Origin of the sequence: Mesorhizobium sp. M0772 (assembly GCF_040320135.1) — a bacterium.
Lineage (GTDB): Bacteria > Pseudomonadota > Alphaproteobacteria > Rhizobiales > Rhizobiaceae > Mesorhizobium.
This window is the reverse complement of record NZ_JAMYPB010000027.1, coordinates 1-56111: the sequence shown is the minus strand read 5'-3', so window position 1 is coordinate 56111 and position 56111 is coordinate 1. Positions and strand designations below refer to the sequence as shown.

The 56111-nt window shown below is 61.1% G+C and carries 57 protein-coding genes (1 of these 57 running past the window's edge); 20 read left to right on the top strand and 37 right to left on the bottom strand.

Annotation, left to right across the window (positions count from 1 at the left end; genetic code table 11):
* The 3 genes from NKI06_RS18710 to NKI06_RS18700 form a co-directional block, all read left to right on the top strand.
* Positions 1–711: the final stretch of an ATPase domain-containing protein gene (locus tag NKI06_RS18710; RefSeq protein WP_023742796.1), read on the top strand. It extends 777 nt beyond the left edge of the window; only the last 711 of its 1488 coding nucleotides appear in the window; its start codon lies beyond the left edge, outside the window; it ends in the stop codon at positions 709–711.
* The gene (locus NKI06_RS18705) at positions 711–1748 is read left to right on the top strand and encodes a sensor histidine kinase (protein ID WP_023740290.1); all 1038 of its coding nucleotides are present in this window, start codon (positions 711–713) and stop codon (positions 1746–1748) included. Before NKI06_RS18710 ends, NKI06_RS18705 begins: the two co-directional genes overlap by 1 nt.
* Positions 1749–2327: 579 nt before the next feature.
* Positions 2328–2519, top strand: a complete 192-nt coding sequence (locus NKI06_RS18700; protein ID WP_084559016.1) for a DUF3606 domain-containing protein — start codon at positions 2328–2330, stop codon at positions 2517–2519.
* Here the strand turns inward: NKI06_RS18700 and ligD are convergent.
* The 13 genes from ligD to nanR all read right to left on the bottom strand — a co-directional run bounded on the left by ligD (position 2448) and on the right by nanR (position 14520).
* Positions 2448–3449, bottom strand: coding sequence for a non-homologous end-joining DNA ligase (gene ligD / locus NKI06_RS18695; RefSeq protein ID WP_352986577.1), 1002 nt, complete (start codon positions 3447–3449; stop codon positions 2448–2450). The two genes, NKI06_RS18700 and ligD, sit on opposite strands and share 72 nt — an antisense overlap.
* Before the next feature lie 96 nt (positions 3450–3545).
* Positions 3546–3896 (bottom strand): DUF4112 domain-containing protein, encoded by a 351-nt coding sequence (locus NKI06_RS18690; RefSeq protein ID WP_352986576.1) that lies wholly within the window; start codon positions 3894–3896, stop codon positions 3546–3548.
* A gap of 56 nt (positions 3897–3952) precedes the next feature.
* On the bottom strand, positions 3953–4447 hold the full coding sequence (locus NKI06_RS18685) for a YidB family protein (protein ID WP_023742801.1): 495 nt from the start codon (positions 4445–4447) through the stop codon (positions 3953–3955).
* Positions 4448–4576: 129 nt separating this feature from the next.
* Positions 4577–4846, bottom strand: a complete 270-nt coding sequence (locus NKI06_RS30915; RefSeq protein WP_502900600.1) for a DUF6894 family protein — start codon at positions 4844–4846, stop codon at positions 4577–4579.
* A 41-nt stretch (positions 4847–4887) separates the two neighbouring features.
* A complete protein-coding gene (locus tag NKI06_RS18680) occupies positions 4888–6861 on the bottom strand; it encodes a D-apionate lactonase family protein (RefSeq protein WP_352986574.1) in 1974 nt (657 codons plus the stop codon).
* Positions 6858–7952, bottom strand: coding sequence for an ABC transporter ATP-binding protein (locus tag NKI06_RS18675; protein ID WP_352986572.1), 1095 nt, complete (start codon positions 7950–7952; stop codon positions 6858–6860). Before NKI06_RS18675 ends, NKI06_RS18680 begins: the two co-directional genes overlap by 4 nt.
* Before the next feature lie 11 nt (positions 7953–7963).
* Positions 7964–8812 carry a carbohydrate ABC transporter permease gene (locus NKI06_RS18670; protein ID WP_352650118.1) on the bottom strand — a complete coding sequence of 283 codons (849 nt, stop codon included), beginning with the start codon at positions 8810–8812 and terminating at the stop codon, positions 7964–7966.
* Entirely contained in the window at positions 8812–9753 is a 942-nt protein-coding gene (locus tag NKI06_RS18665) for a carbohydrate ABC transporter permease (protein WP_352986570.1), read from the bottom strand. Before NKI06_RS18665 ends, NKI06_RS18670 begins: the two co-directional genes overlap by 1 nt.
* A gap of 87 nt (positions 9754–9840) precedes the next feature.
* Positions 9841–11496: an extracellular solute-binding protein gene (locus NKI06_RS18660; RefSeq protein ID WP_352650121.1), complete on the bottom strand. Its 1656-nt coding sequence runs from the start codon at positions 11494–11496 to the stop codon at positions 9841–9843.
* A 120-nt stretch (positions 11497–11616) separates the two neighbouring features.
* Positions 11617–12669 (bottom strand): NAD(P)-dependent oxidoreductase, encoded by a 1053-nt coding sequence (locus tag NKI06_RS18655; RefSeq protein WP_352650123.1) that lies wholly within the window; start codon positions 12667–12669, stop codon positions 11617–11619.
* A gap of 14 nt (positions 12670–12683) precedes the next feature.
* Complete coding sequence (locus tag NKI06_RS18650; RefSeq protein WP_352671328.1) at positions 12684–13460, bottom strand: HpcH/HpaI aldolase family protein; 777 nt, start codon at positions 13458–13460, stop codon at positions 12684–12686.
* A 47-nt stretch (positions 13461–13507) separates the two neighbouring features.
* Positions 13508–13813 (bottom strand): putative quinol monooxygenase, encoded by a 306-nt coding sequence (locus tag NKI06_RS18645; RefSeq protein WP_023693328.1) that lies wholly within the window; start codon positions 13811–13813, stop codon positions 13508–13510.
* On the bottom strand, positions 13813–14520 hold the full coding sequence (gene nanR / locus NKI06_RS18640; protein WP_023823228.1) for a transcriptional regulator NanR: 708 nt from the start codon (positions 14518–14520) through the stop codon (positions 13813–13815). Before nanR ends, NKI06_RS18645 begins: the two co-directional genes overlap by 1 nt.
* Positions 14521–15630: 1110 nt before the next feature.
* Between nanR and NKI06_RS18635 the strand changes: the two genes are divergently transcribed.
* The 7 genes from NKI06_RS18635 (at position 15631) to NKI06_RS18605 (ending at position 24031) form a co-directional block, all read left to right on the top strand.
* Positions 15631–17268, top strand: coding sequence for a methyl-accepting chemotaxis protein (locus NKI06_RS18635; protein ID WP_023689447.1), 1638 nt, complete (start codon positions 15631–15633; stop codon positions 17266–17268).
* Between the two features lie 23 nt (positions 17269–17291).
* Entirely contained in the window at positions 17292–17759 is a 468-nt protein-coding gene (locus tag NKI06_RS18630) for a chemotaxis protein CheW (RefSeq protein ID WP_023700505.1), read from the top strand.
* Entirely contained in the window at positions 17756–18997 is a 1242-nt protein-coding gene (locus NKI06_RS18625; RefSeq protein WP_352986567.1) for a CheR family methyltransferase, read from the top strand. The genes NKI06_RS18630 and NKI06_RS18625 overlap by 4 nt, the downstream gene beginning before the upstream one ends.
* Positions 18997–19701 carry a chemotaxis protein CheW gene (locus NKI06_RS18620; RefSeq protein WP_023819373.1) on the top strand — a complete coding sequence of 235 codons (705 nt, stop codon included), beginning with the start codon at positions 18997–18999 and terminating at the stop codon, positions 19699–19701. Before NKI06_RS18625 ends, NKI06_RS18620 begins: the two co-directional genes overlap by 1 nt.
* Positions 19698–21971: a hybrid sensor histidine kinase/response regulator gene (locus tag NKI06_RS18615; RefSeq protein ID WP_352986565.1), complete on the top strand. Its 2274-nt coding sequence runs from the start codon at positions 19698–19700 to the stop codon at positions 21969–21971. The genes NKI06_RS18620 and NKI06_RS18615 overlap by 4 nt, the downstream gene beginning before the upstream one ends.
* Before the next feature lie 22 nt (positions 21972–21993).
* Positions 21994–23013: a chemotaxis response regulator protein-glutamate methylesterase gene (locus NKI06_RS18610; RefSeq protein WP_352986563.1), complete on the top strand. Its 1020-nt coding sequence runs from the start codon at positions 21994–21996 to the stop codon at positions 23011–23013.
* A 64-nt stretch (positions 23014–23077) separates the two neighbouring features.
* A complete protein-coding gene (locus tag NKI06_RS18605; protein ID WP_023669440.1) occupies positions 23078–24031 on the top strand; it encodes a response regulator in 954 nt (317 codons plus the stop codon).
* Between the two features lie 13 nt (positions 24032–24044).
* Here the strand turns inward: NKI06_RS18605 and NKI06_RS18600 are convergent, their stop codons facing one another.
* The 5 genes from NKI06_RS18600 to NKI06_RS18580 all read right to left on the bottom strand — a co-directional run bounded on the left by NKI06_RS18600 (position 24045) and on the right by NKI06_RS18580 (position 29051).
* Positions 24045–24734 (bottom strand): RraA family protein, encoded by a 690-nt coding sequence (locus NKI06_RS18600; RefSeq protein WP_352986561.1) that lies wholly within the window; start codon positions 24732–24734, stop codon positions 24045–24047.
* Positions 24727–25899, bottom strand: a complete 1173-nt coding sequence (locus NKI06_RS18595; RefSeq protein ID WP_023724766.1) for an alpha-hydroxy acid oxidase — start codon at positions 25897–25899, stop codon at positions 24727–24729. The genes NKI06_RS18600 and NKI06_RS18595 overlap by 8 nt, the downstream gene beginning before the upstream one ends.
* A gap of 68 nt (positions 25900–25967) precedes the next feature.
* Positions 25968–26873, bottom strand: coding sequence for an SMP-30/gluconolactonase/LRE family protein (locus tag NKI06_RS18590; protein ID WP_023693321.1), 906 nt, complete (start codon positions 26871–26873; stop codon positions 25968–25970).
* A gap of 646 nt (positions 26874–27519) precedes the next feature.
* On the bottom strand, positions 27520–27924 hold the full coding sequence (locus NKI06_RS18585; protein WP_352986559.1) for an MAPEG family protein: 405 nt from the start codon (positions 27922–27924) through the stop codon (positions 27520–27522).
* 194 nt (positions 27925–28118) lie between these two features.
* Positions 28119–29051 carry a LysR family transcriptional regulator gene (locus tag NKI06_RS18580; RefSeq protein ID WP_352986557.1) on the bottom strand — a complete coding sequence of 311 codons (933 nt, stop codon included), beginning with the start codon at positions 29049–29051 and terminating at the stop codon, positions 28119–28121.
* A gap of 92 nt (positions 29052–29143) precedes the next feature.
* Between NKI06_RS18580 and NKI06_RS18575 the strand changes: the two genes are divergently transcribed.
* Positions 29144–30157: an NADP-dependent oxidoreductase gene (locus NKI06_RS18575; RefSeq protein ID WP_023829453.1), complete on the top strand. Its 1014-nt coding sequence runs from the start codon at positions 29144–29146 to the stop codon at positions 30155–30157.
* 61 nt (positions 30158–30218) lie between these two features.
* On the opposite strand, the gene NKI06_RS18570 is transcribed toward NKI06_RS18575, so the two are convergent.
* The 5 genes from NKI06_RS18570 to NKI06_RS18550 all read right to left on the bottom strand — a co-directional run bounded on the left by NKI06_RS18570 (position 30219) and on the right by NKI06_RS18550 (position 34542).
* Positions 30219–30854 (bottom strand): SGNH/GDSL hydrolase family protein, encoded by a 636-nt coding sequence (locus NKI06_RS18570; RefSeq protein WP_352986555.1) that lies wholly within the window; start codon positions 30852–30854, stop codon positions 30219–30221.
* Between the two features lie 130 nt (positions 30855–30984).
* Positions 30985–31788 carry an alpha/beta fold hydrolase gene (locus NKI06_RS18565; RefSeq protein ID WP_352986553.1) on the bottom strand — a complete coding sequence of 268 codons (804 nt, stop codon included), beginning with the start codon at positions 31786–31788 and terminating at the stop codon, positions 30985–30987.
* Between the two features lie 273 nt (positions 31789–32061).
* Positions 32062–32991: a ribokinase gene (gene rbsK, locus NKI06_RS18560; protein ID WP_352986551.1), complete on the bottom strand. Its 930-nt coding sequence runs from the start codon at positions 32989–32991 to the stop codon at positions 32062–32064.
* Between the two features lie 4 nt (positions 32992–32995).
* Positions 32996–33448, bottom strand: a complete 453-nt coding sequence (locus NKI06_RS18555; protein ID WP_023834209.1) for an RbsD/FucU family protein — start codon at positions 33446–33448, stop codon at positions 32996–32998.
* A 41-nt stretch (positions 33449–33489) separates the two neighbouring features.
* Positions 33490–34542, bottom strand: a complete 1053-nt coding sequence (locus tag NKI06_RS18550; RefSeq protein ID WP_352538792.1) for an ABC transporter ATP-binding protein — start codon at positions 34540–34542, stop codon at positions 33490–33492.
* A 273-nt stretch (positions 34543–34815) separates the two neighbouring features.
* Between NKI06_RS18550 and NKI06_RS18545 the strand changes: the two genes are divergently transcribed.
* The 3 genes from NKI06_RS18545 (at position 34816) to NKI06_RS18535 (ending at position 38621) form a co-directional block, all read left to right on the top strand.
* Positions 34816–36480, top strand: coding sequence for an ABC transporter substrate-binding protein (locus NKI06_RS18545; RefSeq protein ID WP_023669429.1), 1665 nt, complete (start codon positions 34816–34818; stop codon positions 36478–36480).
* A gap of 98 nt (positions 36481–36578) precedes the next feature.
* Complete coding sequence (locus NKI06_RS18540; protein ID WP_023705032.1) at positions 36579–37694, top strand: carbohydrate ABC transporter permease; 1116 nt, start codon at positions 36579–36581, stop codon at positions 37692–37694.
* Positions 37695–37703: 9 nt separating this feature from the next.
* Positions 37704–38621, top strand: a complete 918-nt coding sequence (locus NKI06_RS18535) for a carbohydrate ABC transporter permease (protein ID WP_023669427.1) — start codon at positions 37704–37706, stop codon at positions 38619–38621.
* A gap of 112 nt (positions 38622–38733) precedes the next feature.
* Here NKI06_RS18535 and NKI06_RS18530 read toward each other — a convergent pair whose 3' ends face one another.
* Positions 38734–39477, bottom strand: coding sequence for a creatininase family protein (locus tag NKI06_RS18530; protein ID WP_352986548.1), 744 nt, complete (start codon positions 39475–39477; stop codon positions 38734–38736).
* A gap of 3 nt (positions 39478–39480) precedes the next feature.
* Positions 39481–40047 carry an SIS domain-containing protein gene (locus NKI06_RS18525; RefSeq protein WP_352986546.1) on the bottom strand — a complete coding sequence of 189 codons (567 nt, stop codon included), beginning with the start codon at positions 40045–40047 and terminating at the stop codon, positions 39481–39483.
* A 184-nt stretch (positions 40048–40231) separates the two neighbouring features.
* On the opposite strand from NKI06_RS18525, the gene NKI06_RS18520 reads away from it, so the two are divergent.
* Positions 40232–41254: an aldo/keto reductase gene (locus tag NKI06_RS18520; protein WP_352986544.1), complete on the top strand. Its 1023-nt coding sequence runs from the start codon at positions 40232–40234 to the stop codon at positions 41252–41254.
* Between the two features lie 91 nt (positions 41255–41345).
* Here NKI06_RS18520 and NKI06_RS18515 read toward each other — a convergent pair whose 3' ends face one another.
* The 4 genes from NKI06_RS18515 to clpP all read right to left on the bottom strand — a co-directional run bounded on the left by NKI06_RS18515 (position 41346) and on the right by clpP (position 46699).
* Entirely contained in the window at positions 41346–41618 is a 273-nt protein-coding gene (locus NKI06_RS18515) for an HU family DNA-binding protein (protein WP_023669423.1), read from the bottom strand.
* 196 nt (positions 41619–41814) lie between these two features.
* Positions 41815–44226 (bottom strand): endopeptidase La, encoded by a 2412-nt coding sequence (gene lon, locus NKI06_RS18510; RefSeq protein WP_023682304.1) that lies wholly within the window; start codon positions 44224–44226, stop codon positions 41815–41817.
* 273 nt (positions 44227–44499) lie between these two features.
* Positions 44500–45774, bottom strand: a complete 1275-nt coding sequence (clpX, locus tag NKI06_RS18505; protein WP_023682305.1) for an ATP-dependent Clp protease ATP-binding subunit ClpX — start codon at positions 45772–45774, stop codon at positions 44500–44502.
* Between the two features lie 295 nt (positions 45775–46069).
* On the bottom strand, positions 46070–46699 hold the full coding sequence (clpP, locus tag NKI06_RS18500) for an ATP-dependent Clp endopeptidase proteolytic subunit ClpP (RefSeq protein ID WP_023682306.1): 630 nt from the start codon (positions 46697–46699) through the stop codon (positions 46070–46072).
* 310 nt (positions 46700–47009) lie between these two features.
* Between clpP and NKI06_RS18495 the strand changes: the two genes are divergently transcribed.
* Complete coding sequence (locus NKI06_RS18495) at positions 47010–47600, top strand: hypothetical protein (RefSeq protein WP_352986542.1); 591 nt, start codon at positions 47010–47012, stop codon at positions 47598–47600.
* A gap of 107 nt (positions 47601–47707) precedes the next feature.
* Entirely contained in the window at positions 47708–48955 is a 1248-nt protein-coding gene (locus tag NKI06_RS18490) for a cytochrome P450 (protein ID WP_352986540.1), read from the top strand.
* A 44-nt stretch (positions 48956–48999) separates the two neighbouring features.
* Here the strand turns inward: NKI06_RS18490 and NKI06_RS18485 are convergent, their stop codons facing one another.
* From NKI06_RS18485 to NKI06_RS18450, 8 genes are all read right to left on the bottom strand, one after another.
* Positions 49000–49302: a type II toxin-antitoxin system RelE/ParE family toxin gene (locus NKI06_RS18485; protein ID WP_352671383.1), complete on the bottom strand. Its 303-nt coding sequence runs from the start codon at positions 49300–49302 to the stop codon at positions 49000–49002.
* Positions 49299–49589, bottom strand: coding sequence for a ribbon-helix-helix domain-containing protein (locus NKI06_RS18480; RefSeq protein WP_023711523.1), 291 nt, complete (start codon positions 49587–49589; stop codon positions 49299–49301). The genes NKI06_RS18485 and NKI06_RS18480 overlap by 4 nt, the downstream gene beginning before the upstream one ends.
* A 100-nt stretch (positions 49590–49689) precedes the next feature.
* Positions 49690–50016 carry a cupin domain-containing protein gene (locus NKI06_RS18475; protein WP_502900599.1) on the bottom strand — a complete coding sequence of 109 codons (327 nt, stop codon included), beginning with the start codon at positions 50014–50016 and terminating at the stop codon, positions 49690–49692.
* 173 nt (positions 50017–50189) lie between these two features.
* Complete coding sequence (locus NKI06_RS18470) at positions 50190–51470, bottom strand: O-acetylhomoserine aminocarboxypropyltransferase (RefSeq protein ID WP_352986536.1); 1281 nt, start codon at positions 51468–51470, stop codon at positions 50190–50192.
* 167 nt (positions 51471–51637) lie between these two features.
* Complete coding sequence (locus NKI06_RS18465) at positions 51638–52159, bottom strand: CoA-binding protein (RefSeq protein ID WP_023711525.1); 522 nt, start codon at positions 52157–52159, stop codon at positions 51638–51640.
* The gene (locus tag NKI06_RS18460) at positions 52156–52938 is read right to left on the bottom strand and encodes an AAA family ATPase (protein WP_352986534.1); all 783 of its coding nucleotides are present in this window, start codon (positions 52936–52938) and stop codon (positions 52156–52158) included. The genes NKI06_RS18465 and NKI06_RS18460 overlap by 4 nt, the downstream gene beginning before the upstream one ends.
* An 8-nt stretch (positions 52939–52946) precedes the next feature.
* The gene (locus NKI06_RS18455; protein ID WP_352986533.1) at positions 52947–53369 is read right to left on the bottom strand and encodes a VOC family protein; all 423 of its coding nucleotides are present in this window, start codon (positions 53367–53369) and stop codon (positions 52947–52949) included.
* Positions 53370–53381: 12 nt separating this feature from the next.
* The gene (locus NKI06_RS18450; RefSeq protein WP_352986532.1) at positions 53382–54203 is read right to left on the bottom strand and encodes an enoyl-CoA hydratase; all 822 of its coding nucleotides are present in this window, start codon (positions 54201–54203) and stop codon (positions 53382–53384) included.
* 146 nt (positions 54204–54349) lie between these two features.
* Between NKI06_RS18450 and NKI06_RS18445 the strand changes: the two genes are divergently transcribed.
* The 3 genes from NKI06_RS18445 (at position 54350) to rpsI (ending at position 55978) form a co-directional block, all read left to right on the top strand.
* Entirely contained in the window at positions 54350–54814 is a 465-nt protein-coding gene (locus NKI06_RS18445) for a PaaI family thioesterase (RefSeq protein ID WP_352986530.1), read from the top strand.
* A 215-nt stretch (positions 54815–55029) separates the two neighbouring features.
* Positions 55030–55494: a 50S ribosomal protein L13 gene (gene rplM, locus NKI06_RS18440; RefSeq protein ID WP_352986529.1), complete on the top strand. Its 465-nt coding sequence runs from the start codon at positions 55030–55032 to the stop codon at positions 55492–55494.
* A gap of 1 nt (position 55495) precedes the next feature.
* On the top strand, positions 55496–55978 hold the full coding sequence (gene rpsI, locus NKI06_RS18435) for a 30S ribosomal protein S9 (protein ID WP_023669408.1): 483 nt from the start codon (positions 55496–55498) through the stop codon (positions 55976–55978).
* Positions 55979–56111 lie beyond the last annotated feature (133 nt).

Below are 56111 nucleotides of genomic sequence, written 5' to 3'. Positions count from 1 at the left end.
CTTGGCGGCGGGCTGGCCCGTGGTACCAGCACGATGCTGATGGGGCCGTCTGGCGTTGGCAAGTCTACCATTGCCTGCACCTATTGCTATGCCGCACTCGAGCGTGGCGAGCGTGTGCTGGTGCTGTTGTTTGACGAGACAAAGCGCATCTTCTTGGCGCGCGCCGCCGGGCTCGGCATGCACCTGGAGCCGTTTGCCGAGGACGGCACGCTGATGCTTGAATCTGTCAATCCGGCTGAGCTTTCACCAGGCGAATTGTCTTCGCGCATCCAAGCGGCCGTCGAAGAATCCAATGTGCGGATCGTCGTGATCGACAGCCTAACTGGCTATCTCAATGCCATGTCCGAAGAACAACATCTGGTGCTTCAGATGCACGAGATCCTCACCTATCTCAATCAGAAGGCAGTGGCGACGATCCTGCTGTTGGCCAATCACGGGCTGTTTGGGCAAACGGCAGCGCCGGTCGACATGACCTATCTCTGCGATTCCATCATGCTTCTGCGCTTCTTCGAGAACGCAGGTCAGTTGAGACGCGCGATTTCCGTTGTCAAGAAACGTGTCGGCCCCCACGAAGAGACGATTCGTGAGTTTAAAATCGGCGGTAACGGCGTGGCCGTAGGTGAGCCACTGGAACAATTCCGCGGCATCCTGATGGGATCTCCGGAATTTGAAGGCAAGCCGACAGACCTTCTGAGGGATAAGGCGCTGTGATGTCGTCCAGCCCCGCCGTTCTCGTGCTGGCGCCGCTTGGCCGTGACGCGAGGATCGCGGCCTCCATCCTGGCTACAAACCAGATTGCCTCGCGTGTGTGCGGCAGCTTGGAAGAGGCAGTGCAGCTTCTCGACGAGGCTCAGTGCCTTGTCGTGGCCGAGGAGGCCCTGCTCAGTTCCGATCGAACGCAGTTTGCGGCCTGGCTTGAAGCCCAACCCGCATGGTCGGATTTTCCGATCGTGCTTCTGACGATGCGGGGGAACGAAGTCGACACGCGGATGGCATTTCTGGACCGCTATCTGATCGTGCTTGAACGGCCATTTCTGGCTTCGAGCCTCGCCAACTCGGTGCGCTCCGCCTTGCGTGCCCGCGCCCGCCAGCGTGAGGTCCAGTCCTACATCGAACAGAAGCGGGAGGTCGCCGATCGGCAGAAATTGCTCATCCGCGAGCTGCATCACCGCGTCAAGAACACGCTGGCCAACGTTCGCGCCATGATGGGCGCGACGGCCAAGTCGAGCGGCAACGTCGATGATTTCGTACGCGATTTTTCAGCCAGGCTCGTTTCCCTGGCCCAGACCCATTCGATGCTTACCGACGATTATTGGCAGACTGCCTCCCTGCACAAGCTGCTCGAAAGCGAGCTTGACCACTATGAGACGCGCGACAGGCCGCGTATCGTTATGGAAGGCCCGAACGTAGCGCTAGTCGCCGACATTGCGGTCCCCGTCGGGATGGCTTTCCACGAACTGGCCTCCAATTCGTCGAAGTTTGGCGCGCTTTCGCAAACGGGAGGCCGCCTTGATGTCCGCTGGTCGTTAGGCGGGTCCGGCGATACACAGATCGTCAATCTTGACTGGCGGGAACGAGATGGGCCGAAAGTAGAGCAGCCCAGTCGCCGGGGGTTTGGCACGACACTTCTGGAAAAAGTCGTGACCGTGCAATGCAACGCAAAGATCGAATTGAACTACCATCGTGACGGCTTGCAGTTCACCATGGCCTTGCCGTTGCGAAACACGCGCCTTGTGCCGGCTTACTGAGCGGCAACGGAAAGGCAGGCTGGGCGCCGCGATAGGGATTAACTGAGCGTCACTCGGCAGGCTGGTCTAGCGCTCTGGCCGAGCCATCAGTTCCGAAAGACCGCCTCTCGATCTCCCATATGCCTCTGCAACATTGCGAGAGCTCCGGCGTGGTCTATGCGGCCGACCTTGGTGATAAAGTCGAACTCGTGCCGCGGCGCTGTGAGCCGGGTCATGCGTCCTAGACGAAACTTGGGCTTTCCCGGAGCGCAGCTTTGTCGCCTTCGTGGTCACCCCCCGCCATTTTGCTCACGATCCTCGTTGATAGCCCGGATGCGCATCTGAATCATCTGCGACCCGTCTGGGTTCCGACTGGCGTCGTAAAAAACCAAGAGGCCCGCAGGCAGGCTCGATCCACGGTCAGCTATCCCGAACAGCAAACGAAATCACCCTCGCCTTTGGCCAACCAACTTTCGCCAGATCACCTTCGCAATGGCTGCGGCCCCAGTACGGTCGGACAGCCCGCGCCTCTGGCGGCCGAAGTGAGGCGCCGGGAACATACAACGTCGGTCGTTGTTTCTCTGATCAGGAGGAAAGATAATGGCAGACGACAAGAGCATGCGTGATTTTCGAGATCGCAACCGTGTATCAGTCGATGAAGATTATGAGGTTCGCTATTTCGCCAAACAGCATCGTATCACGCCAGAACAGGTCCGCGAGCTAATCAGAGAACACGGCAACGACCGGAAGAGGCTCGAACGCGAGGCAAGAAAACGGGCTGATATCGGCTGATGGTCGCGACGCATCACGCGGCTCCTCGCGTAGTCCCTTGAAGACCGCCTCCCGCAAGATGCCGCGGTCAGACACGCCACTGAATTGTACCTCGGCAAGAACGTCTGGTTTGACCCATGTCGCCTTGGGCTTCTTGATCGGCTCCGACAGCGGTGACTTGGCGACAACAAGCGGATCAAGCCGCTCCCTAACGCGCCGGGCTGCGTCCAGCGTATAGCCGGTCTGGGCCTTCCCGGCATAAAGCAGCCGGTCGCCCTCTCGCCTGCCGATGTACAACGATGCGATGCGGCGCGGCTGCGCGCCAAGTTTCTCGACGAAAGCCACGATTGGAAAAGTGTCGCTCTTGACACATTTGACCTTGACCCAACTGGTCTGGACGCCCGAGCGGTAGTGAGCATCCGCTCGCTTCGATACGATTCCCTCTATGCCCATCCGGCAGGCATGGTCGAACATATCCTTGCCGTTCACCTCCAGATGCTCGGCATAAGTCAGGGTTGGCTCGGTTTCGGTCAGCAGCTTCTTCAGCGCAGCCTTGCGCTTCACTAACGGTTGTTCCCGTAGATCACGGCCATCGAGGTACAGGAGGTCGAAAGCGTAGAGAGTCATCCGCAGCGAACTTGGGTTGCCCAGCTCACGTTCCAGGGCTTGATAGTCCGGCAGGCCGGTGTCGCCCAGGACGACAGCTTCACCATCGATGATAGCGGATTTGACCGGCAAGCTTGCCGCGGCCTGAACAATCCTCTTGTAACGGTGGGACCAATCGTAGCCGCGACGCGTGAATGCTCGCGCCTTTCCGCCTTCAACGACCAGCTGCGTCCTGTAGCCGTCATATTTGATCTCGTGAAGCCAATCTCCGCCTTCGGGAGCTTTCTCGACCAGTGTGGGCGATTGGAACTCGATGAACGAAAGCCGGTCAATGGCACTGGTCATATGCTCGCGACTCCAGGAATCGCGACTCAAGCCCCAGCGCCCCTGTCGGTTCCGAGCCTTTTAGAAGAATTGCATCGCGACGATTGGTTATCCGCCTCACTTGTTGATGTGGCGGCGCAGCAGAGTGATGTTGCGATTGTTCGCCTTAAAATAGACGTCGAAGATCGAGCCGAGAATTGGGACACTTCCTACGAGCGTATCCAGCAGCACGTTGCCTAGCATGCGGGCGACCAACCCATTTCCGGCACCGACGTTTCGAGCTCGCAAGACGATGTAGGCCGAGACAATGCCCGTCGCCGCATCTCCGAGTACGGGGACCAGACCTACGAGCGCATCCAGTCCAAAACGAATTGATGTGCCTGGAATGCGCCAGCGGGAATCGAGTAGCGCGGCCAACTCGGCAAGTACGTTTGCTGTATCACCACCGTGACCGCCCTGCCCGATCATGCCAACTCGCGCGCCAGTACGATTTAGTATCTCTCCCTGATGGATTAGCCGTCACCTTAGATATCGCTTTGACCGCCTGAATTCGCTTGCGTCCTGTGCGATGGCACGTCGTCGAGCAAGGTCGTCTCACCGGAGCCTTTCGGCGCCTCAACGGGCAATTCACCAGTAGGCGTCATTTTGCTGACGGCCTCAGGCAAATCTCGCGTGATCCGGCTTATGAGCTCCTCGCGCGAAAGGCCGGTCTGCATCGAGAGGGAAGTCAGGGTGTCTTCGTCTATGGCTGCTTCCACCTCGCTTGGCTGGATCGGCTCGTTCGGCCCGGTGCCTACCCACGAATCGACCTTCGATCCGGCGCCTGCCCCTCTGAACCGGTCGAGAATATCGCCAAGCGCGGTCCCCGAAACGCCTTTTGAAAGCTGATCCAGAATCCCGCCTTGCGGATCATTTGGGTTGCGATCACCCGCTCCACGGATCATGTCGCCGATCTTGTCGCGATTTTGGTATGCCAAGACGCCGAGCATCGCGATCGCCAATTTTCCCAGGTTAGCCATTGGTACCTCCACTGTTCAATGGACAAGGGCTCAACATCACAAAAGTTCCGACTGGCGACGATCTAATTGAATAAGGGCTGGCGTATCGACACAGACGTGAGCGGTGCTGCCTAACCGGCTTGTTTCCGTTTACGGTGCGGCTTCGGCCTCGCAGACGTTGATCGTGCAAAGCTCGTTGCCTGCCTGATCGCGCATGCGCACTAACCATCCGGTCATATCGTCATCGCCCAGATCAGCCAACAGGCCGATTACGCAACGGATCGCTTCGGCGCGAGCGGCCTCAAAACTTGGCGTCTCGGCAGGCGGAACCTGGCGAGCCTGGTCGCCGTCGCGATAGTAGAACGTATAAGCGAGATGGATCCCACGCGCTGCCTTAGAGTATGGAACTACCACCCTCATCTTTGACGGGGGTTTGGCCAAACAGCGAACATCGGCTAGGCCTAAGACGATCGATCGAGGTCGACTCGCGCGACGGCGTAGGCGCCAAGCGAGATGCTTTGATCATCCAGCGGTCTTGCGGAACTTTCCATGAAGTCGGGATCGGTTGCCGCCCGCTCGAACTGCTCGGCGCCGAGAAGAGCAATGCGGGCGCTGCTCGGCGAATCCGAAAGCCGCACAGATTGCGTCTTGGCGGTAAGGTTAGCGACCCACAGGGTCACGCGGCGATCTTTTTCAGCCGCGATCGTCACGACGCCGTCACAGCCGGAAGTTCCTACGGACAGCAAGGTGGCTCCGCCGAGCTTTGAGAGACCAGCCAAGACATGGAAAGCGGGATAGACCGTTGGGCCATCCTGCTGGTCATACCATGGCTGCACGAAATCAGCCTTCCTATGGATTTGGCCAAAGGGGCCGGCGAAGTCACCGAACGCGACGGCATCGATTCCTTCGCGAGCGCAGGCCGCGAAATATCCGACAGTCCAAGCCGCATTGAACAGCCCGCGCTGACGAGGATCAATGCGCGATAGACAGACGCGAGCGTTCGCTTCATTCGGCGCAGTGGATTTTCCGTATGGGTTCTCACGGCAGCCGAGCTGGATGGGACCGATACGCAGTGGCAAGCGTTCCCCCATGAAAGCATGCGCGGAGCGGATTAGATGGGGGATTGCCTGAAGTGTCTCCATCACCGAGACATCATCTGCGGCGTGCACGCTTGGACAGGTGGTGAAGGTCACGTAGTCGAGCGCCTCGGCTGGCGGACGCTTGCGGTTGAGTTCGGTGAAGTAAGCGGCCATGCCGCCGCCCAGCGAGATGCCCGGGAAAGCCCGGCGAGCGGCGGAGTAGCTTTCGTGGAAGCTGGGCATAGTCGGCCACGGTGCTCCCGGCTGTACGGATGTCATGTCCTGCGCCGGAAAGACGGAGACAGCTTCTAGTTTGAGGCCGAGTGAGTCGACAGCATCCGCGACCGGCGCCAATTCGCCGAATGGATCGCGCGTGCCCTTGGTGATAATCTCGAGGACCACTCCAGCGCCGGTCAGCCGTGCGAGCGCGGCGTAGCTTTCTAGTTCGTCCTGGCCGTGTGCGATCCGGAGATCGACCTGGCAGACCATCCACTGAGGAGCCATTCGTCGTAGGAGCTCGGGGGTTTCGAGCGCGTGCTTTGCCTCGTCGGCGGCGACGCCGACGCCAGTGCGGGGCACTCGGCCGACCGGTCCGCCGATCGTCAGGTTGATGAGTGGATTTCGATTTTCAGACGTCCCGGCAGTGAGCGTTCCTGACACGTGAAGCCGGACGGCCTGCGTGAATTTCTGGCCCCTGGGCAGTCTGTAAGGCCACGGGCGACGCAGAGGGCGGACATATGTTTTATAGGAGGCGTCAGACCAATTGCGTTGGTCCTCCATCTCAAAGGCATCACCCTCCATGGTGCATGTCGCCCAGATCCCAGGCGCGATCTCGTGCGACAACGCCCGGATGTCGGTGAACGGACATTTTGGATCGATGTGGTCCGGAAAGAACGATAGCTCGTCGTGACCATCCTCATGCAGCACCTTTATCGGCTTGCCGGCTAAGCCCTCGATCGGATGAAGGACCACGAAGCCGGTCCGATTCGTCAAAAGGTCAGTCTCGGGCTCTGCCTCCGCCACAAACGACAGCGCACCATCGCCACTGCCTGAGACGCGCGCCCGGTAAATCAGGCGGCCGGATGTTGCGGCACATGTTGCACGGTATTCAATGGCGAACGCATCCGGCCTCTCGTCGATCCGCAGATCATCGAGAACGGTGGTACATGTTCCCCAGTTTTCGTCCCGTACAAGAAACGAGATTCCGCGCAAGACCTCGATCGTCCCGATGCGGATGTAACGCAAGGCGCCATTGTCGAAGGCGACCGACAAGGATCCGGCGCGCAGTGTGCGCAGCGGTGCCTCGAGCTCTTCGGTGCCACACAAGCGGACTGCCAGGGAAGCTGTCGAGGTCAAATTGCGCGCTCCGTCGTGGCGTCGAAGATCGAGGCCCGGTTCATGTTGATGTCGATCGCAAGCTTCTCGCCCGGACGGCTGACATCGTGCGCCTGCAGCTCAGCCATCACCGGCGCGCCGGCCAGTCGGAATGTCGCGTAACTGCGCGAGCCGGTCGGCTGCAGCAGGTCGATCGTTGCCTCATAGCGAAACGTGCCCTGCTCCGGCATGGCAGTGTGCGCACGAGTGAGGTGTTCTGGCCTTAACCCGAGCAGCACCTGCTGTCCGTCCGCGACGCCCTTCAGCCCCCTGCCGGGCGCTAAGGGTAGCAGTGCATCCGCGAGCCGGATGGCAGCGGCGCCTGCGTCCAAGGCAAGGGTGCCTGGCAGGAAGCTCATCCGCGGCGAACCCAGGAACCCAGCGACGAACGTGGAGGCCGGGTGCTCGAACAACTCGAGTGGCGCGCCCTGCTGCTCTATCAACCCGTCGCGCATCAGCACGATACGGTCAGCCAACGTCATCGCTTCGATCTGGTCATGGGTGACGTAGATCATCGTTGTCGCAATGTCTTGGTGAAGGCGTTTGATTTCGCCGCGCATTTCGTCGCGAAGCTGTGCGTCGAGGTTGGACAGCGGCTCGTCGAATAGAAAGATGCGGGGGTTGCGGACTATGGCGCGGCCGATGGCGACGCGCTGGCGCTGGCCACCGGATAATTGGCGCGGAAAACGCCCCAGCAAGGGAGTGATGCCAAGCATGCGTGCCGCCTCGGCGACGCGCACCTCGACCTCTGGCTTCGGCATCTTGCGAGCCTTGAGGCCGAAGCCAATGTTCTTGGCCACGCTCATATGCGGATAGAGCGCATAATCTTGAAACACCATTGCCACGTCGCGATCGCGCGGCCGGAAATCATTGACCACCTCGCCGCCGATCTCGATCGTGCCTTCCGATATCTCCTCCAGGCCGGCGATGGTCCGGAGCAGAGTGCTCTTGCCGCAACCGGAGGGCCCAACCAGGACCGTGAACTCGCCGTCGCGGATGTGGAGGTCAATGCCGCGCACGGCATGGAATGCGCCGTAGCGCTTGTGCAAGCCGGTAATTCTGACTTCGGCCATGCCTTCCCTTCCTATCCGCGAACGGCGCCGAGCGTCAGCCCGCGCACAAGATGTCGCTGAGCAAGCACTCCAAGGGCGATCGACGGCACAAGGGAGACGATGGCAAGGGCCGCGGCTTCGCCATATTGCGCGCCCTGGAAGCCGATGAAGGCGCGGAAGACCGTTGGCAGCGTAAAGGCAGTTCGGCTGGTCAAGATCAGAGCGAAGAAGAACTCCGTCCAGCATGCAATGAAGGCGAAGACAGCCGCCGCGACAATGCCTGGTGCTGCGAGCGGCACGGCAACGCGCCAGAACGCCTCCCATCTCGTGCAGCCATCGACGAGGGCCGCCTCCTCCATCGACTTCGGCATGCCGCGGAAATAAGCAAACATCATCCAAACGGACACCGGCAGCGTGAAGACCGTATAGGCGATGATCAGGCCGACATGAGTGTCGTAGAGCCCGACCTGGCGATAGATCAGGAACACCGGCAGCACGATCCCGATCGGCGGCAAAAAGCGCTGCGACAGCACCCAGAAAGACAGATGCTTGCCGCCGGTGTCGTAGCGCGCCAGGCTATAGGCCATCAGCGTGCCGAGCAGCGCCGAAAGCACCGTGGCCGAAAGCGAAATAATCAGGCTGTTAATGAGCCCGTCGAGACCACGATAGGCGAACAGCGCAGCTTTGTAGTGGACAACCGTCGGAGCGGCGGGGAACCAGACAGGCGGTACGGTGAGGTAGTCGTCGCTGGGCTTGATGGAGGTGTTGAACATCCAGTAGAGCGGCCACAGCACGAACACCAGGAAGAACCCCAGCAGCAGAATTCGGCCGATCGGCAACGACCGGCGTTTCCTGCGGCGGGCGGGCGCGACGGCGGCCATCAGACCGGTTCCACCTTCAAGAGCCGACGCACCAGCAACGTCACGATGAGCGCCGTAAAGATCAGGAACAGCCAACTTCCTGCTGTTGCCTGCGACAGATGAAACTGCGTGAAGCCTATGGTATAAAGATAATAGGAGGCCGTGTAGGTTTGTGTTCCTGGGCCACCCCCTGTCATGATGAAAATGGTATCGAACATACGGATTGCGTCGAGCAGACGGAAGGTCAGCGCCAGCAGCATCATCGACCCGAGATGCGGGAGCGTGATCGCCCAAAAAACCTGCCAGGCGTTGACGCCGTCGAGTTCTGCCGCCTCATAGAGATTGGGTGGGATTGCGGTCAGCCCGGCGAGCAGGATGACGAACATGAACGGCGTCCACTGCCAGACATCGGCGATGATCAGCGAGACGTAGAGCCACGGGCGCTCCGTCATCCAGCCGATCGTAACCTCCTGCCCCAATAGTTGCGTCAGGACATAGTTGGTCGGTCCAAAAGGCCGCTGTAAGAGCAGCGTCCAGGCTTGGCCAACGATGACCGGGCTGATGAACAGCGGCACGATCAGGATCGACATGATCACACCGCGGCCCGGAAAGCTGCGCACCATTGTCAGCGCCACCAGGAGGCCGAGAACGAATTCTATAGCGACGCTGATGCCCGACAGCGATGCTGTCAGCAACAGGGACCAACGTGCTACGGGATCGAACACGACCCGCTCGAAGTTCTTCAATCCGACAAAGGCGTGGCCCGGCACCTGGAAGTCGTAGTTGATGAAGGATACCACCAGCGAGAACAGAAGCGGATAGATCGACAGTGCCAATATCAGCAGCACAGCGGGGCCGACCAGCAGCCACTTGAAATGACGGTCTGCCCATTGAGCAAAGGCAGACAGCCGGGGCGGTGCGCCGGCTGCCTTCAAACGACGGATCGTGGCGGTGGGCTGCATAGGCGTATCCAAAATCGCCGCTTAGCGGGGAGGTGTTGCGAGCCAAGCGCCCGCAACACCGATTGCTCCAGAGAAGTCCGCCTGCCCTCAGAGGGTGACCGCCATGCCAAGTTTTTCCACCGTGTTGTCGGCGGTGGCGCCAGGCAGTTTCAAGAACTCGGTGTAGAAGCCCTTCTGCGAATCCACACCCAGTCGGTCGGTCGTCTCGTTCCACTCGGCGGCCGCCGTTTCAAGCGACGCCTTCGGATCCGCACCAGCCCACACCGCCGTGCACATGCGATCGATGCTCAAGAAGTAGTCCTGCGCGCCTGGCATGATCGGGTCGAGCAGACCGACATTTGCCGAGTTGTTGAGGTTGGCAAGGTACTCCTTGGCACTCGGGAAGAGCGCGCCGTAGAGCTCGGACTTGAAGTGCGAGATGCGGTACGGGTCGCGTAGAGCGTAGGGCAGCATGCAACGTGCCAGCGAGACGGGTGGCGAGCATACCCACTGCATGAACAGATACGCCGCCTCGGGGTTGGGCGAGTCGGCCGACAGTGCCTTGTTGTAGCCGGTGGCATGTTCGGGATTTCCCGGAACCACGGCATAGCCGACCTTGCCGGCGATTTGGGACTGCGGAATGAAGTTGATTGCCGTGGCCGACTGCGAATAGTTGGCCGCCATACGGCCGCTAGGAGGCCAGGAATAGATCATCGCGACTTTGCCGGTCAGGAAAGCCGCCCACAAGGAGACGGCGTCGAGCTCGTTGTTGCCGGGGATCGAGGCCTTGTTTGCGGCGAGCATGTTTGTCAGCGTCTTGACGCCGGCATCCGAAACCAAACCTGCCTTCATGTCGTCGCCGAAGAGTTTTCCGCCGTTGGCCCGGTACTGCTGCAGAAAGTCGAACTGATTGCCGGGGCTGCCCGCCTTGCGGAAATGTCCCGCGCCATAGACCTTTGGCGCCATCTGGTCGGTGATGAACTGGGCGATCTGGGCATATTCTTCCCATGTCTTGGGCGGTCCAAGCTTGGCGTTGAACTTCGCCTGGTAAGCCTCCACCATTTTAGGGTCCTCGAAAATGTCCTTGCGGTAGTAGAGAGCGAACATGTCGCCGTCGTCGAAGAACCCCCAGATCTTGCCCTTGTAGGTCGGCAGCGCCTTGTACAGGGGATGATAGTCCTCGAGGTCTGCCGGGTTCATGTATTTGGCGATGTAGTCGTCTAGAGGGGCGATGACGCCGCCATCGGCAAGCGACGGCGTCCAGGCCGGCGAGATGTCGAGGACGTCATAGGCACCCGAGCCGGCGATGTGCTCGGCGACCGCCTTGGAGTACTGGTCCGGGTTCGACAGCTCGACGACATTCGACTTCATCCCGGTAAGCTGCTCCCACATCGGCCCACTGAAATTGCGCGGGTCGAGTGCCTGCAGGCCAGCCTCGTAGGTCATGTTGAGGGTGACGCCCGAATGCGCCTTGGCCGCCTCCGCCGCGCGAAAGGCGGAACCGTCCGCAGGCCCTTCCTTCGATGCTTTCAGGGCTGCGGCCTGCGCCTGGCCGAGCGGCGACGTGGCGTCCGCCAATTCCAATGTTTGCTGCGCCAGCGCCCAATCGGTCATCATCCCCAGCAGCGGGCCGGACACGGCCAACATGCCGGTCATCTGACCGAAGCGGGTGATGAAAGTTCGGCGGGTGGTTTCGCCGCGCATGAAGGCGTCGACCTCTGCTTCGAGACCTGCCTGAAAGTCACGTTTTTCACGATCGTTCATAGTGCTTGGTCCTCCCATTTTCCTTTTGCTTCACTCGTCCGCCGGCGCAGCGGTCAAGCATTTCCTCCCGTAAGGTCGCCGCAAACAGGCCGCGGCGGCGCGCCGAAAATCAGTGTCCTCCTAGGTTCCAAAGCGGGCGGCGAGCCCAGACAGCCTGGTCTTCCACAGCTCGCTCGAAAGCACCTCGCGATTGACCACGCCGCGCGGCTCGCGACCGCGCTGCACCTCCATTACCGCTTTGACGTCCGCGGCACCGTTGCCGGCAAAGCACTGGTCGGTCCAGCAAAGCGCGTGCGGCGCCAGGATGACATTGTCGAGTTTGAGGATCGCATCGTCTGCGTCGGGAGGCTCTTGTTCCAGCACGTCGAGACCGGCGCCGGCGATGCGGCGCTCCTGCAGTGCTTGCGTCAGCGCTTTCTGGTCGACGATCGGGCCGCGCGCGGTGTTGATCAGGTAAGCTGTCGGCTTCATCAGGGCGATCCGCTCGGCATTGACGATGTGGTGGGTCTGGGGCGACAGTGGGCAACTCACCGACAGCACGTCGGCGCGGCGAAACAGATCCTCCAGCCCTACCAGCTCGACGCCCAGGTCGGCAGCGACCCCCTTGTCGGCAAACGGGTCATGGGCGATGAATTGCATGTCAAAGGGCTTCGCCAAGCGGAAGACCTCGGCACCGATGTTGCCGATGCCCAGCGACCCAAGCGTACGCCCGACGAGGCCGACCCCCATATGTTCGGAGCGCTTCTCAAAACCAACAGACCCTTTGCGGGTGAGCGCGTCCTTTGTCAGCAGCTTGCCGGTCAGCGCCAGCATGAAGGTGATGACGGATACGGCGACGGGCCGTCGCACGCCATCGGGCGTGATGACCAAGGCAATACCGGCTGCGGTGCATGCCTCAACGTCGACAGTGTCGTAGCCGACCCCGAAGCGGGCAACGACGGCCAGGCGGCCGCTCCTGGGGACACTCGTGGCATCGAAACGATGGGCGAGGAGGATCAGCGCATCGAAATCCTCAAGTTGGTCGGCGCGAAGCGGACTGTCTGACTCCAGGAACACCATCTCGACAGCTGTCGCATTGCGCAGCGGCTCCAGATCGAAATCTGGGTAGGTCGGCGAGCCGTCCGGCCTGCGGAAATCACCGGAAAGCGCCACCCTGAATTTCACGCTGTCCATCGTCTCCTCCGCTCCTATTGGCACCCGGCCCGGATCTTGGAAACCGCGTCGGCGATCGCGTCGTGCAGGACCCAAACGTCGCCTGAATAACAAATGAAATCGAAGCCCTGTGCGTAGAACTCGTGTCCCTGGGCGACGTTGGGCACCAAGCGTCCAAGCGATTTGTTGTGCTTCTTGGCGGCGGCAACGATTTTGGCCATTGCAGCAGTGAAAGTGGGGTGGGCGAAGTCGCCAGGAATGCCGAGCGAGACGGACAGATCGAAATGTCCGACCCACAGACAATCGACCCCGTCCAGTCCCGCGATGGCGTCAATGTTCTTGACGCCGTCGGCGGTCTCGATCAGGCAGATGAACGTCGAGCGCTTGTTGGCGGCCTCGAATTTGTCAGCGACCGAGCCCGGACGGTAACGGTCATGAGCGATCTGCAGCGCCACGCCGCGGGCGCCGGCAGGGTGGTATTTCATGGAGTTGATGATGTGCTGCGCCTGTTCGACGCTGCTCACCATCGGCGCGATCAGGCCTTCGGCGCCCATGTCCATGGCGCGGGCGAGGAAATGGTAGTCCTGCGACGGCACACGCACCATGACCGGCAGATCGGCCGCCTCGAAATAACGGATCGCACTCTTCAGCGTTTCCAAGCTAAATCCCGAATGCTCCATGTCGAAAAAGACGAAATCGCAGCCAGCGGACTTCAGGATGTGACCGATTCCCGGCGTGGCGAACTCGGCGACGAGCGTACCGAGCTTGACCCGCCTGTGAGAAGCTAACGCCCTGAGACTTGGCTCCGACATGCACTTCCTCCCGTTCGCCCCAATGGGCCAATCCGCCTATGTTCGCTTCAATGCGTGGCTTCAAGAACGAGGTCGCAGGTCGTCACCAACTTGGTCACGACGAGCGGCGCGCTCTGCGTATTGAATTCGTCGAAATGAGCGGTGCGGCAGTGGTCCTCGAATGCGGCCTCGCTATCGTAAATCTCATAGAGCAGGACCCGATCCGGTTCGCCGCGCGCCTCCGTCACGTCAAAGCGGCGACAGCCGGCCTCGGTGCGCATCGAGGCGGTCGCATTGGCGTCGACAAGTTCTCGGAATCTGTCCCGGGCACCAGGCCTCAGGCGGAAATCGACCCAGACGACAAATCCGGTCATCACTTGGGCCTCGCAAGTTGCAGATACCGCTTGGCCACATATTCGAGATGGCTGCGCATGGCCGTCTCTGACGCGTCTGGATCGCGCGCGGCGACGGCCTCGAAGATTTCGCGATGAGCCTGGTAAGCCTTGCGGTCTTCACCATTGGCCAATGTGGTGCGACGCTGTTCGAGCAACCATTCAGCCAAGGCCGCGTGAATAGCTGTAAAGATCCGATTGCGGGTGATTACCGCCAGCACGTAATGGAAGTCTACGTCCGTGCGCTCGAAGCGCGCCAGATCGCCGATCGACTGCCGGTTGAGTTCGAGCGCCTCCTTGAGGCTCTCAATGTCTTCCGGGGTAGCATGCACAGCGGCGTTGCGGGCAAGACCGACCTCGAAAAACAAGCGCGCGCTCTGGAAGTCGTGAACCCCTCCCGGTGCCGAAATCATGTGCCGAGCCGGCCCTGAAAGGGCGTCAATCACGAATTGAGGAGTGGGTCGAGTGACGCGGGCACGCTCCCCCGATTTTACCTCGACAAGGCCCATTTTGCTCAGATGCAGCAGCGCCTCACGGATGGAAGGCCGCCCTACCCCGAACTGCCGCATGAGTTCCCGTTCAGATGGGAGACGGTCGGCTTCGGCCAACTCTCCCTCTCGGATCATCCGTTCGAGGTGCGCTGCCACCTCGTCCGAAAGCTTCCGCTGCTTGATCAGAACTCCGATCATGTGGCATACCTGTTATACCAATCAGGTACGTTATGATCCCATAGCACCCTTGTCAACGATGTCTAAGCATCCGGTAGCCGAGCCGTTTAATCGCTCCGCCGATGTCGAGGCGTCCTTTGCACACGCCTTCAACGTCTTCACCAAGGATATCGGTGACTTGAGGAGCGCGAGCACACTCTGCTCGGTGTTCCGATCGGGGACCGTCTTCGAACCCTGGGTCGGGTGGTCAGTTTCAACTGCGGTGTGGACCGCAGTGAGTGCCACCGGGCCGTGTGCTGGCCGAGACCTACCCAACCGCCTGCTTATGAGCTGCAACATGAGCCCTCGATGGCAAAGTAGACCTCGACCTGAGCAAGACCCGCGAATGGAAGTGGGGTTCACAGCCGAGGCGGAAAACGCGAACTCTCGCTGGTGGACCCATTTGGCAATACGCCTGCTCCATCTCGTAATCTTTTTGCGCCGCCGCAATGCCGCAAAGGAAGGTGGTGTCGGGTCAGTTCTCTCTAGGCTCCAGAGCGCTCGTCACGTTGTGCCCATCCTCGTGCGGTGGGCGGCCGCCGCTTGAGGATGCGCATTTGAAACTGGTTTTCTCAAGATCTTTTAGTCCTGAGGGCCTCAGGCGGGGGCGCTTGCCATTTAGTTATCGTCACCTGCAAATGCCGAACCCGCACTCGACGCCAATCTACGCGCTGGCCAGTTTGCGACATCTGGCTTCGGCGATTCCGCTTTCAGTGCGACGATCATGCTGGACGGCTGATATGAGGCGCGTTCCCGCCTGGCAGCTTAGGGGCAGCAAGCAGGACGTCGGCTTTCTTGCCTCGACCTGGCCTAAGCAGTCATTCAATTCGTGGCCTCAAGCAGCTCATCCACGCTCCTCCTGACGCGGCGTGCCATCCAGCCGATCTCGGGCTGATGTGCGTGGACGGCAGTCGTCCTTTGACCACCGCTTCTGGCGGCGCCGATTGGCGAGCCGCCTCGCCATCATTAGCTATGGAACGGAAAAGAAACCATTCAGCATCAGACTACCGCTTTTCGACGCACCTTTTCGAATATGTCGGAACGAGCGCTTGTCGCGCAGCCCACGATGCCCCCCATTGGTGAACCGGTTCCATGAAGAGTCTGACAATACGCCACCGCATCCTCGTCAGTTTCGCAGCCGTTCTGGTGGTCATGTCCGTGATAGCCCTCATCGCGTACGCCTGGTTTCTTCAGGCGGGGGAGGAGGCGACTGAGGTCGAGAAGGGCATCCTTCCGGACCTTTATCACAGTACCGAGATCATGACGGGCCAGATGGCGGCCCATAGTCTGCTTCAGGAATATGCCCTTCAGGACAACCCGTCAGACAGAAGCACGGTTGAAAACGCGATCACGACCAATCGCAACCAGGTGCAGCGGTCGATGGACGACTATGAGGCAACGATCGTCTCCGATATCGACAAGCAGAATTATGCAGCCGTCAAACAACTCGCCAACCAATTCCGTCTGGCTGAAACTGCTGTGCTGGAAACAAGCCGGGCTGCCTTGTCGAAAGGTGAAACTCCCAATGAAAGCCCAGCTATCAAGAACGAAGTAGAGCCGATCTTTGTAAAATTGCAGTCCGCTCTGCAGGCCATGGTTGAGGATCACAGAGGCGAGGCAAACAGCGCGACGCAGCGGATCAGCTCGATCGTCAGAACGGCCGAAGTCGGTTTGAGCGTTGGCTTGTTGATAGCCCTCGGGCTAGCCCTTCTTTTGGGTTACCAGCTGTTTCGCGCCATTACAGGTCCGCTCACCCGTTTGGTCGACGCGGTTCAATTGATGCGGCAAGGCGACTTCAGCGAACGGCTCGATCTGAGGCGCCGAGACGAATTCAGCGTGCTTGCCGACGGCTTCAACGCAATGGCGGACGATCTCACAACCCTCATTGGTCAGGTTCAAAGGTCCAGCATACAGGTCGGCACGTCGATAACTGAGATCGCCGCCACCTCCAAGCAACAGCAGGCAACTGCGACTGAAATCGCAGCGACCACAACAGAAATCCGAGCGACAGCCAAGGAAATCTCCGCCACATCAAACGAACTGGTCCGCACGATGAACGAGGTCTCCACAGTTGCCGAACAAACCGCTGCCGTGGCTGGCGGGGGGCAAGCGGGGCTGACCCGTATGGAAGAAACCATGCAGCAGGTCATGGAAGCGGCTGGCGCGATCAATTCCAAACTGGCGATCCTGAGCGAGAAAGCCGGCAGCATCAATCAGGTGGTGACGACCATCACCAAAGTGGCCGATCAGACGAACCTGTTGTCGCTCAACGCTTCCATCGAGGCGGAGAAGGCAGGCCAATATGGCCGGGGTTTTGCAGTGGTGGCGACGGAAATCCGAAGGCTCGCGGACCAGACAGCTGTCTCCACCTACGATATCGAGCAAATGGTCAAGGACATCCAGTCGGCAGTCGCGGCCGGGGTGATGGGCATGGACAAGTTTTCCGAGCAGGTCCGTCGGGGTATGCAGGACATCCAGCAGGTCGGCGGGCAACTCTTCGAGATCATTCAGCAGGTTCAGGGGCTGGTGCCACGTTTCGAAGTCGCCAATGAAGGCATGCAAGCACAGGCGACCGGCGCGGGGCAGATCAGCGACACGCTAACCCAGCTAAGCGAGGCAGCTCAGCAAACAGTCGAGTCCCTTCAGCAATCGACGCTCGCGATCGACGAGCTCAATCAAGTCTCAGGCGGCATGCGAAGTAGCATATCGAGGTTCAAGCTACGAGCATAGCGAGCCGGCAGTAGGAGGTGACAATGCTATTCCTCGCCTTCAGCATGGGTCCGGATCGCTACTTGATCGATGTCCACAAAATTGAAGAGGTGCTGCCCTATATCGACGTGAAAGTTCTTCCGGGTGCGCCAACTGGTGTGGTGGGTTTGGTCAGCTATAACGGAATACCCATCCCCCTGATCGATGTCACCCTTCTTGCGCTTGGCCGACCATCGGAGCGCCTGTTGAGCACCCGGATCGTTGTGACGCGCTATCCGGCGGATGATGGCGAGCGACGCCTGCTGGGGCTGATCGCGGAACGGGTGACGGATACGATCGAGCGAGACCCGGCCGATTTCGCGCCGTTCGGACTGGAACCAGGAACCCCGCCCTATCTTGGGCCGGTGGCTTCCGATGGTTTGGAGATCATTCAGTGGGTCAAAGTGGAAGCGCTGCTTTCGGAAGAGATTCGTACCGCTTTGCTCCGCCAGGCGGCAATAGGTGATCAATGACCGGAGCAATAGAAAAGCTCCTGACGGAAACCATTGGACTGGACAGTGCCAGCGTTGGTCCGACAGTGGTTCGTCAGGCGGTCAGAGAACGGATGGAAGCATGCCGGATAACCAACCCTCAGGCCTATAGGCAACACTTGGCCGGTTCCTCGCAGGAGCTGCAGGAGCTGATCAATGCGGTGGTGATCCCAGAGACCTGGTTCTTTCGCGACCGAGAAGCGTTCACGATGCTGGCGCGGCATGCGCGCGCGCACAAGCCTGCTCAGCCGATAAGAATCCTGAGCCTGCCATGTTCAACCGGCGAAGAGGCTTACTCGGTCGCCATGGCCATGTTCGATGCCGGCTTTGAGGCGCATGAGTTCAAGATCGATGGCGTGGACGTCAGCAGCCGCAATATCGCGACGGCTGAACACGCCATCTATGGCCGCAATTCGTTTCGCGGCAGCCATTTAGAATTCAAGGATCGCTATTTCGAAGCGGCCGAGGGCGGGTTGCGGCCTGTTGCTGGGGTGCTGAAACAGGTTCGGTTCATGGTAGGAAACTTGTTCGGTTCTCACGCGCCTTTCGGGCAAGAGGTCTATGACATCCTGCTTTGCCGCAATTTGCTGATCTATTTCAATCGAGAGCTGCAGGATCGCGCATTGATCTGCCTGAAGGACCTGCTGGCCAAAGACGGACTTCTTCTGGTCGGTCCGGCGGAAGCAGCTCTTCCAAGGGTGCATGGCTTTCTTTCCGCTGAATGGCCATTGGCCTTCGCCTTTCTGAAATCGGAGCCCGTCAAGACCACGGCGCCGAAGGTTTCGGCCGCCGTCCCGGTGCGGACGCCAAGCCCTAAGGTCAACAAGAGCGAGCCTCTTCGTCCGTTCCGACCGACAATTGGCAATGAAGGCCGCGGGCAGGCTCCGGCCAAGCCGCTTGCACGCGCCTCGGAAAGCCTCATCGCGGTTGAACGGATCGCCAATGCAGGACGCGTAAAGGAGGCACAGGAGGTCGCCCTGGCGCATCTCAGGGAGTTCGGTCCTTCCGCAGAAATCTTCTACCTGCTGGGCCTCGTCCAGGATGCGGATGGTTCTGCACCCGAAGCCGCGCAAAGTTATCGCAAGGCGCTCTATCTCGCGCCAAATCATCGAGAAGCTCTTGTCCATCTGGCCTTGCTGCTTAGCAAGCAAGGCGACCATAACGGCGCCGAGGCGCTGGCCGGCCGGCTGGGTCGGGTCCAGAAAAGGCGCGGCAGTTGATGGCGGCTTCGACAAGGATCGCTCAGCCGGTGGAGGAGATCGAAATCAACGACTGCTGGCGGCAAATAGGCGTACGGGGTGACAAGTCATGTCCGCTACTAGAGCAGCATCTCCACTGCCGCAATTGCCCGACCTACAAGAAGATCGCACGACGCCTCCTCGACCGTGCAGCTCCCTCGGCATCTCGCGACGAATGGCCTGACAACGCTGGTCGTGCAGGGATCGATTCGGCAGACAGCGACGCGCTGCAGACGGCCGTTCTCTTCCGTTTGGGGGAGGAATGGCTGGCACTTCCGGTCGGTATTTTTCATGAAGTGGCTGAATCTCGTCGCGTTCATTCACTTCCACATCGCAGGAACAGTGCACTGCTCGGCATTGCGAATGTCCGTGGTGAATTGCTCATTTGCCTTTCCCTGGCCGAATTGCTCGGGATAGACGAGCGCAAGGAAGGGGAACAAGGCACACGAACCAAGGTATTTCGCCGCCTTGTCGTGGTAGGCGAGCGCGACAAGCGGGTTGCTTTTATGGTTGATGAGATCCACGGCTTACATCGGTACCAGGAACGCGACACTCTCGCTGTTCCGGCCATGATTGGGAAGGCACTGTCTGCCGCTACGGTTGCCGTGCTGCCATGGCAAGGACGAGCCGTTGGCTGTCTCGATCCACGACAACTGCTCACGATGCTGGATCGGAGCATCGCATGACAGATGAAGACTTCAGCCAGGTTTCGATGCTCAGCCTCTTCCAGGCCGAACTGGAGACGCAGTCACGGGCTCTGACCTCTGGACTTCTGGCACTCGAACGCGATCCTATCGCCGCCGACGCCCTGGAAGCATGCATGCGTGCCGCGCATTCCCTGAAAGGAGCTGCCCGCATCATCGACCTGATGCCCGCAGTCAAAGTTGCAAATGCGATGGAAGACTGCCTGGTCGCAGCGCAACGCGGGCATCTGAGGGTGCGACGGGAGCATATAGACGCGCTTCTGCAAGGTTCTGACCTTTTGAAATTGATCGCATCGGGATCATCGAGCGAGAGCGCCAACTCAGAAGTCGAAACCTTTCTCGCGAAGTTCGAGGGGTTGTCCCTCCCCCAGGCAAAGCCCGGGCCCCAAGATTCTGCAGCTGATTTCGCAACTCCAGATCATGCCCAGGAGCAACTGGCGACGACCTCTTCAGCGAACCTCCTCGTTGGGGCGGTGCCGCAAGCCCACGGCAGCATCAGCTCTGATAGAATGGTTCGGGTGACGGCAGACAGCCTGAACCGATTGCTCGGGCTGGCTGGCGAGTCGCTGATGGAAGCTCGGCGGCTCAGGCCATTCGCTGACGGGCTGCTACGGCTGAAGCGACTTCAATCGGACCTCGCAAGTGCATTCGACAATCTTCATGCAGTGCTGCCGCCGGTTTCAAACGATGCGGCGGTGGTGGAGGCGCTGGCTGAAGCGCAGCGAAAGCTTCGGTTGAGCCAAGCGTTCCTGGCGGAGCGTTTCGATGAGTTGGATTCAGTGGATCGGAAAGCGACCGATCTTGCCAACAGATTGTACGACGAAACGTTGGCGAGCCGGATGCGGCCTTTTGAGGACGGCGTGCGACACTATGCGAGAATGATCCGCGACCTCGGTCGTACCCTTGGCAAGCGGGTGCGACTGGAGATCGTAGGCGGCTCGACCGGCATCGACCGCGATATCCTCGAGCAGCTCGATGCCCCTTTGGGGCACCTTCTGCGCAACGCTGTAGACCATGGGCTTGAACCGCCTGAGGAGCGCCTCGCGATGGGCAAACCCGAAGAGGGGCTCATCAGGCTCGAAGCGAGGCACAATGCCGGGCTGCTGCAGATAGCCGTGGTGGACGACGGCAGGGGGATAGAGCTCTCGAAGCTGCGCGAGACCGTCGTCGCCCGGCAACTTGCAACCGGGGAAAGTGCTGAAACACTCAGCGAAAGCGAATTGCTCGCATTTCTGTTTCTGCCAGGCTTTTCCATGAAAGCGGGCCTTACCGACGTCTCAGGTCGCGGTGTGGGGCTCGATGCAGTGCAAGCCATGACGAAGGAAGTCCGGGGAGTCGCAAGCGTCTCCTCAGAATTTGGCCACGGAACCCGATTTCAACTGCAATTGCCGCTGACATTGTCGGTCCTGCGCACGCTGCTCGTCGATGTCGATGGAGAGCCCTATGCTTTTCCACTCGCTGCCATTTCCAAGACTTTGAAACTGCAGCGGACGGAGATCAACGTCCTGCAGGGCCGGCCGCATTTTCGATTGAACGATCGACAGATCGGGCTGGTCACCGCTCGCGAGGTGCTCGATCGAGGTGAGCCCGGATCGGAACCGAACGAACTATCGGTCGTCGTCGTGGATGCGGGTCGGGGCGATGCGTACGGCCTGATCGTTGACCGTTTTCTCGGGGAACGCGAGTTAGTGATCAGACCTCTCGATCCACGGTTTGCCAAGATCAAGGACATCAGCGCAGCGGCCCTGATGGAAGACGGTTCGCCTGTTCTGATCTTCGACGTCGACGATCTGATCCGATCGGTGGAAAAGCTTGCATCGTCCAGCGGATTTCGAGCTCTTCGGCGCGCCGCGGGCGGTCCCGAAGCGAGCAGGCGCAAGCGCGTGCTCGTGATTGACGATTCACTGACGGTTCGCGAACTCCAGCGCAAGATGCTCGGCAATTACGGTTATGAGGTCGAAGTGGCGGTAGACGGCATGGACGGGTGGAATGCCGTCCGGTCTGGTCCTTTCGATCTCGTCGTCACCGACATCGACATGCCTCGCATGGATGGCATCGAGCTGGTGAGTTTGATCAGAAAGGACGCTGATCTCAAGAACACACCCATTATGATCGTTTCATACAAGGATCGGGAAGAAGATCGCGCGCGCGGGCTCGACGCAGGTGCGGACTATTATCTGACCAAGAGTAGTTTTCAGGACGAGGCGCTGATCCATGCCGTCGTGGACATGATTGGCGAGGCGGCTGAATGAGATCGAGATTGGAAGCCAGCGAATGAGAATCGGCGTAGTTAACGACATGCCGATGGCGGTTGAACTTCTGCGTCGACTGGTTCTGTTGACCGGCGAACATCAGGTCGCGTGGATCGCGACTAATGGGCGTGAGGCGGTCGAGGTCTGCAGACGTGATCTGCCGGATCTGATACTCATGGATCTAGCGATGCCAGAGATGGACGGCGTGGAAGCGACCCGCAGAATCATGGCGGAAACCCCGTGCTCAATCTTGCTGGTGACCGCCAGTATCGAAGCCAACCTCGCCGGCGTCTACGAAGCAATGGGTCATGGCGCGCTTGACGCAGTCGATATTCCGTCAGTGGGCATCGAAGGCAACGCGTCCTCGCAATCCGCCCGGCTTTTGACGAACAAGATACGAACGATAGACAAGTTGATCGGCGATGCGCCTACCCAGGCAAAAAGGCGGATGTCACGTGCGGCTGAGCCGTCAACTCGACACGTGATAGCAATCGGCGCCTCTGCGGGCGGGCCGGCTGCCGTTGCCGCAGTCCTGAGCGCGTTTCCCGTTGATTTTCGCGGCGCGATTGTGCTCGTCCAGCATCTCGATGCTCAGTTCGTTCCAGGCCTTGTTGATTGGCTAGGGCAGCATACGCGTCTCCCGATCCGTCCGGCGGGGGAAAGGGATAGTCCACAAGCGGGCACCGTTCTCGTTGCCAGTTCTGCGGATCATCTGGTTTTCAAGTCAGCTCAGCAACTTGGCTATACGCCCAGCCCCAAGGACAATGTTTATCGGCCGTCGGTAGATGTGTTCTTCGAAAGTGCGGCGCAATGGTGGCCTGGCTCGGTGATTGGTGTTCTGCTCACAGGCATGGGCAGGGATGGTGCGCGCGGGCTGAGAAAACTCCGTGACAAGGGACATCTCACAATCGCGCAGGATAGAGCAACCAGTGCCGTCTATGGCATGCCGAAGGCCGCCGCCGACATCGGCGCGGCTGTTGATATTCTTCCTTTGGGTGCGATCGGCTCACGTATAATCGAAGCCTGCGAGCGCTCCACGTGAAAGGCCCCTTCCGATGACGCAAGAACCAGAGTTGGTCCCGCCACTCGCAGATAACTATTCATCCATGGTTCTGCTCATCGATGATCAGATCATGGTTTGCGAGGCGGTCAGGCGCGCCCTAGCCAACGAGCCCGATATTTCCTTACACTTCTGCACCGACCCGTTGAGAGCGATGACGGTCGCGGATGAGGTAAAGCCAACCGTCATCCTGCAGGATCTCGTCATGCCCGGGGTGGATGGGCTACATCTGGTGCGAGAATACAGGAAGCATGCGTCAACACGCGCGGTTCCAGTCATTGTGCTGTCGAGCAAGGAAGATCCAGCCACCAAGGGCGAAGCCTTCGCTGCGGGCGCGAACGACTATCTCGTCAAACTGCCGGATCGTATCGAGTTGATTGCACGCATTCGATATCACACGCGGGCCTATCTGGATCACGTCCAGCGAGACTCGGCACACCGAGCGCTGAGGGAAAGCCAGCGACAGCTGATCAGTGCAAATCTAGAGCTTGAACGTCTGACGCGGATCGATGGCCTGACAGGTCTCGGTAACAGGCGCTATTTTGACGAATATCTGGCGGCTGAATGGAAACGCGCTTTTCGCGCACAGTCCCCACTGTCGCTGTTGATGATCGATGCCGATAACTTCAAACGATACAACGATACCTATGGCCATATGGCCGGCGACGATGTGCTGAAGCAAATCGCCCGCGTAATCCAGAGCGGTTCCGGCCGCTCCACCGATCTCGCTGCGCGGTACGGAGGCGAAGAGTTCGTCATCGTGCTGGTCGACACCATACTGGAACAATCCAGTGCGATCGCCGAGCGGCTCGTCCAGAGCGTGCGAGAGTTGAACATACCCCACGGCCCGGATCGCGTGACCATCAGCGTCGGCGTCGCAACAGCGGTGCCCACCGAGAACGAGACGCCAAACGATTTCGTCAATGCCGCCGATTTGGCTCTGTTTCGTGCCAAATCGGAAGGACGAAATCGTGTTGCGCTTCATATGTCCCGCAGCTAGAGAAGCTCACATCTCAGTCAACGAAGCGCGCCCTGTTCGATTTGAGGACGACCTTGGCGAAGTCGGGCATCTCGAGACCTTGCCGCACCAGGCCATCAAGAGTTTTCTCAGCCGCCCTGATGGCGGAGAGCCGGGCCAGCACAGTCTCAGCCTCCAGGCGAGGCACCACGGCGACACCGTCGCGGTCGCCGACCAGTATGTCTCCCGGCGAGATAGTCACTCCTCCCAGCACCACCGGGAATCCGACCGTGCCTGGACCATTTCGCGCAGGCGAATTCGCAATGACCCCGGCACAGTAAACCGGCAACTCGACCGCCTCGATCCCGACAACGTCGCGCACCAGGCCGTCAGTGATGAAGCCGGCGACCCCCTTGTTGCGCGCCATGCCGAGCACGAGATCGCCAGTTACCGCGGTACCGGCAAAGCTGTCGGTGGCCGCGACGATGACATCGCCACTTGCTGCGGCATCCAGTGCTCCAAACAGGGCGAGGTTGTCGGCGGGACCGCAGTGACAGGTCACGGCGACGCCGACCATCGTCGCAGTAGCTGGCGACAGTGGCTTGATCGCATTATGCAAGGCGCCGCGTCCCCCCATCGCGTCTACGACCTGGCTAACCGGCACGCCCGCAAAAGCACTGATGATTTCTGCTGCGGGCCGTTCGAAACGGCGCTTGATGGTGAGCAGTGGTGGGTCTTCAATCATGTAGCGGCCCCATTCCCTGAACGAACGAAATACAGTCCGGCCCGAGGTCGCGCAGGCTCCGCGCGCCCATCAGTCCCATGACGCGGTCGATCTCCTTGCGGTAGAGTTCGAGCACGTGGCGTACCCCCTCCTCGCCGGCGACCGCGAGCCCCCACAACTGCGGCCGCCCAATCAGACAGCACGAGGCGCCGAGCGCCAGGGCCTTGACGACGTCAGAGCCTCGCCTGATGCCGCCGTCGATAAGCACTGGTACGCGGCCGGCGACAGCCGCGACAACCGCCGTCAACGCGTCCAGGGATGCGGCGGCGCCGTCAAGCTGACGTCCCCCATGATTGGATACGATGATGCCGTCGATTCCTCGGGCTACAGCCTCGGCGGCTTCGCTGGGATGCAGGACGCCTTTCAGCAACAACGGTCCGGACCAGACAGTGCGCAGCCAGTCGACATCGGCCCAGGAGAGTCCGGGATCGAGCATTGCGGCCATTCGGCCCGCCAATGCACCGACCGTCGCCGTATCTCCGGGGCGCGCGTAGTTGCCGAAAGTCAGTTTCGGGAGTCGGGTGCGCATACGAAGAAGCCACGCCGCCTTGGTGGCGGCCGCGAGGGTTCCGGCCACACCGAAGCGCGGCGGGATGGCAAAACCGTTGCGGATGTCGCGTTCACGGTTGCCAAGCATCTGGTTATCAATGGTGAGCACCAGCGCGTCGTAGCTTGAGGCACGCGCCCGATCCACCATTTCTCGGGTGAAGCCGCGATCGGTATAGACGAACACCTGCATCCACCGTGGGCTACTTCCGGTGGCTGCTATATCCTCCAGCGTGCAGACCGATCCGTGGCTGGCGCAGTAGAATGTCCCTGCGGCCGCTGCGGCTCGGGCGGCTGCGCGCTCGCCGTCGGGCCAGAACAGCCCAGCCAGGCCGGTTGGCGCGATGCCCAGCGGGATGGCAAGTTTCGCGCCGAAGAGGTCAAGGGAAAGGTCTCGCGTCGTTGCACCGTTGAGTGGTCGCGGCAGAATGGCAACCTCGTTAAAAGCTTGCTCGTTCCGGCGCAGCGTTCGCTCATCCTCGGCACCGCCATCGGCGAAGTCGAACACCGGGCGTGGCAAAGTCCGCCGCGCGGCGACGCGGACCGCGGCCACGCTGTACAGGCACTTCAACGCCGCCATCGAAGCAGACGATGCCGCACCGCCGGCACCGCGGTCATCGCCTGTGTTTGAGGCGGACGAGGAGCTACTCACGGTTGCTTTCCGCCGATGCGACCATGATGCGTCGGTCCACCGCCTCCCGGAACACGCACGCAGGAGAGTGTTCCCTCAAAGGAGGGATCGCTGCCGGTCGCCAGCACGCCGGCATTTGTCACCCAAAGCATCTCGCCCGAGAAGACGCAGTTGGTCGTTGCCTTGCCGCAGACGAAGAAACCCTCCGCTGTGCCGTTGGGCTTCAGAACGTGAATGCCGTTGGCGGCAATATCCGTGACATAAAGGCGGCCATCGGCTCCGACCTTCAGCCCGTCCGGGATCGGATTGGCCCCAGGCAAGCGGCCCAGGTCTTCGACGGAACCATCCGGACGCTGCCGCTTGACGCGCCCCGTATAGGACTCCCCCCAAATGATCGAGCCGTCGGCTTCGATCGCCACACCATTGGGGAAGGTCGGCTTGTCGAAACCGAGAGCAAGGTAAGCACTGCCATCGGGGTTGACGGCAAAGATGTAGCTTGGGTCCGGATTCCCCGGGTTGTATGTGCCGGGATCGCTGAAGATGAGCCGGCCGTCAGCAGCAAATACAAGATCGTTTGGCCCATTGAGCCGAATGCCCGCGACTTCGCTCAGCAGGATTTCCGGCTTTCCGCCTTCGGCAACCCGCTGGATCGATGGCGTCGTCATGTCCGCGGCCCGCCAAGGTCCGGTCGTGCCGCCGTTCTGGCAGACATAGAGCAGGTCATCCGATCCGAGAACGCAGGCGTTGGGCGCTCCGGCAACATACGCGAACTGGCGAGCACTTCCGTCGCGATCTATGGCCGTCAGCTGGCTGCGATAGCTTTCGACGATGACAATTCGGCCATCGGGCAGCACCGTCGGGCCCTCGGGCCAGCCAAGGCCGGTCGCGACAACCTCGACGGCCAGCTTTTCAACCTCGTTCATCGTGCGACCCCCAGAACGGCAGCCTATCAAGATTTGTCGGGTATAATCCAGCCTGGCGGTCTCCGGACCCGGCGACTCAAAGATAGCTTGGCTGACGTGCGCGTTGCTGGGCCCCCCTAGGCCGCCCCCCCACCCCGGCGCCGGTGAACCCCGACGGGCGGAGGCCTATGGCTACAGCGCGAGCCGATCGGTGTCTACATAGCTCGGTAGCACTGGCTTGCTCCTGCAGGTTGGGTGGCAGGATTAGGTGCTGCTGAGGCCAGCGTGCCAGGAACAAGTGCAGGTGGACAAGGTTGAATCTCAGTTCCTCTCCCTCTAACACTCACAAAGTCCAACAATTCTCTGCTCCGCTGCCAGGCGCTCTTGAGCCGAGCGTTTGCAGGGCGTGCGTGTGGCCAAAAGCTGGGGAGCGCCGCAGCGCCCAGGCGTGCAAATTGCTCTCTGAACGCCGATCCTTCTCCGAAGCTGGGGAGTAGCCCCAAAATCCAACAGCAATATCATGCCTCAACGGCGGTTTTGCCACTGCCAGTTTTGCGGTTCGCTCGCCTGTCAAAAGGGACAGTCTTTCGGGTCACGATCCGGAGTGGGTTTGCCAAGGCTCCCGGAATCGAGGTGGCCCACTTTTGCGTCGGGGCTCCGCCACTCTTCAGATCAACAGCAACCAACACCAATACGCACCAATCACCATTTGCACAGCGAACGCGGTGAACCTGAGACCGACCGCGAGTTGGCTGGTTGAGACGAGGTGGATCACCGACTGCACTATACGTGCGCCTAACATCGTGGAGGCCAAGGGATCCGTGACATCTGTCTTTGAAATGATGATCGCGACTCCGAGCAGACCTCCGAAGATTGGAAGCCCTTCAATGCAGTTGGCGTGGGCACGGGCTAACCTCCGCATAAACGGGGAGAGGGCTCCGTTATCTGGCGTAAAGCCGTTTGCCGGGACTTGCCCAGAGATCACCAGGTAGCTCCGGATAACTTCCATCACGATCAGCAGGGCCAGCGCCCACGAGATGAAGCCAGTCAATGCGTAAGCACTCGCCGACATGTGCCCTCCCCGTTGCTAGCAATCTAGGTCGTTGTAGCCGATCAACTAGTCTAATGCTATTCGACGAGGAGGGGCGGCCTGTAGTGGGGCCGAAACGGAATAGCAGCTTTTGGACGTTGTGCCCGGAATAGCTGCCGTTCAGCCAATCAGCAGGATTGACCGCTTTCGCCCTTTAGCGACCCTTCCGCGCCAGATCAGTCAATGCTTGAAGCTGCCATTCGCAGAGTGAAAGCGGCGTCGAGCATGGTCAGAAAGGCGCGCACGGCGGGGTTGGCGCGTCGGCTTGCCGGCCAGAGCACGGTGACATTGTTTCGCTCGACCGCGAACGTGGACAGCACTGGGACCAGTTCGCCGCGCTTCACATAGGGAGCCGCCATGAAGGAGGCGCCTATGCCTATCCCACCGCCGGCTGCAAGCATGATGAGCACGGCATCGCTGGCATCGGCGACCACACCGGAATTGGGCACGATCTCGATTTCACGGTCGCCAATCCGGAAGGGCCAGCGAAAGGCCTGGCCTGTGCTCTGATATCGAAGGTTGACGGTGTCGTGCCCTTCCAGGTGATCGGGATGGGTCGGTGTGCCGCGTTCCTCGAGATAGGCTGGCGAGGCGAAGCAGCAAAGCCGATGGGGTGCGATCTTGCGTGATAGTAGCCGGGTGTCAGCCAGATCACCGATGCGTATGGCGACATCGATCCCCTCCTCGATCATGTCCACCATCTGGTCACCCAGCCTGAGATCGACGATCAGGTTCGGATGGAGCCGACGGAAAGCCGGTAAAGCCGGAGCGATCAGATGCAGTCCGATCGGCAGCGACGCGGCCACGCGCAACGTGCCCGATGGTTCGGAGCGCGCGGTCATTGCCGCCTGCTCTATTTCCTCCGCCTCGCGTAGCAGACGCAGCGCGCGCTCATGCAGGTCGCGCCCTTCGGGCGTGAAGGTGAGCGAGCGCGTTGTACGGGTAAACAGCGACACTCCTAAATGCCGCTCGAGCCGCTGGACGCTCTTGCTGACCGCCGAAGGGGAAATCGACAGCGCGCGCGCCGCTGCCGTGTAGCTGCCCAGCGATCCCGCACGCGCGAAGGCGATGATGCCAGTGAGCCGATCCAAAGTGATATGTTCCACCATGGCATTACTTAACCGCCATCGGCACCGATTATCAACCGGCGGTCATGCCGCTAGATTCGCTCCAATGACATGGATGAGCGGAGATTTCACCAATGAGCGATAAGATGAAGGCAGTCCGTCTGCACGCATTCGGTGGTCCCGAGATGCTGGTGTACGAAGACGCGCCTAGGCCGGGTGTGAAGCCCGGCGAGGTGCTTGTCCGAGTCCAGGCGGCCGGGCTTAATCCGCCCGACTGGTATCTGCGGGATGGCTATCGCGCACTGCCGCCAGAATGGCGACCCAACGCGTCCTTCCCACTGATTCTCGGCACGGACGTGTCGGGCGTCATTGAAGCGGTTGGCGCTGACGTCGCTGAGTTCAGCATCGGTGACGAGGTCTACGCAATGGTTCGCTTCCCCGATAACTTGATGACGGGTAGCAATGCCTACGCGCATTATGTCAGTGTGCCGGCATCGCATGTTGCGTTGAAACCAGCCGGCATCGACCATATTCATGCGGCTGGTGCGCCGATGTCGCTTCTGACGGCATGGCAGTTCTTGATCGAACTTGGCCACGACGAGCCGAATCCGTTCCAGCCCTTACCGCATGAGCCGGTGCCCCTCGACGGCAAGACGGTGCTCATCAATGGTGCCGGAGGCGGTGTCGGGCATCTGGCCGTCCAGTTGGCGAAATGGCGGTGCGCGCGCGTCATCGCGGTGACATCGGCCAAGAACGAGGCGCTGATGCGCGATCTCGGCGTGGATCAATTCATCGACTACAAGACAACCGCGGCGGAAGATGTCGTCCGAGACGTCGACCTTGTCCTCGACGCGGTGGGCGGCGCGGACATGGAGCGCTTCTTCCATGTTCTGAAGCCGGGCGGCGCGCTGTTCCTGGTCAACCCACTGGGCTTCGCTGGTCACGAAGAGACAGAGAGGCTGGGGATCACGGTCTCATCCACACAGGTTCGATCCAATGGCGCGCAGTTGGCAAAAGCCGCCCGCCTGATCGACGACGGCCTTGTGCGTGTCGTCATCGACAGCACATTCCCGCTGGCCGAGGCATCGCGCGCACATGAGCGCGCCGCCGACGGCAGTATTCAAGGCAAGATCGTGCTGGCCGTCTGAATTGTTGCTTTCAGTCCGACCGACCATCGGGAGTGCAGACGATCGGGCGGGATTACGCCGTTTAGCCGACGAAGACCACCGACCGACGTCCGGCTGAATCGTGCTCGACTACAAGTGCCGCGATGGCTGCCGCGATCTTCGCGCCGCCTTGCACTGACGGTTCGATAGGATTGGCGAAGTCCGCGTCCTCATTCGATACCAAGCGCAGGTCGACGAGCGGCAAACCGCGCGAGAACGCCGCCCGGGTGATGACGTCGTTGAGGACCGTCAGGGCAGTTGCGGCAAGTCTACGACGCTGTGGGTCGGGAAAGCGCGCCTCGTAGATCGTGCAGACAGCGGTGGGTAGGTTTTGGTCCAGCGCCCCCTCGAGCATCGTACAGTAGTCGTGCTCGAATTCCTCCCGGATATCGCTGATCCTGTCCAGAACCTCGGCCACCGAACGGGCCCCCTGCTCCAGAATCCCTGCATGACGAAGAGCATCATTGCCACCGACGCTGACGACAAGATGGCTAGCATCCTGGGGGAGCCGTTCAAGCTGCCGCTCGACGCCGCTTGTGACGGCGCCGTCGACGGCGTTTAGCGTTGCACGCCACCCCTCCGGCAAGCGCTCCCGCAGCTGCCGCACTACGTCAGGCCCGCGCGCGACATAGGCAGCGTTGTCAAAGATCGAATCCCCGAGAAGGACGACGTGTGGCATCGGATGCTCCGTTGAGGCCTCTGCCAATGCTGCATCAGCAGAGGAGGTAAGGTGGTGGGTTGTGACTGCGGCAGCGAGCACGGTCAGGAGATCACGGCGAGTCAGGCCACCTGCAGAACGGAACGGCATCTCAGCCGTCCAGGAACGCCAGAAGCGCGGCATTCACCGCGCTGGCCTCTTCGCGCTGTACCCAATGCGTCGCCTTCTCGAACGTCTGCAGGCCCCGATCGTTGCAAAGGGCCAGACTGCGCTCGGCCAGGCCATATTCCAGAGCTTGGTCCTGCATCCCCCACAGTACAAGGGTCGGTGTCGTGATCCGCTGCTTCAGGCTTGGGCGGAAGCGCAGCGCCCGATACCAGTTGAGCATGCCGGTCAGCGCCCCCGGCCGTCCCCAGGCCTGCCGATACTCTGCGATTTCCTCCGCCGTGAAGGCATCTGTTCGGCTGGATTTGATGAGCGCCCGTGCCAGCAGAGCCGAGTGCCCTGCTCCCAGAACAGCCTCCGGCAGCAAGGGGAACTGGAAGAAGGCCGCATAGCTGCTCCGCAGGAACTGGGTCGGAGATCGCAAGGAATGGGCAAGCAGCACCTCGGGATGGAGCGCGTTCAGGATGACGAGCCTTTCCAGGCGGTGCGGCAGCTTTGCGCCTGCGGCCCAGGCGACGATACCGCCCCAGTCATGACCGACGAGGTGAAACCTTCCGATGCCGAGCGCGTCGGCGATGGCAACGACATCGCCGACGAGCTTCGGGAGCGTGTATTCACGGATGGCTTTCGGCTTGTCACTGGTGTTGTAGCCCCTCTGGTCGGGAACGATGACCCGGAATCCGGCGGAAGCGAGCGCATCGATCTGCCGTCTCCAGCCGATCCAGAAGTCGCCGGGAGCAGTCTGTCCCGGTCCAGCCGCTAGGCTGGCAGCAGCGGAGGCGTCGATCAAAGTTAATATCTCGCGGAGTTGACGAGGAGTTCTGATAAGCAAGTTTCAATTTCGCGCTTTTTCCCGCAAATTCGAGAGCGTGAGGAATTGAAACCATTCGTTGATTAATCAGGCGTTTTCGCCGGCCTGTCACGCCGGAGGTCGCGGGTTCGAGCCCCGTCACTCGCGCCATTTCTCCTCAGGAGAAATGTGACATAATCGTCTAGAATCATGGTCTTGCATGAGGCAATTCAGATCCGGTCGGATCTGAACTCGATCTCTCCCGCAACGACCTCACCCCTCGGCCAGCAGCGCCTCGACCTCATGCAGCGTCGGCATGGATGGCGCCGTACCCGGCCTTGTCACCGAAATGCCGGCGACGGCGCAGGCGAAGCGGACGGCTTGCAGCTGCTCCACGCCTTTGGCGAGTGCGGCGGCCAGGCCGCCATTGAAGGCATCGCCCGCACCGGTAGTTTCGACCACTGCGCCGGCATTGACCACCGGGACATGGTCGGACCGAGCGGCCGTGTGCAGCAGCGCGCCTTTTTCGCCGAGCGTGATGATGACCGAGCCGACGCCTTTTTTGAGCAGGCTGTCGGCGGCGCGGCGAGCGTCGTCGATCGAAGAAACCTTGATGCCGGTCAGTTCCTCCGCCTCGGTTTCGTTGGGGGTCACATAGTCGCACAGCGTGTAGATGCGGTCCGGCAGCTTGGCCGCCGGCGCCGGATTGAGAATGGTGGTCACCCCTGCCCCGCGCGCGATCTCGAGTGCGCGCAGTGCCGCGTCGATCGGCTGTTCGAGCTGGGTGACGAAGACGCCGGCTCCACGGATCAGGCCGGCATTGGCCTCGATGTCTTCAGACGAGATCAGCATCGCCGCACCCGGGCTGACGATGATGGCGTTGTTGCCGGTTGTCTCCTCGATGAAGATATAGGCCGCGCCGGTATAGCTTTGCGGCGTCTCGATGACGGCGGATTTGACGCTCGCCTTTGCCCAGGTCGCCTTGGCCATGTCGGCGAAAGCATCGACGCCAAGCCGGGTCAGGAAGGTGACGTCCGCGCCGAGCTTGCCTGCCGCCACCGCCTGGTTCGAGCCCTTGCCGCCCGGTCCCAGCTTGAAGGAATTACCAAGAATGGTTTCACCCATGCGCGGCTGTCGATCGGCCCGGTAAGCGGTGTCGGCGACGAAAACGCCCAGAATGACGACAGGTTTGCCCGACGCCATGGCCCTACTCGGCGTCCGGCGGCACGACGCCCTTGCGAAAGGCGAAGCAGCCATAGAAGCGGCGCTCCCCGGTCTGGATGACGCAATAGGCTTTCTTGGCGCGCTCGTAGAAGGCATAGCGCTCGACCGAGATCATCGGCCAGGCCTTGCCCTCGGCCTTGTCGATCTCCTTCTGCACCTCTTTTTGCACCGGCGGAATCTCGTCCGGCTTGCCGACAATCTCCATGCGCGCGGCCGCGTCGTCGACGAAAGTGTCGAGCGGATAGAGCGACAGCACCGCCTTGGCGACATCGGCCGCCGGCGCATCGATGCGCAGCAGCTTGCCGAGCACGGTCTGGCGCGCCACCGAATCGGCGGGGAAATTGGTGTCGGCGATGATCAGATCGTCGCCGTGTCCCATTGCCCTGAGCGCTTGGAGCACATCGGCATTGAGCAATGGGTTGATCCCTTTGAGCATGGCAGTCCTCGTCAAACAGTTTGGTCAAAGTCGATTGGAAATCAGAGCCGGTTGCCCGTCTCGGCGTCGAAGAGATGGACCTGGTCGAGGCGCGGCTTGAGATTGAGCGTGTCGCCGGGCTTGAAGTCGTGGCGCTCGCGAAACAGCGCCACCATCTCGCCCTCGCCGAAACGTACGAAGACCAGCGTTTCGGAACCGGTCGGTTCGACCACCGAGATTTTTGCCGGCACGCCGTCGGGATGAATTTCGAGATGCTCGGGCCGCACGCCATAGACCACGGCCTGGCCCTCCTTGGCGGCGCTGCCGGCCGCAATCGGGAACAGCGTGCCTGCTATCTCGACCTTGTCGCCCTTGCGCACCACGCCTTTGAGCAGGTTCATCGACGGCGAGCCGATGAAGCCGGCGACAAACAGATTGGCCGGCCGGTCGAACAATTCCAACGGCGCGCCGACTTGCTCGATGCGGCCGTCGCGCATGACCACGATCTTGTCGGCCATGGTCATGGCCTCGATCTGATCGTGGGTGACGTAGATGGTGGTGGTCTTCAGCCGCTGGTGCAGTTCCTTGATCTCGGTGCGCATCTGCACGCGCAGCTTGGCGTCGAGATTGGAGAGCGGCTCGTCGAACAGGAAGACCTGCGGATTGCGCACGATGGCGCGGCCCATGGCGACGCGCTGGCGCTGGCCGCCGGATAGCTGGCGCGGATAACGTTTCAGGTACGGATTGAGGTCGAGAATGTCGGCGGCGCGCTTGACCCGCTCGGCGACCACGGCTGGATCGGTCTTGCGCAGCTTCAGCGCAAACGCCATGTTCTGCTCCACCGTCTTGTGCGGATAGAGCGCGTAGTTCTGGAACACCATGGCGATGTCGCGCTTGGCCGGCGGCAGATTGTTGACGATGCGCTCGCCAATGGCGATCGTGCCGCCGGAGACGGTCTCCAGCCCGGCCACCATCCTGAGCAGCGTGGACTTGCCGCAGCCCGACGGGCCGACCAACACCACGAACTGGCCATCGGCGATATCGACGCTGACCTCGTGCAGGACCTTGACGGTTCCGAACGCCTTGGCCACATTGCTGATCGCGACTTGAGCCATCGTCCCCCCTTTTCTCGCGGTGAAGCTAGCCATTGCCAACGGCAAGGGCAAGTCGGTATGTTATCGATAAAAAGCCATTCGTGTTGACAAGGTAATCGATTACGCAAATATTAGCTGTTGCCAATCCGGCAGTCGGATTTTTATCCGGAAATCGGAGCTCCAGGCGACGCAGGGTGGGGTCCCACGTCCCCGTATGATAAAGGAGAACCGCCGACGTTTCGGCGTCGGAGGGATTGGCATTTTAATTCACGACTGTTGTTCTGGGAGGAATAGATGAGAGTCGGTCTGTACGAAAAACTCGTCCGCGCGGGTGCCACCCGGCGTGACATACTCAAAGGCGCGGCCTCGATGGCCGCGATCGCCGCCGCATCGGGCGCTGGGCTCGGCGCTTTCACCCGCCCGGCTGAAGCCGCCAGCGAGCTACGCTCCAAAATTCTGCAGATCCCCGGCGTCGGCAAGGGTCAGCCGACGGATGCCGATTTCCAGAAGGTCGGCGAACTCTGCCTGGAAGCCACCAAGGCCAACGTCAAGGAAGGCGAATTCGCCGGCGTCGAGCTCACCTTCATGGGCCTCAACAACCAGAACCTGCACAATGTGCTGTTCCGCGGTTTCCTGAAGCCGTGGGAGGCCTATACCGGCGCCAAGATCAGCTGGATCGACCTGGCGCAGGCCGACTACAATGCCCGCCTGCAGCAGTCGATCGCCACCGGCACCGTCGACTTCGATATCATCGAGATGGGCGCGCCCTTCGAAGGCGATGTCTGCGGCAAGGGCCTGACGTCCGAGATGCCCGACTGGGTCAAAGAGCAGATCGACATGAAGGATGTCGTGGCCTATCTGCAGCCGCCGGTCGGCACCTGGGACGGCAAGCAGTACCGGATCACCGTCGATGGCGATGCGCACAACTTCAATTACCGCACCGACGTTTTTGCCGATGCCGACCTCGCCAAGGCGTGGAAGGACGGCGGCGCGGCCACCGAATGGGGTGTGCCGAAGACCTGGCAGGAAGTCCAGGCCGTCACAAAATTCCTCAAGGGCAAGAAGTTCAAGGATCAGGACGTCTTCGGCTATCTCGATGCGCCCAAGGCCTGGGGCGGTTTCGGCTTCTACTTCCTCGGCAGCCGCGCCACCGCCTATGCCAAGCATCCCGACGACAAGGCCTGGCTGTTCGATGCCGACACGATGAAGCCGCGCATCAACAATCCGGCCTGGGTGCGCGCCATCCAGGACGTCATCGACGCGCTGCCGTCGGAGCCCGCCGACCAGATCAACGCCGACCCGAACACGACAGCCTTCCAGCAGTTCCTGGCCGGCACCGGTTCGATGGTCACCTGGTGGGGCGACGTCGGCTCCAACGTCAAGACCAACGATAGCTCGGTCATCGGCGACGTCACCGGCTTCTCGATCCTGCCGGGATCCGACGACGTCTACAATGCCAAGACCGGCGCCTGGGACAAACTCGCCAGCGGCCCGAACTATGCGCCAAACTGTGCCTATCTCGGCTGGGGCGTCTATGTCATGGCCCGCGTCGATACGGACGAAAAGAAGAAAAAAGCGGCATGGTCGGCCGCCGCTCATCTCGGCGGCAAGGACCTGTCAATCTGGACGGCGATGTATCCGTCCGGCTTCCAGCCCTACCGCAACTCGCATTTCGACATTCCCGAATGGGTGGCGGCAGGCTACGACGAGGCGTTCATCACCTCGTATCTGAAGTCGGAAGCCGACAGCTACAACCATCCGAACGCGGCGATCGAACCGCGCATCCCCGGCATCTTCCAGTACTATTCGGCTGCCGAGGACATTCTGGCCAACACATTCGCCGGCAAGATGAAGGCGCAGGAAGGCGCCGACGCCATTGCCGCGGCCTGGGAGAAGCTGACCGACCAGATCGGCCGCGAAAACCAGATCAAGCTCTACAAGGCCTCGCTCGGCGTGTAGGCTGATCCTATCGTGACAACAGGTCCGGCGGTGCAAGCCGCCGGACCTGACCGGCTCGGGCCGGTCGCAGGCTTGATTTTTTAAACGGACGGGGACGCGTGGCTGACCAGACCACCAATGTATGGCCGGCCAACGCCGGCCCAGCCGATCTGATCTCGCCGGCCCGCAAGCGGGCGGGTTTTGCCCTGATGGCGGCCGCCACGCTTGGCCTGCTGGCGGTGATCGCGTTTGAGATCCTCTACAAGAACGAGATCACCACGCTCGGCTTCGAGACCTGGCGTCCGATCGTCTACGCCTATGTTCTGTGGGGCGTGACGCTTGGCATCGGCCAGGTGCTGACGCGCGGCGAGGACGGCCAGCGCGCGCTGTTCCTGCTGCCGGCGCTGCTGTTCACCATCGCCATGGTGATCTTCCCGACGCTGTTCGGCTTCTATATCGCGCTGACCGACTGGAACCTGTCGTCCTTTTCCGGCCGCAAGTTCAACGGGCTCGACAATTTCTGGCAGATGCTGGCCGATCCCTACTACCGCAACGCGCTGTTCAACATGGTGCTTTATGTGCTCGCCGTGCTGGTTGAGTATGTGATTGCCTTCGGCCTGGCGCTGCTGCTCAACGCGCAGATCCGGGCGCGCAAATTCTTCCGAGTCGTCTTCCTGATGCCGCTGATGCTGTCGCCGGTCGCGGTGTCGTGGATGATCGGCAAATCGCTGATGGAGTACCGTTTCGGGCCGGCGGCGACGCTGGCGCGCCATTTCGGCTGGGAAAACCCCGCCTTCTTCTCCAACCCGATCACCGCCCGCATCTCGATCATGGTGCTCGACGCCTGGACCTTCATCCCGTTCATGATGATCATGCTGCTTGCCGGCCTGCAGGCGATGTCGCGCGACGTGCTGGAAGCGGCGCGCGTCGATGGCGCCACGCCCTGGCAGACTTTCTGGCAGGTCACCTTCCCGCTGATGCTGCCGGTGTCGGTCACGGCGGTGATCCTGCGCATCATCTTCAAGCTGAAGCTTGCCGACATCATCATTACCGTCACCTCCGGCGGCCCCGGCGGCGCCACGGATTCAGTGTCGAGCTTCATCTACCGCGAATACCGCGACCGTTCGAATGTCGGCTACGGCACCATGCTGGCGATGGCCTATCTCGTCATCATCGTCGTGTTCGTGACCTGGCTGTTGAAATTCGCCAATCGCTTCGTGCGCAACGTGAACTGACGAGGCACAATGAGCGTCCAGACCACCGACTATGCTGCCTCGGAAATCCGCTCACCGCTGGGTTTTCTGGCCAATCGCATCTTCATCTATGGCGCGCTGGCGTTCTGGGCCTTCATCTGCCTGTTCCCGATCTACTGGACCATCACCACCTCGTTCAAGACCGCGGTCGACGTCACGCAAGGACACCTCATCCCGTTCGTCGACTTCCAGCCGGACTGGAAGGGCTGGCGCTCGCTCGGCCTGTCGCCGGATTCGATCTTCCAGACCTCGACGGTGCGGGAGGAGTTTTTCAAGCGCTTCATGAATTCGGTCATCACCTCGGTCGGTGCGTCGAGCCTCGCCATCGTCATTGGCAGCCTCGCCGCCTATGGGCTGACCCGCTACCGCTATCAGTTCGCCTGGTTCAAGAACGAGGACATCTCCTTCTTCTTCCTGTCGCAGCTGATCCTACCGCCGGTGGTGCTGGCCCTGCCCTTCCTGGTGCTCTACCGCGAGGTCGGCCTGCTCGACACACGCATCGGCCTGATCCTGCTCTACACGCTGATGGTGCTGCCGATCGTCATCTGGATCATGCGCGACCAGTTCAACTCGATCCCGGTCGAGCTCGAGGAGGCAGCGCTGGTCGACGGCCTGTCGATCTGGGGCGCTTTTTTCCGCATCGTCATGCCGATTGCGCTGCCGGGCATGGTCGCCGCTTTCATCCTGGCGATGGTGCTGTGCTGGAACGAGTATTTTTTCGCCGCGCTGCTGACCTCGACCGACGCCAAGACCATCCCGGTCATGGTGGCGAGCCAGACCGGCTCGCAAGGCATCAACTGGTGGTCGATGGCGGCTCTTGCCACCGCCGCGATCGCACCGCTGGCGGTCATCGGGATTGCGCTTGAGCGGTATCTGATCATGGGCATGACGGCTGGGGCGGTGAAGTAGGCGAGAGGCAGCCCCCCATCGCTTCGTCATCCTAGGGCGAAGCAAGGAGCGAAGCGACGCGGCGCACACCCTAAGATAACGAAAATACGAAAGCCGCCCGACAGTCTCGTAGCTAGCGCCTCAGGATTTCCGTGAGATGATCCATGATCATCGCGACGCCCTTCTGCCCAAGCTCCGCCGAGGCGTCCTTGGCACTCGCCGTGTACCAGCTTGTATTGTCCGCAAAACGCCCGGCATCGACCGCTTCCGGACACAGCGCCAGCATCAGCGACGTCTCGCCGATGCCGGCATGATCGAACGGATACTTCCCGTTCATGGCAGCCGACATTAGCGGGTGCACCTGCACCCAGTTGAAGAAATTCTCGCCGGCGGCGTGCCCGGCATAATAATCGGCCATCCCGTCTGAGCCCCACCAGCCCTCGCCGCGCTGCTTCTCGAGGAAGCGGAAGATCGCCTGGCGGCCGGCGGCCTTGAAGGCGAGATCGGTCGGCATGCCGGCGGCAAAGTTCTCGGTCTGGTGGTGTATGATGGCGTTGATGTTACGAAAGCCGATGCGCAGCAGGCTGTAGAACAATTCTTCGGCGAACGGCGCCAGCTGGTTGCCGCCGACCTGCACCGAGCCGTTGCCTTCAGGTGCTGCCACCACATAGCTCGCCGCACCGTAGTAGAAAGCCGGCAGGATGACGATGTCGGCCTCCTTCTCGTAGAGCTCCAGCGTCTTGACGACGGCCAGCGTGTCCATGCCGACAGCCATGTGCTCGCCGTGATATTCGAGCACGCCGAGCGGGAGAGCGACCGGCCAGTTCTCGGCGATCGCCTTGCGGATCTGGTGCGGCAACATCAGTTCGTAGCGCATGATCTATTCCATGTTGGTGTGGCGGGTGCGCATGGCCTCGGACGACTGGCCGGTCAGCGCCTTGAGCTTCAGCACCATCACCTCGAACAGCAGGAACAGCGCCCCTTCGAAGACCGAGCCCATCGGCAGCAGCGATGTCTTTTGTGGCCCCTGGTCACGCGCCATGGTCTGCGCCGGGATCAGCAAGGTGAAGTCGGCAAGCGCGACCGCACTACTGCCTGCCTCGGCGGTGAGCAAAAGCACGGTGGCGCCGGCCTGGCGGGCGACTTGCATCAAGGTAAGCACCGTCGTCGTCTCGCCCGGGCCGGAACTGACCAGGAAGACATCGGCTAGGCCAAGCGGTGGCGTGTTCATGTCGCCGACCACCGACACCTCAAGGCCAAGGTGATAGAGGCGCATGGCGAAACCCTTGAGCTGCAAGGCCTCGCGGCCGCAGCCATAGACGACGATCTTTTGCGCGCGGGCCAGGGTTTCGCAGGCGGTGTAGATGCCGGCTTCGTCGACGCGCGCCAGTACGGCGCCCAGCTCTTGCAGGGCGGTCGAAAACATATCCGAGCCGGCATTCGTCATGAGAGTCCCATCTGTCCGGCTGGGTTTGTGGCCGGTGATTTCGGGTTGCGCGCTTTCGCAAAAAGGCTTGTTTTTGTTCATGCTATCACCGCGAAAATGCCTGTCCAACGGCCATGGCGGCTTTTGCTGAGCCAGCGGCGTGATAGTGTCATGTCAGACAATCAATCCAGGAAATCAGCACGACATGAAGACACGGCATTTCGACCGCATCGGCAATGGCGGCCTCGACTTCACCGAGCTTGGCTTCGGCAGCGCGCCGCTCGGCAACCTTTACCGCGCCGTCCCCGACGCGGATGCCAACGCCACGCTGGAGGCGGCGTGGGCGACCGGCTGCCGTTACTACGACACCGCGCCGCTCTATGGCCTGGGCCTTGCCGAAACACGGCTCAATGCCTTCCTGCGCGGCAGGAAGCGCGACGATTATGTGCTGTCGAGCAAGGTCGGTCGCCTGTTGCGCGCCTGCCCGCCGGAGGAACGAACCGGCATCGGCAAGTTCTTCGACACACCGACGCGCAAGGAGGTCTACGACTACAGCTACGACGGCGTCATGCGCTCGTTCGAGGCGTCGCTGGAACGGCTTGGCGTCGACCGCATCGACATCCTTTTCGTCCATGACCTCGACATCTTCACCCATGGCAGCAAGGAGGCGTCAGACCAGCGCATCGAGGAATTCATGGCCTCGGGCTACAACGGACTGGTTGCGCTGCGCGACCAGGGCGTGATCAAGGCCTTCGGCGGCGGCATCAACGAATGGGAGGTTTGCCAGACGCTGGCGGAGCGTGGCGACTTCGACCTGTTCCTGCTGGCCGGGCGCTACACGCTGCTGGAACAGGAAGCGCTTGCCACCTTACTGCCGCTCTGTGAGCAACGCGGCATCGGCATCGTTCTCGGCGGTCCTTACAATTCCGGCATCCTGGCGACTGGGCCGAAGCCAGGCGCCTATTACAATTACTCCGAGGCGCCAAGTGACATCATGGAACGCGTCGGGCGCATCGAGGCCGTCTGCGAGCGCCATGGCGTCAGGCTGATCGAGGCGGCGCTGCAGTTTCCGCTGCTGCACCCTTCCGTGGTGTCGGTCATCCCCGGCGGCCAGCGGCCGAGTGAAGTCGAAAGCAACCGCGCCCTGCTCGATGCCAAGCTGCCCGCGGCGCTGTGGGCGGACCTCAAGCAGGAAGGCCTGATGCGCGCGGATGCGCCGGTGGGCTGAAGGCGCGCCTCAGCGGGCTGACGGCCTGCCGCCATCGAGGCAAAAGAAAAGCCGGGCGAACCCGGCTTTTCAACATTCTCTGAAAAAATTTTTAGTTGACCGCGTCCTTGAGGCCTTTGCCGGCCGAGAACTTCGGCACGGTACGCGCCGGAATCTTCACTTCCGCGCCAGTCTGCGGGTTGCGGCCAGTCGATGCCGCACGCTTGGAGACGGTGAAATTTCCGAAGCCGACGAGCCGTACATCGCCGCCCTTCTTCAGTTCGCCAGTGATGACGGAGAACACCGCCTCAACCGCCGACTGTGCGTCACCCTTCGAAATGCTCGCGGATTCAGCGACAGCGGAAACCAGTTCGTTCTTGTTCATAAAAATTCCCTTCCATGAGAAAACCGGAACTTTCGACTCATCCGGCAGGAGAGGGACTTTAGAAAGAAGCGCTCGCAAACCCAAGTCAAAAAGCCGGAAATAAGTTGAAAAAAGCCCGGAAAAGGTGGGTTTTTCACATGAAAAAGCCGGGCTCAAGGCCCGGCTCTCTCTTTGTGCACTGCAACTTTAGTAGTTTCTAATGTGCAAGCGACTTTCCAGCATCGTCAACGGTATCGGTGGAAGCCGGCGGATTGACCGGCTCGACCCACTCGATCGGCTCCGGCATGCGCACCAACGCGTGCCTCAGAACCTCGCCGACACGTGAGACCGGAATGATCTCCATACCGTTCTTCACATTGTCCGGTATCTCCGCCAGATCCTTGGCGTTGTCTTCCGGGATCAGCACCTTCTTGATGCCGCCGCGCAATGCGGCGAGCAGCTTCTCCTTGAGGCCGCCGATCGGCAAGATGCGGCCGCGAAGCGTTATCTCGCCAGTCATCGCCACATCGGCCCGGACCGGAATCCCCGTCATGACAGACACGATGGCTGTCGCCATGGCAGCACCTGCAGACGGACCGTCCTTCGGCGTGGCGCCTTCGGGCAAGTGGACGTGGATGTCACGCTTGTCGAACAGCGGCGGCTCGATGCCGAAATCGATGGCCCGCGAGCGGACATAAGAGGCCGCCGCCGAGATCGATTCCTTCATCACGTCGCGCAGATTGCCGGTCACCGTCATGCGGCCCTTGCCGGGCATCATGACGCCTTCGACCGTCAGCAGCTCGCCGCCGACTTCCGTCCAGGCAAGACCGGTGACGACACCGACCTGATCGTCAGCCTCGACCTGGCCGAAGCGGAAGCGCGGAACACCGAGGTAATCGGCGAGGTTCGCCGCCGTGATGCTCACCGTCTTCTTCTTCGTCTTCAGGATCTCGGTCACCGCCTTGCGCCCGAGCTTCATCAGCTCGCGCTCCAGGCTTCTGACGCCCGCTTCACGGGTGTAGGTCTGGATGATGCCGCGGATCGCGTCCTCGCCGACGGAGAATTCCTTCGGCTGCAGGGCATGATCGCGGATCACCTTGGGCATCAGGTGACGCTTGGCGATCTCGATCTTCTCGTCCTCGGTGTAGCCGGCGATACGGATGATCTCCATGCGGTCCATCAGGGGCGCAGGGATGTTCAGTGTGTTCGCCGTCGTCACGAACATCACGCTCGACAGGTCGTATTCGACCTCGAGGTAATGGTCCATGAACGTCGAGTTCTGCTCGGGATCGAGCACCTCGAGCAAGGCCGATGACGGATCGCCGCGGAAGTCCTGGCCCATCTTGTCGATCTCGTCGAGCAGGAAGAGCGGGTTGGACTTCTTGGCCTTCTTCATCGACTGGATGACCTTGCCGGGCATCGAGCCGATATAGGTGCGGCGGTGGCCACGGATCTCGGCCTCGTCACGCACGCCGCCAAGCGCCATGCGGATGAACTCGCGGCCGGTCGCCTTGGCGATCGACTTGCCGAGTGAGGTCTTGCCGACGCCGGGAGGGCCGACGAGGCACAGGATCGGCCCCTTCAGCTTCTTCTGGCGGCTTTGCACGGCGAGATACTCGACGATGCGGTCCTTGACCTTATCGAGGCCGAAATGATCGGTGTCGAGCACGTTCTGCGCAAACGCCAGGTCCTGCTTGACCTTGGAGTTCTTGCCCCACGGGATCGACAGGATCCAGTCGAGATAATTGCGCACGACGGTCGATTCCGCCGACATCGGCGACATCGTCCGCAGCTTCTTCAACTCGGCTTCCGCCTTTTCGCGGGCCTCCTTGGAGAGCTTGGTCTTCTTGATGCGCGCCTCGATCTCGGCGGCCTCGTCGCGGCCGTCCTCGCCTTCGCCGAGCTCCTTCTGGATCGCCTTCATCTGCTCGTTGAGGTAATATTCGCGCTGCGTCTTCTCCATCTGGCGCTTGACGCGCGAGCGGATGCGCTTCTCCACCTGCAGGACGGAGATTTCGGCTTCCATGAAGCCCATCGCCTTTTCCAGCCGTTCCTTGACGGACAGCGTGGCCAGCATCTCCTGCTTCTCGGGGATCTTGATGGCGAGGTGCGAGGCAACCGTATCGGCGAGCTTGGAATAGTCGTCGATCTGGCTGGCGGCGCCCACCACTTCAGGCGAGATCTTCTTGTTCAGCTTGACGTAGTTTTCGAAGTCGGTGACGACCGAACGGGCGAGCGCCTCGACCTCGACCTCTTCCTCCTCCGGCTCGACCAGCGCCGTGGCGGTAGCTTCGTGGAAGTCCGGACGGTCGGTGAACGAGACGATCTTGGCACGCGAAGCGCCTTCGACCAGCACCTTGACGGTGCCGTCGGGCAGCTTCAGCAATTGCAGCACATTGGCGAGCGTGCCGATGTCGAAGATCGCATCGGGCTCGGGATCGTCATCGGCGGCATTCATCTGGGTGGCAAGCAGGATCTGCTTTTCCTGACCCATAACCTCTTCCAGCGCCTTGATCGACTTTTCACGCCCGACAAAGAGCGGAACGATCATGTGCGGGAACACCACGATGTCGCGCAGTGGGAGGACTGCGAAGACGCCGTCGCTGGGAGCCTTGGATATTTTGGCCATTGTCCAACCTTTCATGTCGCGGCCGCTAATTGAGCCAACCGCGAATCTCATATTAACGACCGGGGATCGTTCCGCCTACCACCGTTTGTGACGGGAGTTTTACAGCACAGAATTCGGCACCTCGGCCTTCCGATGTTAGTTGGATGCACGAGAGGCAAAGATCAAGGGTCGACACGTTCGTTCATCCACTCCGTCACAAGGATCGGTACCTCACCACAGCAAAACGGCGCCCCGCGGGCGCCGTTCCATAAAAAGGTTAGGCCAGATGCCAGATCAGGCGCTGACGTTGCCCTTCTTTTCCTTCTGCTCGGAATAGATGTAGAGCGGCCGGGCGCTGCCGGTCACCACTTCTTCCGAAATCACCACTTCGCGCACGCCTTCCAGAGCGGGCAGTTCGAACATGGTGTCGAGCAGGATTGCTTCCATGATCGAGCGCAGGCCACGGGCGCCGGTCTTGCGCTCGATGGCGCGCTTGGCGATCGCCGACAGCGCATTCTCATGGAAGGTCAGGTCGACACTCTCCATCTCGAACAGCCGCTGATACTGCTTGACCAGCGCGTTCTTCGGCTCGGTCAGGATCTGGATCAGCGCCGGCTCGTCGAGGTCTTCAAGCGTCGCCAGGACCGGCAGACGGCCGACAAACTCGGGGATGAGGCCGAACTTCAAGAGATCCTCGGGCTCGACCAGGCGGAACACGTCGCCGGTGCGACGATCCTCGGGCGAAGCCACGATGGCGCCGAAGCCGATGGAAGTCTTCCTGCCGCGATCCGAGATGATCTTGTCCAGCCCGGCGAAGGCGCCGCCGCAGATGAACAGGATGTTGGCGGTGTCGACCTGCAGGAACTCCTGCTGCGGATGCTTGCGGCCGCCCTGCGGCGGCACGGAGGCAACGGTGCCTTCCATGATCTTCAGAAGCGCCTGCTGCACACCCTCGCCCGACACGTCGCGGGTGATCGATGGGTTGTCGGACTTGCGCGAAATCTTGTCGATTTCATCGATGTAGACGATGCCGCGCTGGGCGCGCTCGACATTGTAGTCGGCCGACTGCAGCAGCTTCAGGATGATGTTTTCGACGTCCTCGCCGACGTAACCGGCTTCGGTCAGCGTCGTCGCGTCGGCCATGGTGAAGGGCACGTCGATGATGCGGGCCAGCGTCTGGGCAAGCAGCGTCTTGCCGCAGCCGGTCGGGCCGATCAGCAGGATGTTGGACTTCGCCAATTCGACGTCGTTGTTCTTGCCGGCATGCGCCAGGCGCTTGTAGTGGTTGTGGACAGCCACCGACAGCACGCGCTTGGCGTAGGGCTGGCCGATGACATAGTCGTCGAGAACCTTCAGGATCTCCTGCGGGGTCGGCACGCCCTCGCGCGACTTCACCATCGAGGTCTTGTTCTCCTCGCGGATGATGTCCATGCATAGCTCGACGCACTCGTCGCAGATGAACACCGTTGGGCCGGCGATCAGCTTGCGCACCTCGTGCTGGCTTTTGCCGCAAAACGAGCAATAAAGCGTGTTCTTCGAATCACCGCTGTTGTTGCCGACTTTGCTCATTTTCCTGTCCTTTCATGGCCGCCCGCCGATGGTCTGGCTGAAAGGGCGCATATTCTATCTATCGCGGGAATTCGCCGCCGCCAGTGTCCCGGCTCCCGCAACGCATTCCGTACGAAACACAAATCAGAAAACGTCGCAATGATTCGCGCCAACCCTGCACAAAGCTAAGCCGTCGAAAATCAACATAGCCTTAACGTAGGCAATCCCATCCACCGAGGGAACAGCCAATTGTGGCCGAAATGCCGCAAATCCCAGCAAAAGCGCGTTATCCAGCCACGCAACTGCCATGCAGCGCTTATGCCGCAGCGCCTTCGACCGGCTCGCGCGACGAAATGACCTTGTCGATGAGGCCGAAATCCTTGGCTTCGTCGGCTGTCATGAAATGGTCGCGGTCAAGCGTCTTTTCAATGTCTTCGTAGCTCTTACCGGTGTGTTTGACGTAGACCTCGTTGAGGCGGCGCTTCAGCTTGATGATGTCCTGCGCGTGCCGCTCGATGTCGGAGGCCTGGCCCTGGAAACCGCCGGAAGGCTGGTGAACCATGATACGGGCGTTCGGCGTGGCAAAACGCATGTCCTTGTGGCCGGCGGTCAGAAGCAGCGAGCCCATCGACGCCGCCTGGCCGATGCACAGCGTCGACACCGCCGGCTTGATGAACTGCATGGTGTCGTAGATCGCCATGCCCGAGGTCACCACGCCGCCCGGCGAGTTGATGTAGAGATTGATCTCTTTCTTCGGGTTCTCGGCCTCGAGGAACAAAAGCTGTGCACAAACCAGCGTCGCCATACCGTCTTCGACCGGGCCGGTGATGAAAATGATGCGCTCTTTCAGCAGGCGCGAGAAAATGTCGTAGGCCCGCTCGCCGCGATTGGTCTGCTCGACCACCATCGGAACGAGGTTCATGTAGGTTTCGACGGGGTTCTTCATGGACTACCCTTTTTGGAGATGGGGATTCCGGCGCCGGAACATCGGGCAGAATCGGTTCTTGACGGTTAGAATGTAAATAGGATGCCGGCTCACCCTAGCGCAAGGCCGCCTCTCCTAGCCATCTGGTTAAGTCGAATCAAGGTTTCCGCGCAAGGGAAAGTCCGAACGCGGCCAGCGGCGTTTTTGCGGTGTAGCAATTCCTTAACCGCGTCGCTTAACGAAACGCGGCGAAACCGCTTTCCCCCGGAAAACCTTCCCCTACAGTTCAACGTTGAACCTCACCTTCTCGCGTTCAAACAGGGGGAGTGCCATGATCAGGAAAACTGTTTGCCTCGCCATTTCCGGCCTTGCCGGTCTCGGCATGGCGTCCGATGCGGTCGCCGGCGGCCGGGCCGCCGAATGCTATGAGCCGGTGCACAGGCCGGCGCTCTATGGCACCGTCTATGAAGACGTCATGGTCAGTCCCGGCGGGCAGTTGGTCCACTATGATCCGCCGATCTATGGCACCATGGAGCGCGTCGAGCAGATCGCGCCGCCCCGAGTCACCTATGACATCGTACCGGCGAGAACCCGCACCGTTTACCGCACGGTCCAGGTCGACGATGGCGGCTATGCCTGGGAATGGCGCGTCATCCACGGCCGCAAGGTGCTGTGCAAGGTGTGGCGCAAGGCCCGCTACGCGCGTGTGGCCGAAACAGTGGTGGTTGAACCGGAGCGCACCCGCCGGGTTGTGCTGCCGGCCGAATATGAGAGCGTCGCCCATGAAGTGCTGGTGCGGCCCGAGCGGCGGCACGTCACCCAGATAGCGCCGTCATACCAGAGGATGGCGCGCCGGGTGGTGGTGCAGGAAGGCTCGACCAGCTGGCGCCGCGTGCATATTGCCAGGCATTGCGAGGATTAGACTTCGGTACTTCGCCGAGGTCCGCCTCGGTTGGCTCAATCCATAGGGCCGTCGGGTGCCAACATCCGGTCTGGCACCAAGCCGGCAAGCCGCGGTAATGGTCTGGCATGACCACATCCATGCCGCCCTACCTCGCCTTTGATCCAGCCACGCGCCGCCTGCGGCTCGATCCGCACGAACCGGCGTTTTTCCAGAACCCCTACGACGCCTATGCCGTCCTGCATGGCGCATCGAATGCCTTCTTCTGGGAGGAATTCGGCTTCTGGTGCTTTGGCGGCTTCGACGACGTCAACCGGCTGTTGCGCGACCGCCGCTTCGGTCGCCAGAACCCGGCCGGCATTCCCGACAGCCGCGGCATCGGCGAGGATCGCTCGCATTTGGCCGCTTTCGACGGCATCGAGAGCAATTCGATGCTGGAGCTGGAGCCGCCGGTGCACACCAGGCTCAGAACCCTGGTCAACCGCGCCTTCGTCTCGCGCCAGGTAGAGCAGCTGAGACCGCGCGTCGAAGCGCTGGCCAATGAACTGATCGACCGTTTCGAACCGCGCCAGGTCGATCTATTGCCCAGCTTCGCCGCGCCTTTGCCGATCACCATCATCGCCGAAATGCTCGGTGTGCCGGTCGAAATGGGGCCGCAACTGCTCGACTGGTCGCACCGGATGGTGGCCATGTACATGCATGGCCGGACGCGCGAGACCGAGGAAGCGGCCAATCGCGCCGCGCGCGATTTTTCCGACTTTTTGCGCCGCTATGTCACCGAGCGGCGCAAGAAGCCTGGCGACGACCTGCTGTCGCTGCTGATCGCGGCGCAGGAGGATGGCCAGAAGCTGTCGGAAGACGAGTTGGTCTCGTCCGCCGTTCTGTTGCTCAATGCCGGCCACGAGGCGACCGTCCATCAAACCGGCAACGCCGTGCGCACGTTGCTGGCGCAAGGCGGCGACCCCGGCCGTTTCTTCACCTCGCCGGAAGCAACCGCTGCGACGGTCGAGGAGTGCCTGCGCTTCGACGCGCCGCTGCACATGTTCACCCGCTACGCCTATCAGGAGGTCGAGGTGACATCCGGGGTTGTCGTACAACCGGGGGAGACGGTCGGCCTGCTGCTCGGCATGGCCAATCATGATCCGCTTGCCCTTGCCGAACCTGGCGCCTTCCGGCCCGGCCGACCAGACCAGAAGAATGTCTCGTTCGGCGCCGGTATCCATTTCTGCATCGGTGCGCCGCTGGCGCGGCTGGAGTTGCAGGTGTCGCTGAAAACCCTGTTCAAGCGGCAGCCGCAACTCCATCTTGCGGAGGAGCCGCGCTTCCGCGACACCTATCATTTCCATGGGCTGGAAAAGCTCGCCGTCGGGTTCTGACGCGAGGATGGGGGTTCTATGCAGGCGGCAACCAGCCCCTTGGCTCAATCCTCGCCGGAAAGCTCAAGCGTACGCCCGGCGTAGAGAATCCGCAGTATGATCACCCTGTCACCGGTGACTTCAAATGTAATGGTAGCGCGACGGCGCCAGCCAACGGTGCGCAAGCCAGGAGCAATCTCGTCATGACGTGTGCCCCGCTCGGGAAATGTCTCGAAGCTCAGGCAATAATCAACAATCCGTCCGACAAAGTTCAGCGCCGTATCGACGCCCGCCCTTGGCGCTAATTCGGCCAGCAACTCGGCAATGTCTTGCTGTGCCGCGGCGTGAAACCTCACCCGATGTTTCATGCACCGGTGCGCGGCCTTGCAGTGACTTTTCGAGCGTAGTCGGAAAGGTTCTTGCGTACCTCTTCGGCCGTCAAAAGGCGCTCGGGATGCGCGCGAGCATCCTCAAGGGTCGGCACCACTTCCTCCAGTAGCCAACGCTGCATGGCGGAATCGCGCGCTACCAGGGTGCGCAAGCCATCGCGGATAACTTCGCTTTCGCTGGCGTATTTGCCTGAGGAAACCTTATCCTTCACCATCTGCGCGAGGTCGTGCGGCAGGGTGATGGTCAGCGGTTGGGTCGTTCGCATGGTCGCATCCTTCCGATCCTCACTCTATAGCATAGTGTATGACTTAGTCATACACTATGTCGAGATCGGATCGCTGGGCCAGAACCCTTGCACCGCGAGATCAGAGCTTGATCACATACTCCTTGCGGGTCGTTTCAAGCACTTCCCAGCTGCCCCTGAAGCCTGGCCTGAGCACGAAGCTGTCGCCGGCGCGCACCGTGCGGGCCTCGCCGCCGTCCTCGGCAACCACCGAGACGCCGGACAGGATGTGGCAGAACTCCCATTCGTCATATTCGATGCGCCATTTGCCCGGCGTCGCTTCCCAGATGCCGGCATAGAGGCGGCCATTGCGCTCCTCGACATTCCAGGTGCGGAATTTCGGATCGCCCGCAATCAGACGATCCGGCGCCGGGGCGCCATGTTCGGCGTCGACGCTGTCGGTCAATATGGCCAGGTAATGCGCGGACAGGGTTTGCCTCCAACAGATTAGTGACTAGTGAGTAGTGCAGTGAGTAGTGAGTAGTGAGCGGAAAGCGCTCCCTCGAGCGGGTGGCTGATCACTAATCACTGCTAACTAGTGAATACCGACTACTACTCACTACTCACTACTCACTAAAAAAATCAAACCTTGGCCAAAGCCTGTTCCAGGTCGGCGACGATGTCGTTGACATCCTCGATGCCGACGGAAAGCCGGACCGTGTCCGGTCCCGCACCCGCCTTGACCTTCTGCTCGTCGGAAAGCTGGCGATGCGTGGTCGATGCCGGATGGATGACCAGCGACTTGGTATCGCCGACATTGGCGAGGTGCGAGAACAGTTCGAGCGCCTCGACGAACTTGATGCCTGCGTCGTAGCCGCCCTTCAGGCCGAAGGTGAAGACAGCACCGGCGCCTTCCGGCGAGTATTTCTTCTGCAGCGCGTTGTTCTTGTCGCTGGGCAGGCCGGGATAGTTGACCCAGGCGACCTTGGGGTGGTTGGACAGCCAGCCGGCTACGGTGATCGCATTGTCGCAATGGCGCTGCATCCTGAGCGGCAAGGTCTCCAGCCCGGTCAGGATCAGGAAGGCATTGAACGGCGAAATCGCCGGGCCGATGTCACGCAGGCCAAGCACGCGCGCGGCGATGGCGAAAGCGAAATTGCCGAAGGTTTCGTGCAGGACAAGGCCGCCATATTCGGGGCGCGGCTCCGACAGCATCGGATATTTGCCGGATTTCGACCAGTCAAACGTGCCGCCATCGACGATGGCGCCGCCGATCGAATTGCCGTGGCCGCCGATGAACTTGGTCAGCGAATGGACGACGATGTCGGCGCCATGCTCGATCGGCCGCACCAGATAGGGCGAGGCCAGCGTGTTGTCGACGATGAGCGGCAAGCCGTGCTTGCGGGCGATGTCGCCGATTTTCTCTATGTCGACGAAGGTGCCGCCGGGATTGGCCAGGCTCTCGATGAAGATCGCCTTGGTCTTGTCGTCTATCTGGCTTTCGAAGGTGGAGACGTCGTTGGTGTCGGCCCAACGCACCTCCCAGCCGAAATTCTTGAAGGCATGGCCGAACTGATTGATCGAACCACCGTAAAGCCTTGTGGCGGCGACGAAATTATCGCCAGGCCGCATGAGATTGTGGAACACGATCACCTGTGCGGCATGGCCGGAAGCAACGGCAAGTGCAGCCGTGCCGCCTTCGAGCGCCGCGATCCGCTCTTCCAGCACCGCCTGGGTCGGGTTCATGATGCGGGTGTAGATGTTGCCGAAGGCCTTCAGCCCGAACAGCGAGGCGGCATGGTCGGCATCGTCGAACACAAAGGAGGTCGTCTGGTAGATCGGCGTGGCGCGTGCGCCCGTCGCCGGGTCGGGCTTGGCGCCGGCATGGACGGCGAGCGTGTTGAAACCGGGCGTGCGGGTCATCGAAAACCTCTCTGAGCGGTAAACGTGTGAATGATGAAATGGTCAATGGTGAGCGATGAATGGTGGTCGCAAAGTCGGCCAGTCCCACCTTGATTGCAAGCCGCTCATATGCGGCTTTACCCGGCTTCCAGGAAAATCCTTCTATTCACCATTCACCATTCACTGCCTTACTTCTGGCGCACACCGAAACTCTGGAATCCCGACCGCATCAGCGGCTTCTTCGACGAAAGCACACCGGAGTTGACGCCGGTCCAGCCGATCTCGCCCGACAGCTTGCCATATTCGATCTTCGGGCAGCGGTTCATCACCACCTTGATACCGGCCGCCTCGGCACGCGCGGCCGCCTCGTCGTCGCGCACGCCAAGCTGCATCCAGATCACCTTCGGCAAGGGGTCGAGCTTCAGCACCTCATCGACAATGCCGGGCACCGATGCAGAGGCGCGAAAGATGTCGACCATGTCGACCGGCTCCGGCAGATCGGCAAGGCTGGCATAGGTCATGCGGCCGAGGATTTCCTTGCCGGCCTGCCCAGGATTGATCGGAAACACCGAAAAGCCCTTGGCCAGCAGATATTTCAGCACGAAAAAGCTCGGCCTGACATCGTTGGCCGACGCGCCGACCATGGCGATGGTCTTCACAGAATTGAGGATGCCGCCGATATAGGCATTGTCGTAGCTATCGTGATTCACTCGTCGGTCTCCCTCAGTGCTTCCTCCATAAAGGACTGCGGGTCCGTGCAGAAGTCGCGCATCATGCGAAAATGATCGGTATCGGTGAAATCTGTGGGGTCGAGGCCGAAACGGCTGATTCGGAAGAGCCGCGCGCCGGGACAAGCCATCAGCAGCGGCGAATGCGTCGCCATGATCACTTGCGCCGTGCCTGACTGGTCCATGCGCCGCAGCATCTTCAACAATTCGATCTGCCGCGACGGCGACAGCGCGCTTTCGGGCTCGTCGAGGATGTAGATGCCTTGCCGGCGGCAGCGCTCCTCGAAAAAGCGAATGAACCCTTCGCCATGCGACCACGATAGAAAGTCCGGTGGCGGCGGTCCGAACGGGTCTTCGAGTGCCGCCTGGTCGAGATAGCGCGCGACCGAGTAAAAAGATTCGGCACGAAAGAACCAACCGGCGGTGACTTTTGGCAGCCAGTGGCCGCGGAATGTATTCGCCAGTGCCGCACCGCTCTTGTCGATGGCGATGGAATGATCGACCGGACGATAGCCCTTGCCGCCGCCGGCCTCGTCGTAACCGGCCAGCGCGCCGATGGCTTCCAGCAGTGTCGATTTGCCGGTGCCGTTTTCACCGACAATGATGGTGATCGGCGTGGTGAATTCGAGCGCCAATCCACGGCCGCGAAACAGCGGCAGGTTCCATGGATATTTTTCCCAATCTTCCACGCGCTCGGGGTCAATCAGGATGCGTTTGAGATAAGGCGCCTTAAGCCGGGTCAGTTGCTTGCGATAGCCCATGCGGACGCTCAGTCCGGCAGCGAGATGGTGCCGTCATCCGCGATCGGGAAGGCCGGATTGTGTGCGACTTCCCAGACATGGCCGTCGGCATCGGCGAAATAACCGTACCAGCCGCCCCAGAAGGCGCGGCCGGCCGGCTTGACGATTGTGCCGCCGGCCTTCTCGGCTGCGGCCAAGACCTCGTCAACCTCGGCATCGGAGCGGGTGTTGTAAGCGAGGTAGACCGCCGACGGTGCTGCGGCGAAGGCGAGACCTGAATCTTCTTCGGCGCTTTGGCGCGGAAACAGGCCAAGAATGACGCCGCCCATCTGGAAAAAAGCGACGCCATCGGTGATGCCGGCGTGGCGCTTCAGGCCCATGCCCTCGTAAAAGCGCACGGCTCGCTCGAGATCGTCGGTGGCGATGGTGATGATGGAGATGCGCGGTTCCATGGGTCGAAAAGCCTATTCGTCCGTCCATTCCGGTTTACGCTTGCCGATAAAGGCGCCGATGCCTTCCTCGGCGTCGCGGGCCAGCATGTTCTCGACCATGACGCGGCCGGTATAGGCATACGCGTCCGCCAACCCCATCTCGGCCTGCGCGTAAAAGGCTTCCTTGCCGGTCTTGACCACCAGAGATGATTTGGAGGCAATGGTTTGCGCGTATTTGGTGACGATCTGATTCAGGTATTCGCGCGGCACGACGCGGTTGACCAGGCCGAATTCCTTGGCGGTTGCCGCATCGATGGTCTCGCCGGTCAGAAGCATCTCCATGGCGTGCTTGGGAGACACGTTGCGCGACAGCGCCACCATTGGCGTCGAACAGAACAGGCCGATATTGACGCCCGGCGTGCAGAAGGTCGCTTCATGCGAGGCAATGGCGAGGTCGCAACTGGCAACCAACTGCAGCCCGGCGGCGGTGGCGAGGCCATCGACTTCGGCGATGATCGGGAGCGGATGGCGCACGATCTGCTGCATCAACGCCGCGCAAGCCGAAAATGTCTGCTCGAAAAACCCCTTGCCCTTGTCGGCGTCGGCGCGGCGCGCGGTCATTTCCTTGAGATCGTGACCGGCGCAGAAGACTTTCCCGGCGGCCGCCAGGACGATGACGCGGACCGATTTGTTGGCCTTGGCACGGTCGAGCTCGGCGCTCAATGCCGCCATGACGGAAAGCGACAAGGCATTGGCGGGCGGATTGGCGAGCGTCAGGCGCAGCACGCCCTTGTCCAGCCCGGCGATGACCGGCCCGTCTATGGCAACAGGTTTGATCGAAAGGATTTCGGCCATGACAAGGGTCTCCGCGATTCCGCCGGGCGCCGCCAGACTATCTAATATCGGATCGAGTTTCATCAACACCCATCGCTTGCGCCAGAGGTGTTGCCAGAAGCGCATCATTGCGTTCATACAGGCCCGGCATAGAACGAGAGACCGACATGCCCGCCCAGGATAAGCTCAAGCCGGTGCTGACGGCGGCTGAAGTCAATGCGCTGATGGCCAGCGTCTACCCGCAGCTCAACGACGAGTTCACGTCGTATGAGGCGCTCGATGTGTTTCCGGGCGGCTGCACGGTGCGGCTCAATGCCGACGAGCGGCATTTGCGGCCCGGCGGCACGGTGTCCGGGCCCTCGCTGTTCACGCTGGCCGACATTGGCGGCTATGTCTGCGTGCTCAGCCATGCCGGGCCGGATGCGCTTTCGGTTACCGTCAACCTCAACATCAATTTCGTCCGCAAGGCCGAGGCCGGCCCGATCGACGGCCATTGCCGCATCCTGAAGCTGGGCAAGAGCCTGATGGTGTTCGATATCGACATAGTCGCCGGACCGAAGGAACACACGGTAGCGCATGCGACCGGCACCTATTCGATCCCGCCGAAGCGCTCCGCCGATGTGGTAAAATAATACCTTTTGATCAAACCTTTGTTTTTATTGCACTTTACGAGCAGACGTGCGTTTCCTGCGCCTTGACGTGCCCACTCCCCTCGCCTATAAGCCGTCACGAAGCAGCGGCCCGCAAAGGCCGCCGTTTTGTTATTGGCGGCGGGCAAGGGCCTTGTCGCCAATCCAAGCAACAAGAAACGCCTTCTTCGGAAGGTCAAAATCGAAAGCAGAAATCCATGGCAACCTTTTCGCAGAAGCCTGCGGATGTGGTGAAGAAGTGGGTGCTGATCGACGCCGAGGGTCTCGTCGTCGGCCGTCTCGCCACTGTCATCGCCAATCATCTTCGCGGCAAGCACAGGCCCACCTTCACCCCGCATGTCGACGACGGCGATAACGTCATCGTCATCAATGCCGACAAGGTGGTGTTCACCGGCAAGAAGTTCACCGACAAGGTCTATTACTGGCACACCGGTCACCCCGGCGGCATCAAGGAGCGCACCGCGCGCCAGCTGCTCGAGGGCCGTTTCCCCGAGCGTGTCGTCGAGAAGGCCGTCGAACGCATGATCCCGCGCGGGCCGCTCGGCCGTCGCCAGATGAAGAACCTCCGCGTCTATGCAGGCACGGAACATCCGCATGTCGCCCAGCAGCCCGTCACCCTCGACGTCGGCGCGCTGAACGCCAAGAACAAGAAGGTTGCATAAGATGGCTGAGCTTTCCTCGCTCGCAGAATTGGGCGCCGCCACCGGCAACACCAACACCCAGCCGGCAGCACCCGTCCATGTCCAGAAGCTCGACAAGTCGGGCCGCGCCTATGCCACCGGCAAGCGCAAGAACGCCATCGCCCGCGTCTGGGTGAAGCCGGGTTCGGGCAAGATCGTCGTCAACGACAAGGAATTCGCGACCTATTTCGCGCGTCCGGTCCTGCAGATGATCCTCAACCAGCCGATCATCGCTTCCAACCGCGCCGGCCAGTACGACATCGTCGCCACCGTCATCGGCGGCGGCCTGTCCGGCCAGGCCGGTGCCGTTCGTCACGGCATCTCCAAGGCGCTGACCTACTATGAGCCGGCACTGCGCGCCGTGCTCAAGAAGGGCGGCTTCCTGACCCGCGACAGCCGCGTCGTCGAGCGCAAGAAGTACGGCAAGGCGAAGGCCCGTCGTTCCTTCCAGTTCTCGAAGCGCTAAGCGCTGCGACGTTCCAGACATCGAAAGGCCGCCTCCGGGCGGCCTTTTCTTTTGGGTCTCGGCAGTGGCCCCCCCCCCCGCGGCGCGCCCACCTCCCCATCGAGGGGAGGTAGGAGGTCGCGGCAGTTTTGCC

Coding starts and splice junctions, on each gene's coding strand:
- NKI06_RS18620 (WP_023819373.1), top strand. CDS start 18,997: ATGGCGGCTTCGACAAGGATCGCTCAGCCGGTGGAGGAGATCGAAATC.
- NKI06_RS18570 (WP_352986555.1), bottom strand. CDS start 30,854: ATGCCACACGTCGTCCTTCTCGGGGATTCGATCTTTGACAACGCTGCC.
- NKI06_RS18670 (WP_352650118.1), bottom strand. CDS start 8,812: ATGGCCGCCGTCGCGCCCGCCCGCCGCAGGAAACGCCGGTCGTTGCCG.
- NKI06_RS18580 (WP_352986557.1), bottom strand. CDS start 29,051: ATGGTGGAACATATCACTTTGGATCGGCTCACTGGCATCATCGCCTTC.
- NKI06_RS18690 (WP_352986576.1), bottom strand. CDS start 3,896: ATGATCGGGCAGGGCGGTCACGGTGGTGATACAGCAAACGTACTTGCC.
- NKI06_RS18460 (WP_352986534.1), bottom strand. CDS start 52,938: ATGGGCTATCGCAAGCAACTGACCCGGCTTAAGGCGCCTTATCTCAAA.
- NKI06_RS18555 (WP_023834209.1), bottom strand. CDS start 33,448: ATGCTCAAAGGGATCAACCCATTGCTCAATGCCGATGTGCTCCAAGCG.
- NKI06_RS18590 (WP_023693321.1), bottom strand. CDS start 26,873: ATGAACGAGGTTGAAAAGCTGGCCGTCGAGGTTGTCGCGACCGGCCTT.
- nanR (WP_023823228.1), bottom strand. CDS start 14,520: ATGATCGGAGTTCTGATCAAGCAGCGGAAGCTTTCGGACGAGGTGGCA.
- NKI06_RS18705 (WP_023740290.1), top strand. CDS start 711: ATGTCGTCCAGCCCCGCCGTTCTCGTGCTGGCGCCGCTTGGCCGTGAC.
- NKI06_RS18650 (WP_352671328.1), bottom strand. CDS start 13,460: ATGTCGGAGCCAAGTCTCAGGGCGTTAGCTTCTCACAGGCGGGTCAAG.
- NKI06_RS18575 (WP_023829453.1), top strand. CDS start 29,144: ATGAGCGATAAGATGAAGGCAGTCCGTCTGCACGCATTCGGTGGTCCC.
- NKI06_RS18630 (WP_023700505.1), top strand. CDS start 17,292: ATGCTATTCCTCGCCTTCAGCATGGGTCCGGATCGCTACTTGATCGAT.
- NKI06_RS18495 (WP_352986542.1), top strand. CDS start 47,010: ATGATCAGGAAAACTGTTTGCCTCGCCATTTCCGGCCTTGCCGGTCTC.
- NKI06_RS18515 (WP_023669423.1), bottom strand. CDS start 41,618: ATGAACAAGAACGAACTGGTTTCCGCTGTCGCTGAATCCGCGAGCATT.
- NKI06_RS18625 (WP_352986567.1), top strand. CDS start 17,756: ATGACCGGAGCAATAGAAAAGCTCCTGACGGAAACCATTGGACTGGAC.
- NKI06_RS18480 (WP_023711523.1), bottom strand. CDS start 49,589: ATGCGAACGACCCAACCGCTGACCATCACCCTGCCGCACGACCTCGCG.
- NKI06_RS18655 (WP_352650123.1), bottom strand. CDS start 12,669: ATGGACAGCGTGAAATTCAGGGTGGCGCTTTCCGGTGATTTCCGCAGG.
- NKI06_RS18635 (WP_023689447.1), top strand. CDS start 15,631: ATGAAGAGTCTGACAATACGCCACCGCATCCTCGTCAGTTTCGCAGCC.
- NKI06_RS18700 (WP_084559016.1), top strand. CDS start 2,328: ATGGCAGACGACAAGAGCATGCGTGATTTTCGAGATCGCAACCGTGTA.
- NKI06_RS18685 (WP_023742801.1), bottom strand. CDS start 4,447: ATGGCTAACCTGGGAAAATTGGCGATCGCGATGCTCGGCGTCTTGGCA.
- NKI06_RS18490 (WP_352986540.1), top strand. CDS start 47,708: ATGACCACATCCATGCCGCCCTACCTCGCCTTTGATCCAGCCACGCGC.
- NKI06_RS18545 (WP_023669429.1), top strand. CDS start 34,816: ATGAGAGTCGGTCTGTACGAAAAACTCGTCCGCGCGGGTGCCACCCGG.
- clpP (WP_023682306.1), bottom strand. CDS start 46,699: ATGAAGAACCCCGTCGAAACCTACATGAACCTCGTTCCGATGGTGGTC.
- rplM (WP_352986529.1), top strand. CDS start 55,030: ATGGCAACCTTTTCGCAGAAGCCTGCGGATGTGGTGAAGAAGTGGGTG.
- NKI06_RS18600 (WP_352986561.1), bottom strand. CDS start 24,734: ATGATTGAAGACCCACCACTGCTCACCATCAAGCGCCGTTTCGAACGG.
- NKI06_RS18675 (WP_352986572.1), bottom strand. CDS start 7,952: ATGGCCGAAGTCAGAATTACCGGCTTGCACAAGCGCTACGGCGCATTC.
- NKI06_RS18535 (WP_023669427.1), top strand. CDS start 37,704: ATGAGCGTCCAGACCACCGACTATGCTGCCTCGGAAATCCGCTCACCG.
- NKI06_RS18660 (WP_352650121.1), bottom strand. CDS start 11,496: ATGAACGATCGTGAAAAACGTGACTTTCAGGCAGGTCTCGAAGCAGAG.
- lon (WP_023682304.1), bottom strand. CDS start 44,226: ATGGCCAAAATATCCAAGGCTCCCAGCGACGGCGTCTTCGCAGTCCTC.
- ligD (WP_352986577.1), bottom strand. CDS start 3,449: ATGACCAGTGCCATTGACCGGCTTTCGTTCATCGAGTTCCAATCGCCC.
- clpX (WP_023682305.1), bottom strand. CDS start 45,774: ATGAGCAAAGTCGGCAACAACAGCGGTGATTCGAAGAACACGCTTTAT.
- NKI06_RS18530 (WP_352986548.1), bottom strand. CDS start 39,477: ATGCGCTACGAACTGATGTTGCCGCACCAGATCCGCAAGGCGATCGCC.
- NKI06_RS18665 (WP_352986570.1), bottom strand. CDS start 9,753: ATGCAGCCCACCGCCACGATCCGTCGTTTGAAGGCAGCCGGCGCACCG.
- rbsK (WP_352986551.1), bottom strand. CDS start 32,991: ATGGCGTCGGGCAAACCTGTCGTCATTCTGGGCGTTTTCGTCGCCGAC.
- NKI06_RS18520 (WP_352986544.1), top strand. CDS start 40,232: ATGAAGACACGGCATTTCGACCGCATCGGCAATGGCGGCCTCGACTTC.
- NKI06_RS18485 (WP_352671383.1), bottom strand. CDS start 49,302: ATGAAACATCGGGTGAGGTTTCACGCCGCGGCACAGCAAGACATTGCC.
- NKI06_RS18610 (WP_352986563.1), top strand. CDS start 21,994: ATGAGAATCGGCGTAGTTAACGACATGCCGATGGCGGTTGAACTTCTG.
- NKI06_RS18595 (WP_023724766.1), bottom strand. CDS start 25,899: ATGGCGGCGTTGAAGTGCCTGTACAGCGTGGCCGCGGTCCGCGTCGCC.
- NKI06_RS18525 (WP_352986546.1), bottom strand. CDS start 40,047: ATGACGAATGCCGGCTCGGATATGTTTTCGACCGCCCTGCAAGAGCTG.
- NKI06_RS18450 (WP_352986532.1), bottom strand. CDS start 54,203: ATGGCCGAAATCCTTTCGATCAAACCTGTTGCCATAGACGGGCCGGTC.
- NKI06_RS30915 (WP_502900600.1), bottom strand. CDS start 4,846: ATGAGGGTGGTAGTTCCATACTCTAAGGCAGCGCGTGGGATCCATCTC.
- NKI06_RS18470 (WP_352986536.1), bottom strand. CDS start 51,470: ATGACCCGCACGCCCGGTTTCAACACGCTCGCCGTCCATGCCGGCGCC.
- NKI06_RS18455 (WP_352986533.1), bottom strand. CDS start 53,369: ATGGAACCGCGCATCTCCATCATCACCATCGCCACCGACGATCTCGAG.
- NKI06_RS18645 (WP_023693328.1), bottom strand. CDS start 13,813: ATGACCGGATTTGTCGTCTGGGTCGATTTCCGCCTGAGGCCTGGTGCC.
- NKI06_RS18615 (WP_352986565.1), top strand. CDS start 19,698: ATGACAGATGAAGACTTCAGCCAGGTTTCGATGCTCAGCCTCTTCCAG.
- rpsI (WP_023669408.1), top strand. CDS start 55,496: ATGGCTGAGCTTTCCTCGCTCGCAGAATTGGGCGCCGCCACCGGCAAC.
- NKI06_RS18605 (WP_023669440.1), top strand. CDS start 23,078: ATGGTTCTGCTCATCGATGATCAGATCATGGTTTGCGAGGCGGTCAGG.
- NKI06_RS18550 (WP_352538792.1), bottom strand. CDS start 34,542: ATGGCTCAAGTCGCGATCAGCAATGTGGCCAAGGCGTTCGGAACCGTC.
- NKI06_RS18585 (WP_352986559.1), bottom strand. CDS start 27,924: ATGTCGGCGAGTGCTTACGCATTGACTGGCTTCATCTCGTGGGCGCTG.
- NKI06_RS18445 (WP_352986530.1), top strand. CDS start 54,350: ATGCCCGCCCAGGATAAGCTCAAGCCGGTGCTGACGGCGGCTGAAGTC.